We start from the raw sequence: 57671 nt of genomic DNA on the forward strand, positions 1-57671 counted from the left end.
GGCGGGGTGTGAACGCGCTGAAGCCCGGGGCGCTTGGGGGCGCTCCCGGGCTTCAGGTGAGGTCTTCGGGTCAGTGACCGCCGCCGGCCTGGTGGCCTCCGGGGGTCTGGCTGCCGTGCTCCGGGCGCGGGTTGTGGTCCTCGCCGATCGGCACCTGGATGGTGACCTGACCGGCCTTCGCGAACACGAACGTCACCGGGATGGTCACCCCGGGCGTGATGTCCTGCTTGAGCCCGTTCAGCGTGATCTGCACCGTGCGCTGGCCGGCGGTCGCCGGCTGGGCCGACGGTCCGGTCGCGTGCAGAGCGGTGTTGCTCGGGAGGTCGCTGGTGCCGCTGACCTGCGCCGATGCCGCGTACGGGCTCGTGACCCGCACGAGCTTGTCGTCCGTGCCTTCGTTGCTCAGGACGAGCTCCAGCGGCGCCGACGAGCCGGCGCGGTAGAACGCGCCCTCGGTCGGGAAGGAGAGCGTGGCGTTGCGGACGGCGACCTGCTTCGCGTCACCGCTGCCGCCGTTGACAGCGGCGACCTGCGTGTCGGTCTCGGTGATCTGACCGGCACTGCAGCCAGCGAGGGCGACGACGGCGCCGAGTCCGAGTGCGGCCGGGATCAACCGCAGGCGGACGGCCTTGAGGTGCTGAGGGCGGCTCACGGTTGCAGCGTCCCTTCCTGATTGCCGGACAACCACGTGGAGCTTAATCCCCACCCCCCTGGGGTCGTGCAGGGGCTTGCCGAACTACGTATCGCGGGGCTCCGACAGGCCCGGGAGACCACCCGTCCGGACGGTCCATAGTGGATGGTTTCACAGGGCCGAAGAGGGCTGCCTTGCACGTCGGAGCAGGTCTTGTCAAGTCCCGTCCATGCTCTGACCTGCAATTACGGATGGTGAGGTGGTCGAGGCCCAGTTGCCCTACGTGTTAAAGTGGGGGTAGCGAAAGGGGCAGAGGACACATGGTTTTCAAGGTCGGAGAGACCGTCGTCTACCCGCACCACGGTGCCGCGCTCATCGAAGCAATCGAGACTCGTGTGATCAAGGGCGAGGAGAAGCAGTACCTCGTCCTCAAGGTCGCGCAGGGCGACCTGACGGTGCGCGTTCCCGCTGACAACGCCGAGATCGTCGGTGTTCGGGACGTCGTCGGTCAAGAGGGTCTGGATCGAGTCTTCGACGTGTTGCGGGCCCCGCACACCGAGGAGCCCACGAACTGGTCTCGTCGGTACAAGGCCAACCTCGAGAAACTCGCCTCCGGCGATGTGAACAAGGTGGCCGAAGTGGTGCGCGACCTCTGGCGACGCGAGAAGGATCGTGGCCTGTCCGCAGGCGAGAAGCGAATGCTGGCGAAAGCCCGTCAGATCCTGGTCAGCGAATTGGCGCTGGCGGAGGGCACTGACGAAGGCAAGGCGGAAACACTGCTGGACGAAGTCCTCGCCGCCGCGGTTTGATCATCGGAAACGGCTGAAGCGTGAGCGTTGTCGCGCTGGTCCCCGCAGCTGGTCGCGGGGTGCGTCTGGGGCTGGGCACGCCCAAGGCGCTGGTTCCGGTGAAGGGTGAGTCTTTACTGCTGCGCGCGGTCCGGGGCCTGCTGGGCTCGGGCTGCGTGCAGCACGTCGTGGTGGCTTCGCCGCCCGACCAGGTCGAGGTCGTGGCGGCCGAGCTCGCCACGCTGCCGAACGCGCACGTGGTGCCAGGCGGTGCCGAGCGAACCGACTCGGTGCGCCTGGCGCTGGGCGCCGTCGCCGAGGTGGCTCCGGACGCCCGGGTCGTGCTGGTGCACGACGCCGCGCGGTGCTTCACCCCGGCGACCATGATCCGCGATGTCGTGTCCGCGGTGGAGGCCGGTGCGCCCGCCGTGATCCCGGTGCTCCCGGTGACGGACACGATCAAGAAGGTCGACGAGTCGGGAACGGTCGTGGAGACCGTCGACCGCGCACCGCTGCGCGCGGTGCAGACCCCTCAGGGCTTCAACATCGACGTGCTGCGACAGGCCTACGCCGCCGCGGGCGACATCGCCACCGACGACGCCGGGCTGGTCGAGCGCGTCGGGGGCAAGGTTCGCACCGTCGACGGACACCCGGACGCCCTGAAGATCACGACCGCTTTCGACCTGGCGATCGCCGAGGCCGTGCTGGCCACCGAGGAGAGTTCCCCCAAGTGACTGATCGTCTGCCGTTCGTCGGGCAGGGTGTCGACGTGCATCCGGTCGAGGCCGGGCGCGAGTGCTGGATCGCCGGGCTGCAGTGGCCGGGCGTGGACGGCTGCGCCGGGCACTCCGACGGCGACGTGGCCTCACACGCGCTGTGCGACGCGCTGCTGTCGGCGTCGGGCCTGGGTGACCTGGGCGCGGTGTTCGGGACCGGCGACGACCGCTGGGCCGGCGCGCACGGCGCGGAGCTGCTGGAGGAGGTCCGCGCCCGGATCGACGCCGCCGGCTGCGCGATCGGCAACGCGGCGGTGCAGGTGATCGGCAACGCGCCGCGCATCGGCAAGCGCCGCGAGGAGGCGCAGCAGGTGCTGTCCAAGGCGGTCGGAGCTCCGGTGTCGGTCGCGGGCACGACCTCGGACGGGCTGGGCCTGACCGGTCGTGGCGAGGGCATCGCGGCGGTCGCGACCGCGTTGGTTTTCCGCTGAGTCAACGGGCAGGTACCCCGGTGTGTCGGGTAGTTGGAGTCCGGGAAAACTCAGGGGCGGCGCTCTTCTGATCCGGGGGCCCGGCGCGCGATGCTCGAACCATGTTGATCGAGCGGAACCGGTGGGTGCGTCGGCTGCTCGTTGTGCAGCCGTTGGTGATGTGGCCGGTGTCGGTCGTGCTCTGGTCGCTCGGCGACGAGCTCGACGTGGCGCTGGCGGTCGTGCTGCTGTGGCTGAGCGCCTCGGCGAGCGTTGCGGCCATAGTCCTCCCGATGAAGAACGACCAGAGCCGCCATTTCCACAATCCGGAATCTCGCGTCCAGTGCGGGCAGTTCTAGCCTGACGACCACGGGCGGTTCGGGCCGGAACCGCCCGCTCCCGGAGCCCGGCGCGGCGAACGGGGGAATTCCGCGCTCCTGGTCGTGAGGTTGACCGCATGTTCATGTCCGCTTCGCCGAAGCCGCATACCGTTGAGGGTGTGACTCTGCGAGCGGTGATCTTCGACTTCTCCGGCACCTTGTTCCGCCTGGAGGAGAACCCGTCCTGGTACTCCGACCTCACCGACGCCGACGGCAGTCCCTTCGACCTCTCCGCGCAGGCCGAGATCATGCGCCGGATGACCGCTCCGACCGGCCGGATCACCGAGCTCGGTGACGAGTTCATCGAAGCCTGGGAGAGCCGCGACCTCGACCCCGTGCTGCACCGCAAGGTCTACGTCGAGGTGCTGCGCAGCTCCGGAATTCCGAACGCGCAGGCCGAGAGCCTCTACGCGCGGCTGATCGACCCCGATCAGTGGACCCCGTACCCGGACACCGCCGAGGTGCTGCGCCGGTTGCACGAGCAGGGGGTGAAGGTCGGCGTGATCAGCAACATCGCCTTCGACATCCGCCCGGCCTTCGACCGGCTCGACATCAGCAAGCACGTCGACGAGTTCCTGCTGTCCTACCTCGAAGAGGTGATCAAGCCTGACCCGAAGATCTTCCTGCGGGCCTGCGAACGCCTCGGCGTCGCTCCCGAGGAGGCGCTGATGGTCGGCGACAGCGAGGAAGCCGACGGCGGCGCTGCCGGTGTCGGATGCCAGGTCGCGATCGTCGACCCCGCTCCCACCACCGAGCGCCCGACCGGCTTGATCGACGCGGTCGGAGATCTGCTCAGCTGAGGCGTCCCACCTTCCAGATCGCCCTTGACGACAATCGGCCTGTCGTGATTGCCCCGAAGTGCTTCCCCGTACCATCGGAGGCGTGAGCCTGCACCTACATGACACAGCGACCCGCACGACGCGCGAGTTCCACCCGCGCTGCGACGGAGTGGCGTCGATCTATGTCTGTGGTGCCACCGTGCAAGGCGTTCCGCACGTCGGCCACGTCCGCAGCGGGCTGAACTTCGACGTGCTGCGGCGCTGGTTGCAGCACTCGGGTTACGACGTGCGCCTGGTGCGCAACGTCACCGACATCGACGACAAGATCCTCACCAAGGCCGCCGACGCCGGTCGGCCCTGGTGGGAGTGGGCGTCCACGCACGAGCGCGCTTTCGAGTCGGCCTACGACCGGCTGGGCTGCCTGCCGCCGTCGGTGCTGCCGCGCGCCACCGGGCACGTCACGCAGATGATCGACCTGATCCAGCGCCTGATCGACAAGGGGCACGCCTACGCCTCCGGCGGTGACGTCTACTTCGACGTCGCCTCCTACGGCGACGAGTACGGTCGGCTGTCCGGGCAGCGCCTCGACGAGGTGCAGCAGGGCGAGTCGCTGGCCTCCGGCAAGCGCGACCCGCGCGACTTCACGCTGTGGAAGGGCGCCAAGCCGGGTGAGCCGAGCTGGCCGACGCCGTGGGGTCACGGTCGTCCGGGCTGGCACCTGGAGTGCTCGGCGATGGCCACCTTCTACCTGGGCGGCGAGTTCGACATCCACGGCGGCGGCCTGGACCTGGTGTTCCCGCACCACGAGAACGAGCTCGCGCAGTCCAACGCGGCGGGCGACGGGTTCGCGCAGTACTGGATGCACAACGCGTGGGTCACCATGAGCGGCGAGAAGATGTCGAAGTCGCTCGGCAACGTGCTGTCCATCCCGGCGGTGCTGGAGCGCGCCCGCGCCGTCGAGCTGCGCTACTACCTGGTGACGCCGCACTACCGGTCGACGATCGAGTTCTCCGAAGCGGGCCTGAAGGAGGCGGCGTCGGCGTTCGGCCGGATCGAGAACTTCGTCCGCAAGGTCGTCGACCGCACCGGTTCGGTCGAGCCGAGCGAGGTCTCCGAGGACTTCGCCCGCGCCCTCGACGACGACCTGGGCACGCCGCAGGCCACCGCCGCCGTGCACGCGGCGGTCCGCGAGGGCAACGCCGCGCTGGACCGCGGTGACGACGAGGCGGCCCGCGCCGCCGCCTCCGCGGTGCGCGCGATGACCGGCGTGCTCGGCCTGGATCCGCTGTCGCCGCAGTGGGCCGAGGACGGTGGCAACGCCGCGTACGACGCGCTCGGCGAAGCCGTGCGGTTGGTGCTCGAACAGCGCCAGAAGGCGCGTGCGGAGCGCGACTTCGCCACCGCCGACCTGCTGCGGGACCGGTTGCAGGAGGGCGGGATCGCCGTCGAGGACACCCCCGACGGTCCGACGTGGACATTGAAAGACGGGTAACTCGTGGCCGGCAATGACAAGCGCCGCGGTGGTGTGCGCAAGACCAACAAGAAGGGCATGGTCGTCGGCTCCGGCGGGCAGCGACGTCGCGGTCTCAAGGGCAAGGGCCCGACGCCGAAGGCCGAGGAGCGCGTCACGCACCCGGCCAAGAAGCGCGCCGACCAGCGCGCCAAGGCCGACCAGCAGCGCGCGAAGCGCCAGGCGTCGGCCGAGAACGCGCCCGAGCTCGTCGCCGGGCGCAACCCGGTCGTGGAGTGCGTCCGCGCGGGCGTCCCGGCCACCGGCTTGTACGTGGCGCAGGGCATCGACGTCGACGACCGCGTCACCGAGGCGGTCCGCGAGGCCAAGAACCGCGGCATCCCGGTGCTCGACGTGCCGCGCGTGGAGCTCGACCGGCTGACCAGCAACGCGATGCACCAGGGCCTGGCCCTGCAGGTGCCGCCGTTCGAGTACGCCCACCCCGGCGAGGTGCTGACGGCCGCGCACGACACCGGTCTGCCGCCGCTGATCGTGGCGCTGGACGGGGTCACCGACCCGCGCAACCTGGGAGCGGTGATCCGCTCGGCGGCCGCGTTCGGCGCGCACGGCGTGGTCGTGCCGCAGCGCCGGAGCGCCGGCATCACGGCGGTGGCGTGGCGGACCAGCGCGGGCACGGCGGCGAAGCTGCCGGTCGCCAAGGCCGTCAACCTGACGCGCACGCTCAAGGACTACAAGGAAGCCGGGCTGATGGTCATCGGCCTGGACGCCGATTCCGACATCATCTCCGACGAGCTGGAGCTGGCCACCGGTCCGCTCGTGGTCGTCGTCGGTTCGGAGGGCCGGGGCCTGTCCCGCCTGGTGCGGGAGACCTGCGACCAGACGGTGTCGATCCCGATGTCGGCCGGTGTCGAGTCGCTCAACGCCTCGGTCGCGGCCGGTGTGGTGCTCTCCGAGGTGGCCAGGCGGCGCCGGATCAGGTGAGGGTGAGAGCCCGGTCCATTCCGGGCATGCGGCGTGCGGGCCTCGGTTAGGCTCCTTCTCCGGTAACCGACCGAGGAGGCGTGGGCCTCCCGCAACCGAGGCCCTTCATGTCGTTCGCTTCGCCGCTGTTCCTGTGGTACTTCCTGCCGGCCGTGCTCGCGGTCGTGCTGGTGGCACCTCGAAGCGGGCGCAACGTCGTCATCGCGGTGGCCAGCCTCGTGTTCTACGCCAGCGGTGCGGGCGGCACGACGTTGTTGCTGCTGGCCTGCATCGCGGTGAACTTCCTGGCCGGTCGTCGCCTGGAACCGGGCGCCGAATGGCCGGGCCAGCGGGAACGCCGCAGGTGGCTGCTGGTCGGCGTGGTCGCGTTCAACCTGACGATCCTGCTGATCTGGAAGTACGCGGGCTTCGCCACCGAGCAGCTGGCGGTGCTGGCGCGCTGGTTCGGCGGCGACTACCCGGTGCTGCAGCTGGCCCTGCCGATCGGGATCTCGTTCTACACGTTCCACCACATCTCCTACGTGGTGGACATCTACCGGGGCGAGCGGCCCGCGCTGCGCGACCCGGTCTCGTTCATCACCTACATCGCGATGTTCCCGCAGCTGGTGGCGGGTCCGATCGTGCGCTACCGGGAGATCGCCGACCAGCTGCCGCAGCGCCGCACCCACCGGCTCGACGACATCGCGGCCGGTTTCCCGCGCTTCGCGTGGGGTCTGACGAAGAAGGTCGTCATCGCCGACACGCTGGCGCCGATGGTCGACGCCTGCTTCGCGACTCCCGCCCACGACATGACGTTCGCGATCGCCTGGCTGGGCGCGATCGGTTACGCGATGCAGCTGTACTTCGACTTCTCCGGCTACTCGGACATGGCGATCGGGCTGGGCCGGATGCTCGGGTTCCGGCTGCCGGAGAACTTCGCGCGGCCCTACTCGTCGGTGACGATCACCGAGTTCTGGCGGCGCTGGCACATGTCGCTGTCGCGCTGGTTCCGCGACTACGTCTACATCCCGCTCGGCGGAAACCGGCTGGGCACCGCGAAGACGTACCGGAACCTGACGATCATCTTCGTGCTCACCGGTTTCTGGCACGGTGCGGCGTGGACGTACCTGGTGTGGGGGCTCTTCCACGGTTCGCTGCTGGTGCTGGAACGCCGCTTCGGCTGGTCGACGGCACCCTCGGACCGGCGCTTCCGGCTGGGCCGGAGGGCGTTGACGATGCTGCTGGTGGTGATCGGCTGGGTGTTCTTCCGCGCGCCGGACCTGGCCAGCGCGCTGGGGATGCTGGGGCACATGCTGGTGCCCGACCTGGCGGGGCTGACCGACATCGTCTCGGCGTCGATGACCCACCAGCGGCTGTTCTTCCTGCTGGTCGCGCTGATCGTGGTGCTGCTGCCCGCGGGCTCGGGAACCGGCCCGTTCCTGGAGGCCGTCCGCACCCGCGAGGCGTACGCGGTGCGCGCGGCGGTGCTCACGGCGGGCCTGGGCTACGCGGGCCTGCTGGTCGCCACCGGCACGTTCAGCCCGTTCCTGTACTACCAGTTCTGAGGGCGTGAGCGATGAGGATTCCTGAGCTGCCGCCGGTGCACGAGGCGTGGTTGCCGCGGGAGCACCCGCTGCACCGGCCTCGGCACGGCAGGCGTCAGCTGGTGGCGTTGATCTGCGCGCTGGCGTTCTTCAGCGCCCCGTTGAGCAGCTGGCTGTTCGGTGCGCGGCCGGAGCAGCTGGAGAACCGGCCGCTGGCCGAGTTCCCCAGCGTCACCGAGGGTTTCGGGTTCTTCACCGGCCTGAACGGGTGGGCGACCGATCACCTGCCGTTCCGCAAGGGCGCGGTGCAGGCGGTCAACGGGATCAGCAGGGGAGTGTTCGGCGAACCGGCCCCGCTGGCGGGCGGCTCGCACAGCTCGCCGGTGGGCGCCGGTCAGGTGGACGCCAAGCCGCCGATCGACGAGAGCGTGTTCCCGCCGGTCATCGAGGGCGGGGACGGGTGGCTGTACCTGGGCCACGACGTGTCCTACCGCTGCGTTCCGTCCCGGTCGACGAAGGAGGTGATCGCCGGGCTGCGCGCCTGGCGCAAGTCCGTGGAGTCCTCGGGCCGGAGGTTCCAGCTGGTCATCGCCCCGGACAAGTCCACTGTGTACCCGGAGCACCTGCCGGAGACCTACCCGGGCGAGGACTGCTCCGTCGCCGAGCGGGAAGCGTTCTGGCGCGAGGTCCCGAAGGCGACCGGGGCGATCGATCTGCGCGCCCCGCTGCGGCAGACCGCCGAGCGCAACGGGCGCCCGATCTACCACGACATCGACACGCACTGGACCCACGAGGGCGGCGCGACGATGGTCTACCAGCTCGCGGAGCGGCTGTCTCCGGGGATCACCGGCACGTGGAAGATGGCGCCGTCACGGCAGTACCCGCACACCGCGGACATCCCGGACCTGCTGGGGCAGGACCGCACGGTGCCGATCCAGGCCTATTCGCTGGCGCCGGACGGGGGAGTGGACAACACGCAGTTCAAGCCCAGCGACTTCCACCAGCCGCTGCACCTGAAGTCCTCGCCCAAAACCGGCATGATCACCGATCCGGTGCGCATGGTGGGCGATTCGTTCACCCAGTTCGCCAGCCCGTACCTCGCCGCGACCTACGCGGACATCGCCATCACGCACCCGGACAACATCGCGACGAACACCCAGGCCACGGCGAACTTCCTGGCGGAGGGCGAGACGATCACCTTCGAGCTCTCGGAGCGCTTCGTGGCCGGAGGCAGGTACCCGCTCCTGGACCCGGCAACGGCGGCGGAGGTCGGCAGAGTCCTCGCCGCCCACCCCGTCCGCTGAGCCTGCTCTGATGGTGCGGTCCCGCAGCTGGTTACGAACTTCGCGCGAGATTCGAATCGGCGCGCGGCTCCCCGCCCGGAGCCCTCGCGGGAAGGCTCCGGGCAGGGCCCGGATCAGCGCCTCAGGGGGGTGAAGTCCCTGGACGCCACGTGGTTCGGCCGGGGGGACTTCGCCGCGAAGGGTTCGACCAGGGCGTTGTCCACGCTGTTGAACACGATGAAGATGTTCGAGCGCGGGTAGGGCGTGATGTTGTTGCCCGAGCCGTGCATGCAGTTGGAGTCGAACCACAAGGCCGAGCCCGCCTGGCCGGTGAACTGCTCGATCCCGTGCTCGTAGGCCAGCTTGGTGATATTGTCCTCGGACGGGACGCCGACCTTCTGCTGCTTGAGCGAGGACTTGTAGTTGTCCTCCGGGGTCTCACCGGCGCAGGACACGAACGTGCGATGCGCGCCCGGCATGATCATCAGACCGCCGTTGAACGGGTAGTTGTCGGTCAGCGCGATCGAGATGCTGACCGCGCGCATGGCCGGCATGCCGTCCTCGGCGTGCCACGTCTCGAAGTCCGAGTGCCAGTAGAAACCCGTACCGCGGTAGCCGGGCATGAAGTTGATCCGGCTCTGGTGCACGTACACGTCCGAGCCCAGGATCTGCCGGGCGCGGTCCAGCACTCGCGGATCACGGGCGAGCGCTCCGATCCGTTCGCTGATCTCGTGAACCTCGAAGATGGAGCGGACTTCGTTCGACGAACGTTCGACGACGGTGCGTTCGTCGTTGCGGACCCTCTCATCGCGCATCAGCCTCTCCAGCTCCTGCCAGTGCGCCTGCACCTCGGCGGGGGACAGCAGTCCCTCCACCACGTGGAAGCCCTTGGCGTCGTGAGCGGCCAGCTCGTCGCGCGCGGCCGGTCCGGTGCTCACACCGGACCAGACGGTCGGATCGGTCCGATCGAGCAGCGTCGAATCGGAGCCCCGGGTGGGGTAGCGGTCCGTGGTGCTCAGATCAGCGAGGGTCATGGGTTGCGCCTCCTTCGCGAATTCCCGCCGGAGCGGGCCGATGCCCTGGTGGACACCGCCCGCCGTTCTCGGTTCCTCGGTAAGAAGCGGCACACGTCAAGTGCCCGCGTTCCCCCACGTCGACGCGTGGGGAAAACCCTGGTGGTAAAGACAGCGCGGCGGGTCCCCCCTGTGCTCGGGGTACCCGCCGCGCGCGTCGCTTAACTCAGCTGGCGACGTCGTCCTCGACGATCAGCGGGTAGACGCCGTTCTCGTCGTGGACCTCACGACCGGTGACCGGCGGGTTGAACACGCAGACGGTCTTCATGGTCGTCTTCGGGCGGACCTGGTGCTTGTCCGCGTCGTTGAGCACGTAGATCGAGCCCGGCTTGAGCTGGTGGACCTCGCCGGTCGCCTTGTTCTCGACCTCGCCCTCACCCTCGGTGATGAACACGGCCTCGATGTGGTTGGCGTACCAGAAGTCGTTCACCGTGCCGGCGTAGAGCGTGGTCTCGTGCACCGAGAAGCCCAGCTTGTCCTTGGCCAGGAGAATGCGCTTGCTGCGCCAGTTCTCGGTCTTGATGTCGGCGTCGGTGTCCTCGATATCCGAGAGGTGCCGGACGATCACGTTTCCTCCTGCGAATCTTTGTTCAGTGGTGCACTGCGCGGGTACTCGGCCACACGCAGCTTGCCGCACGACGTGCCGGGGCCGGGAGAGGTGAAAGCCGATTGACGACCTTTTCACCCTCCCGACCCCGTGTGATCAGCGTCGAAATCAGGCGAGAACGGACTTGACGGAGTCGCGAACGATCGCCAGGCCCTTCTCCAGCTCCTCGTCGGAGATGGTCAGCGGCGGCATGATCTTCAGGACCTCGCTGGACGGACCGGAGGTCTCCATCAGGAGCTTCCGGTCGAACGCGGCCTTGGAGACCTTGCCCGCCACGTTGGTGTCCTCGAAGCCCAGACCGCGGGCGAGACCGCGGCCCTTGGCCAGCGCGCCACCGTGCTCGGCGGCGATCTCCTCCAGCACCTGGCCGACCCGCTCGCCCTTGGCGATGGTGGACTTCTCCAGCTCGTCGTCGGACCAGTACAGCCGGAACGCCTCGCTGGCGGTCACGAACGCCGGGTTGTTGCCGCGGAAGGTGCCGTTGTGCTCGCCCGGCTCCCACACGTCGTGCTCCGGCTTGATCAGCGTCACCGCGAGGGGCATGCCGTAGCCGCCGATGGACTTGGACAGGCAGACGATGTCGGGCTGGATGCCGGCCTCCTCGAAGGAGAAGAACGGACCGGTCCGGCCGCAGCCCATCTGCACGTCGTCGACGATCATCAGGATCCCGTGCTTCTGGCACAGGTCGTAGAGGCCGCGCAGCCACTCCGGACGGGACGAGTTGATGCCGCCCTCGCCCTGCAGCGTCTCGACGATGACCGCCGCCGGCTCGTTGAGGCCCGAACCGCTGTCCTCGAGCATGCGCTCGAAGTACAGGAAGTCGGGCACCTGGCCGTCGAAGTAGTCGTCGTAGGGCATCGGGGTGGCGTGCACCAGCGGGATGCCCGCGCCACCGCGCTTCATCGAGTTACCGGTGACAGACAGCGAGCCCAGCGTCATGCCGTGGAAGGCGTTGGTGAAGCTGATGATCGACTCGCGGCCGGTGATCTTGCGGGCCAGCTTCAGCGCCGACTCGACCGAGTTGGTGCCCGTCGGGCCGGGGAACTGGACCTTGTAGTTGAGGCCGCGCGGCTGCAGCACGTGGGAGTTGAAGCTCTCCAGGAACTCGGCCTTGGCCTTGGTGGCCTGGTCGAGGCCGTGCGTCACGCCGTCACGCGCGATGTAGTCGAGCAGCTTCTGCTTCAGGGCCGGGTTGTTGTGGCCGTAGTTGAGCGCGCCGGCTCCCGCGAAGAAGTCGAGGTAGCCGGCGCCGTCCACGTCGTAGAGGTAGCTGCCGACCGCGCGGTCGAACGTGGTCGGCCACGTTCGGCTGTAGCTGCGGACTTCCGATTCAAGGGTGGCGAAGATGTCGTTCACGGATCCTCCGTTCGGCCGACGGCGCGCGGGCGCCCGGCGCTTCAGGGACGAACAAGATTGGGTGTCAGGCGGCGTCGAGCGGCCCGATGCGGTACAGGTCTTCCCCCAGATGCGAGTCGGGGAACAGGTCAGCGGTGAACAACTCGCTGCTGTTGATCTCTGCGGCTCGGTCGCGCGCCAGTGCGCTGAATAGCTTGATCGACGCGGCGTTGTCCGGGGTGATGGTGGTCTCCAGGAACCGCACGCCGCGCCCCTGCACGCGGTCGAGCAGGTGGTTCAGCAGCTTTCCTGCCACGCCACCCCCGCGCTGGGAGGCATCGACGGCGATCTGCCACACCACGATGGTGTCCGGGGCGTCGGGCCGGATGAATCCGGTCACGAAGCCCACGACCGCACCGTCGACACGCGCCACCGCGGAGGTCTGCGAGAAGTCCCGGCACCACAGCAAATATGCGTAGGACGAGTTCACGTCGAGCACTCCCGAATCACGGGTGATCCGGTAGAGCTCTGGGCCGTCCGCGACGACCGGAGCGTCGATCTCCAACCGTCCGGCTGAACCGCTTCCGCCATTTCGATCTTCGTGTTTATGGCTCGGTTTATCGCCGGTCATGTTTTGCCAACTTAACAGAACATCCGTGTTGAGTCAGGTTCTGGCGCCTTTCTTCCGGCATCTACCAGGCGATTCGCAATTTTACACGTGAGAAGCACTACAGAAATGTTGATCCGTCGTCTCGGCCGGTGCTAGCCCCCATCTTCGGAGATTTGCAGGACAATTTCCGGCATGCTCTGACCTGCGAAAACGTTGAATACAAGAGTGATTGATCATCGGCGGGCAGGAAATTTTCCGGTGTTGCGAATACCGCCGGATCCGGTGGAAATGGCAGCGGGCGCACTCTCCGGGGCCGGCACGCCCCGGGCGAGTGCGCCCGCGTGCGGGAACCCGTGCCTGCGTCCGGGTTCCCGTGGAGGGAGGTCGATCAGACTCCGGCCAGCGACGAGATCCAGTCGCGGTACTCGGTGATGTTGACGTAGGCGGTCGAGGTCGCGCGGTCGCTCGTGGAGGCCACGCCCACCTGCTTGTCACCTGCGAACATCGGGCCGCCGGAGTCGCCACCGGCCGGGATGCCGTCGCCGCGCGAGGCGCAGATGGCCTGGCCGCCGCGGTAGTCGGTGCAGTCACCGTTGACTGCGGTCACGTTGACGTCGGCGACCTTGAGGATCGGCGCCTGGCACTCGATCTCCGGCTTGTCGGTGCAGGTCGCGCCCCAGCCGTAGGCCTGGACGGTGTCACCGGGGTTGACGGTGCCCGCGTCGCCCAGCGGCGCGTAGTCGGTCTGCACGGCGTGGTCGATCTTGACCAGCGCGACGTCGGCGGTGTCGTGGATGTGCACCTCGCCCGGGATGGCGTTGGCGTGCTCGCCCTTGGTCTGGTCGACGTCGCCGATGTTGAAGCTCAGGCCGTTGCCGTCGGCCGCGTCGGCGACGCAGTGCTGAGCGGTGAGGACCCACTCGGGGGCGATGATGGAAGCGGTGCAGGTCTCCTGGTCGTCGACGAACAGGCGGGCCGCCCAAGGCGCGCTGTCCACCTCGCGGCCATCGATGATGTAAGGCTGGACGTCCTGCGGAGTGGTATCTGCTGCCTGGGCGGGCACCGCCAGCAGGCCGCCGGCGATCACGGCACCGGCGAGTCCGGCGAGAGTGCGGACGAGCGACACGTTGGTCTCCTTCGGTTCGCGGATGGGGCGAGGACCGAAATCGACCTTCACTCGAATGCGTGATGCTGTCCATTGCTTGAGCACAACTCGCCAATTACTGGGAAATCACCGCGCGGCAATTCCACGTATTTCCCAACGGAATTGGGACTCCGCCGCGCGTCGGGGCTCGCGGGGATCGTTCCGTCAGGCGGAGTTTCGGCGCAGCTCCCGGTATTCCTTGACCACCAGCACGATGATGACGATGTCCAGCACGGTCAGCGCCGGCAGCACCCACGAGTGCGTCTGCACGCCGCGGACCAGCTCGAAGAGCACGAACAGCCCGAGCGCGGTGATCGCGGCCGGGTACCAGCGGACGGCCTTGCGGAGCAGTGCGATGACCAGGACGAGCTTGATCAGGCCGTGCACCAGCAGGTAACCGATCACGAAAGCGCGGGCGCCACCGGTGAAGTGGTGCACGGCCTCCTCGAAGTGCCCGGCCAGCGGGCCCGTCGGCGGGCCGAGGAGGTCGCGGGTCACCACGCCGTGCGCGATCCGCGTCAGCGCGTGCGGCGGGAAGAAGATCAGCAGCACGCCGCCGGCCAGCTGGCCCACGGCGTCCAGCCCCTTGAGCCACACGGCCGTGCGGAACAGCCGATCGGTCATCGTCACCTCAGCACCCACGGACCCATGATGCGCCGCATCCCCGAGGTGGACGCGCGGAGCCGGGCGGCGCCTCCCGGGTGCTCGGGGACCGCGCGGTTGTGGTCCGGACGGGGAGCGTGTCCGCTTCGTCCGATTCGGACCAGAACCGCCCACTGGGGACGCTCGCGCCGGTCAGAGGGCCTTGGTCATGAAGACGCTGCTGGGGTCCTTGCGGTATTCGGCGAACGGCTCGCAGTATGCGAAGCCGTGTTTGAGGTACAGCTTGCGCGCCGGCTCGAAGAATTCGGCGGAACCCGTTTCGAGGCTCAGCCGGGTGTAGCCCATGAGTTTCGATTCGCTGATGATGTGCTTCAGCAGTTGAGACGCGATTCCACGATTCTTGTGCGCCGGGTCGGTTCGCATTGATTTGACCTCGGCGTGTTCAAGATCGAGTTCTTTGATCGCTCCGCAGCCCAGCACCGCGTCCCCCTCGCGCGCCGACCAGAACGTCACCCCAGGTCGGCGCAGGGAGCTGAGCTCCAGCGCGTGCGTGCTCCCGGGAGGGGAGATCGCCCGCATCTCGCTGAGATGGCCGTGCAGGAAAGCCTCGATCTCCGGACCTGTCAGATCGTCAACGACAATGCGCACGAGCAAACCCCACCAGAATTCACGATCGACATCCGCTGGGACGGTATAGGTCGAGGTCCTCCGATGTCCAGCGCCCCTGTTGAGGTGATCTTCAACCCGTTGAAAAAGTGGGTCGTAATCGCAGGTTGGGGGCCGGACGTTACCTTTTTGCTGGTCTCGGGACCAAATTTCACCCCGATGGCTGTGGCGCAACGGACACAGCCGTACCCGGTCAGTTAAAAGGCCTGGTCAGGTACGCTCGGAGCCGCTGAGGGGACTCGAACCCCTGACCATCCGCTTACAAGGCGGGCGCTCTACCAGCTGAGCTACAGCGGCAACGCACGAACGATGTGTGCGCGAACATCGTAAGCGCCGCGGCACCCGTGCTGGGAAGCGGCCGCGCTTGCCTCGACGACCAGGTGATGGAAGCCACAGATGCCGAGTGCAACGGTCCGCTCATGACAGGCGATGCCCGAGGGGAAGATCAGCCACGGCGGCGCTCCGCTCGCGGGGTGCGGCAGGAAGGAAAGACCGCGGTGGGAATCACGCAGCGCGCGCGTGGTGTGCTGCGGCGGCGCGACCCCGAGCAGACGATCGTCCCGGGCTCTCGCAACGTCGTCTTCGGGCCCTCGCTGCCCGACGAGTCAACCGTCCACCTGGTCCTGGACCTCGGCCTGCGCATCGGTGAGGTGCAGATGGCCAGCGGTGCCGGTGCCTCGGACGTCACCGCGACCATCATCGGCGTCGTCAGCGCCTACGGTCTGCCGCACTGCGAGGTCGACGTGATCTACACGTCGATCACCGTCTCCTGCTACCGGGGCACCGAGCAGCCGCCGATCACCTCGCTGCGCGTGGTCCGCAACCGCTCCATCGACTACACCCGGCTCGCCGACGTCGAGAAGCTGCTGCGGCGGATCACCGCGGGCGAGATCAGCGCCAGCGACGCCTACGCCGAGCTGGACCGCATCACCACCGCGCCGCACCCGTTCCCGCGCTGGGTCGCCACCCTGGCCTGGGCGGGCATGGCCGCGTCGCTGGCCGTCCTGCTCGGCGGCGGCGAGGACCCGTTCCTGCCGCTGGTCGCCGCGGGCACCACCGCGCTGGTCGACCGCATCGGGCGGTTGCTCAACAAGCGCGCCCTGCCGTTCTTCTTCCAGCAAGCCGTCGGGGGCGTGATCGCCACCAGTCTCGCGCTGGGGGCCTTCGCCGCCGGGGTGCTGCACAACCCGCCGCTGGCGATCGCCGCGAGCATCATCGTTCTGCTGTCCGGTATGACCGTCGTCGGTTCCATGCAGGACGCCATCACCGGTTACAACGTCACGGCGGCGGGCCGGATGGCCGAACTGGCGATGATGACCGCCGGGCTGATCGCGGGCGTGGTCCTGGCGCTGTACGTGGGACTGCGCATCGGCGGCGACACCGTGGCCGGGCTGGACGCCCAATCGCTGGGCAGAGCGCAGGTCGGCACGCCGGCGCTGCAGCTGTCGGTGCAGATCCTGGCCGGTGCCTCCACCTCGGCGTGCTTCGCGCTGGCCAGCTACGCGCCGCCGCGGCCGCTGCTGATCGCGGGCATCGGCGGTGGTGTGGCGGCCGGGGTGCACGCGACGCTGATCGTGGAGGGCGGCGTCGAGCTCAACCCGGTGCTGGCCGGGGCCGTGGCCACCACCGTCGTCGGTCTCGCGGGCGGGATCGTCGCCCGTCGGCTGGAGATCCCGGCGCTGGTCGTCGCGGTCTCCGCCGTGTCGCCGCTGCTGCCCGGTCTGGCGACCTACCGGGGCCTGTTCGAGCTGTCGGTGCTGCGCAGCCCGGCCGGTGTGGCGACGCTGATGCTGGCGGTGGCCACCGGGCTCGCCCTCGGTGCGGGCGTGGTGCTCGGTGAGTACCTGGCGCAACCGGTGCGCAGCCGGCTCGGCAGGCTGGAGCGGCGGATCTCCGGGCCGAGGCTGTCCGGCCCGCTGCGCCCCAGCAGACGGCGCCTGGACTGAACGCCGACTTGCCGCGTTCCGCAACGGGATCGAAGTTAAGGCCCCATCCGGACCGAAACACGCGGGTGTGTTTGGTCCACACGAAGCACGCGGCGGCGGTGCGCGTTAAGTAGCCTCACAACTACAGGTGGGTACACGGCAGGAGGGTTTCCGGTGAGCGAGGGCGACGGGCCCAACAGGAGTTCCAACCGGGCGGACTTCGTCGTGGTCGCCAACCGGCTTCCGGTCGACCTGGAGAAGCTGGAGGACGGCACCGAGCGCTGGAAGCACAGCCCGGGAGGGCTGGTCACGGCGCTGGAGCCGTTCCTGCGCGCCCGTCGCGGAGCCTGGGTCGGCTGGCCGGGTGTCGCTGACGTCGACGTCGAGCCCTTCGACGACGACGAGATGCAGCTGTACCCGGTCCGGTTGTCGGCCGAGGAGTTCGCCGAGTACTACGAGGGGTTCTCCAACGCGACGTTGTGGCCGCTGTACCACGACGTGGTCGTGCCGCCGGTGTTCGACCGCTCCTGGTGGCACGCCTACCAGCGGGTGAACCGCCGCTTCGCCGAAGCCGCCGCGAAGGTCAGCGCCGAAGGCGCCACCGTGTGGGTGCAGGACTACCAGCTGCAGCTGGTGCCCGCGATGCTGCGCGAGCTCCGGCCGGACCTGCGGATCGGCTTCTTCCTGCACATCCCGTTCCCGCCGGTCGAGCTGTTCATGCAGCTGCCGTGGCGGACCGAGATCGTGCGCGGCCTGCTCGGCGCCGACCTGGTCGGGTTCCACCGGCCCGGCGGCGCGCAGAACTTCCTCTGGCTGGCCCGCAGGCTCGCCGGTTTCGAGCCCAGCCGCGGCCAGGTCGGCGTGCGCAACCGGCCCGGTGTCGTGCAGGTCGGTGACCGGACCGTGCGGGTCGGCGCGTTCCCGATCTCCATCGCCTCCACCGAGCTGGACAAGCTGGCGCGCAGCAAGGACGTCCAGCAGCGGGTCAAGAAGCTGCGCGCCGACCTGGGCAACCCGCGCAAGATCATGCTCGGCGTGGACCGGCTGGACTACACCAAGGGCATCGACGTGCGGCTGCACGCGATGCACGAGCTGCTCGCCGAGGGCCACATCAAGGCCGAGGACGTGACGATGATCCAGGTCGCCACGCCCAGCCGGGAACGCGTCGAGCACTACAAGCAGATGCGCGAGGACATCGAAGGCCAGGTCGGCCGGATCAACGGTCTCTTCGGGCGGGTCGGTCACCCGGCCGTGCATTATTTGCACACGTCGGTGAACAAGAAGGACCTCGTCGCGCTCTACGCCGCCGCCGACGTCATGGTCGTCACCCCGGTTCGCGATGGGATGAACCTCGTCTGCAAGGAGTACGTCGCCTGCCGCTACGACCTGGGTGGCGCACTGGTCCTCAGCGAATTCGCCGGAGCCGCCGCGGAACTCACCAGCGCGTTCCTGGTGAACCCCCACAACCTGGACGGCGTGAAGGACGCGCTGCTCGCCGCCCTGGAGATCGACGAGGCCGAGGGTCGCCGTAGGATGCGCGCTCTGCGTAGGCAAGTGCTCACGCACGACGTCGACCGCTGGGCGCGGTCGTTCCTCGAAGCGTTGGGCGCACCCCTCGTGGAGTAGCTGGCGGTAACCGGTCCGGAACACGGATCGCACGACGTCGGCGATACTGAGCAGACCCGGTCGCCAGCAGACGGTCATCGCCGCAGGCGTTCCGGATCGATCCATCCAGACCTGACCCGCCCCCAAGGAGTATGGCGTTGACCGCCGAAGCCCTGCCTGCGGAGCTGCGACGCGTGATCGTGCAGCTCGCGCGGACGCCTCGACTTCTGGTCGCCTGCGACTACGACGGCACGCTCGCACCGATCGTGGCCGATCCGACTCAGGCCAAACCGCTACCCGAATCGGTGCACGCGCTGCGGTCGCTCGCCGCGCTGCCCGCCACCACCACGGCGGTGATCTCCGGTCGCGCGCTGCGCGACCTGGCCACCCTGTCCCGGCTGCCCGCGGAGGTCCACCTCGTCGGCAGCCACGGCTCCGAGTTCGACGTCGGCTTCGTGCACGGCCTCGAACCGGAGGCGACCCAGCTGCGCACCGAGCTCCAGGTGGCCGTCCAGGACATCGTGCGCGGCCAGCCCGGCGTGACGCTGGAGGCCAAACCCGCCAGCGTCGCGGTGCACGTCCGCCGCGCCGAGCACGACGTGTCGGAGGCCGTCGTCGACGCCGTCCGCAACGGCCCCGCGCAGTGGGACGGCGTGCAGGTCACCGAGGGCAAGGCCGTCATCGAGCTGGCCGTGGTGCAGACCGACAAGGGCAACGCCCTCGACGCGCTGCGCCACCAGGTCGGTGCCACCGCCGCGGTCTTCCTCGGCGACGACGTCACCGACGAGAAGGCGTTCGCGCGGCTCCAGGGCCCTGACCTGGGCATCAAGGTCGGTGACGGCGAGTCGCTGGCCGCGCACCGGATCAGCAGCACCACCGACGTGGCCACCGTGCTGGCGTTCCTCATGGAGGAGCGGCGCACCTGGCTCTACGGCGAGCAGGCGCCGCCCATCGAGCGGCTGACCATGCTGTCCAACGAGCGCAACGTCGCCCTGGTCACCCCGGACGCCCGGATGACCTGGATGTGCCACCCCGGTCCCGACTCGGCAGCGGTGTTCGCCGACCTGCTCGGCGGGCCCGCCGCCGGTCACTTCAGCATCCGCCCGCACGTCGGCGGCAACGGCGGCCAGCGCAGCCCCCTGCCGCTGGGCCAGCGCTACGTGCCCAACACCATGACGGTCGAAACCCGCTGGTCGCGGTTGCTGGTCACCGACTACCTCGCGCACGGCACCGACAGCCACCGCACCGACCTGGTGCGGGTCATCACCGGCAGCACCACGGTGTCGGTGGAGTTCGCGCCACGTCCCGAGTTCGGCCAGGTGCCGGTGCGGATCACCCCGGAGGCCGGGGGCCTGCGGGTGCAGGGCACCTCCGAGCCGATGGTGGTGTACTCGCCGGGCGTGCAGTGGGAGATCGCCTCCGACGGCATGCACCAGTCGGCGACGGCCGTCATCGAGCTCACCGAGGGCGAGCCGGTCGTGTTGGAGATGCGCGGCGGCACCGAGGACCTCACGCCCACCGACGAGCCCGCCCGCCGGGCCGAGGCCGAGGCGTACTGGTCGGAGTGGATGAAAACCCTGTCGCTGCCGGAGGTCGAGCGCGAACTGGTGGCCCGCTCGGCGCTGACGCTGCGCGGCCTCGTGCACTCCGAGACCGGCGCGATCATGGCGGCCGCGACCACCTCGCTGCCGGAGGAGATCGGCGGCGTCCGCAACTGGGACTACCGCTACTGCTGGCTGCGGGACGGCGCGATGACCGCTCAGGCGCTGGTCACGTTGGGTTCCAACGCCGAGGCGGAGGCGTTCCTGGACTGGCTGCACCGGGTGCTGGAGACCGTTCCCGGCCCGGAGCGGCTGCACCCGCTGTACTCGCTGCAGGGCACCGGCCTGGGCCCGGAGGCCGTCATCGACAGCCTGCCCGGCTACGCCGGATCGCGTCCGGTGCGCGTCGGCAACCTCGCCGACCAGCAGGTCCAGCTGGACGTGTTCGGCCCGGTCGTGGAACTCATCGCGCACCTGGCGCAGGCCACCGGCACGGTCCGGGACCACGACTGGGAACTGGTCACCGCGATGGCCGACGCGGTCAGCAAGCGCTGGTTCGAGCCCGACCACGGCATCTGGGAGGAGCGCGACGCGCCGCGGCACCACGTCTACTCCAAGGTGATGTGCTGGGTGACCCTGGACCGCGCGATCAAGATCGCCGAGGCCTACGGCCGCGAGATCGAGGACGGCTGGATCTCGCTGCGCGACCAGATCTCCGAGGACGTGGTGAAGAACGGCTGGCACCCGGACGTGCAGGCGTTCACCACCGCCTACGAGGGTTCCGACCTCGACGCGGCGTCGCTCTACGTCGGGCTGTCTGGGCTGATCGACCCGTCCGACGAGCGGTTCCGCGCCACCGTCACCGCGATCGAGGCGGAGCTGCGCAGCGGCTCCACCGTCTACCGCTACCGGCGGGACGACGGTCTGCCGGGCGACGAGGGCGGTTTCCACCTCTGCGCGGCGTGGCTGATCGAGTCCTACCTGCTCACCGATCGCCGCACCGAGGCGGAGGAGCTCTTCCAGCAGATCGTCGACACCGCGGGTCCGACCGGTCTGCTGTCGGAGGAGTACGACCCGATCGCGGAGCGCTCCCTGGGCAACCACCCGCAGGCGTACTCCCACCTGGGCCTGATCCGCTGCGCCCAGCTGCTGTCCGCCTGATCGACCCCTGAACGGGCCGCTCACCGCCTGGGGAGCGGCCCGTTCGGCTTTTCCCGCCGCCGCAGGTCACGTTTCGGGGTTCTGGGCCACTCGGGTGATCCCCGGGCGATAGCCTCGGCGCTGAAACCGTGCGGAAGGGGCGTACCGGAATGACCGAGCTGCTGGTTGTCTTGGTGTTGCTGCTGGTCGTGGTCGCGGTCGTCGCCGTGGTGCTCGGGATGCGAGCGCGGCGGGCGGCCCGGCAGGGGGAGTCCCGGGCAGGAGTGCCGCAGGACCCCTTCGGGACCGGAGACCAGGACTCGTTGCGAGGTGATCCCCGTGCGCTCAAGGCCGGGGACATCGTGGAGATCCGCTCGACCACCTACACCGTGCGCGGGAGCCTCCGGCTCGACGAGGGCGGTTGGGGCTGGTCGGAGCACCTGCTCGACGACGCCAAGGGCACGCAGGTGTGGCTGGCGGTCGAGGAGGACCCGGACCTGATCCTCACGTTGTGGACGCCGGTCACCGGCGTCGGCGCCCCGGGTGAGGAGACCGTCGAGCACGACGGCCGCACCTACCGCGCGGGTGAGTCGGGTGAGGCGAACTTCCGCAGCGAGGCCACGACGGGTCTCGATGCCGAGGGAACCGTGCGCTACCACGACTACGAGGCCTCCGACGGCGCGCTGCTGGGCTTCGAGTCCTACGGCGGCGCCGCGTGGGAGGCGACCGCGGGCGAGAAGCTCGGCCGCTACGACGTGCTCATCTACCCGACGGCGGATTGATCGATGAAACCCAGGTACTGGATCGTCATCGCGGCGGTGGCCGTGGTGATCGCCCTGATCGTCGGGCTGGTGATGATCTTCGCCGGCGGCGGTGGGGCGCGCGGCTACGTCGCGCACCACTACACGCGCGCCGCGCACCTCGACATCGCCGGTGACGACGACAACGAGGCCTACACCAGTCCGAAGCCGCCGAAGACCGTCGCCGCCGAGATCACCGCCAAGTGGCGGCCGCAGGCGCAGTCCTCCGACGCCTCGGGCATCTACCTGCGCTACTCCGACGACGCCGTGATCATCCAGCCGCACCAGCGCGGATCCGTCATCCACCTGATGGACGCCGACCGCGCCTACCACCGCTACCACAGCCACGTCGGCCACGTGTGGGGCTGGACGTCCACGCGCGGCGAGAGCTTCCGCGGCGGCGGACCGGGAGTCGGCAAATGATGAGCGGACTCGCGCACCGACCACGACCTCCGCGGGCGGCTCCGGCCGGGCTCCCGCGCTGACGCACCACGACACGGGAAGGGCACACCACCTTGCTCAACGAACTGCTCGCCGGCCTGTTCGCCGCGGTCGCCTACGGGGTGATCGGCGTGGCGATGATGGCCCTCGGCTACGTGCTCGTCGACCTCGCCACCCCCGGCAAGCTGCGCGACCTGATCTGGGTCAACCGCAACCCGAACGCCGCGCTGCTGCTGGTCTCCGGCTTGCTCGGCGTCGGGGTCATCCTCACCACCGCGATCATGGCCAGCGCCGACGACCTGCTTCTCGGTCTAGTCGGCACGGTCGCCTACGGCCTGCTCGGACTGGTGCTGATGAGCCTGTCGTTCCTGCTCATCGATGCCATCACGCCCGGCAAGCTCGGTGACGAACTGGCCTCGCCGGACATGCACCCGGCGACCTGGGTGTCGGCTGCTGCGCACGTGGTGCTCGCGGTGCTCATGGCCGCAGCGATCTATTGACGACCACCGAAGCCGCTCCGGCGCAGGACGAGACCGCCGAAGCACCGCGAGGCCGCACCGCGCGGTTCGCGGTGCTGGTGGCCGTGTTCGTCTGCGCCGCGTGCGGACTGGTCTACGAGCTCGCGCTGGTCGCGCTCGGCAGCTACCTGATCGGCGACACCATCGGGCAGGCGTCGATCGTGCTGTCGCTGATGGTGTTCGCGATGGGCATCGGCGCGCTGGCCGCGAAACCACTGCAACCGTGGGCGGCCGCCGCGTTCGCCGGCATCGAGCTGCTGCTGGCGCTGCTCGGCGGGCTCAGCGTTCTCGTGCTGTACGCGGCGTTCGCGTGGCTGAGCCTGTACCTGCCCGCGCTGATCGCGACGGCGCTGGTGCTGGGGCTGCTGATCGGGGCGGAGATCCCGCTGCTGATGGTGCTGCTGCAGCGCATCCGCAGGCAGGACGCGGGTTCGGCGGTGGCCGACCTGTTCGCCGCCGACTACGTCGGTGGGCTCGTGGGCGGCTTGGCCTTCCCGTTCCTGCTGCTGCCGCTGTTCGGGCAGGTGCAGGGCGCTCTGCTGGTCGGGATGCTCAACGCGGCCGCGGGTCTGGGACTGGTGCTCACGGTGTTCCGCCGCGAGCTGACCAAGCGCGCCCGGTTGCTGCTGATCGGCGCGTCGATGCTGGTCGGCGGCCTGCTGCTGGGGGCGTACGCCTACGCCGACGACTTCGAGATCACCGCGCGGCAGGCGCTCTACGCCCATCCCGTGGTGCACGCCGAGCGCTCGCCCTACCAGGACGTGGTGCTCACCGAGTCGGTGTCGTTGAGCGGGGCGAAGGACACCCGGATGTACCTCAACGGCGATCTCCAGTTCAGCTCGGTCGACGAGTACCGCTACCACGAGGCGCTGGTGCACCCGGCGATGAACGGACCGCGCGGGCGGGTCCTCGTGCTCGGCGGCGGAGACGGCCTGGCGCTTCGGGAGATCCTGCGCTACCCGGACGTCCGGGAGGTGACGCTGGTCGACCTCGACCCGGCGGTCCTGGAGCTGGCTCGCACCGATCCGCGCGTGTCCTCGTTGAACCGCAACGCCTTCGACGACCCGCGGGTGCGCGCGGTGGCGGGCGACGCCTTCAGCTGGCTGCGGGAGAACCGCGAGCGCTACGACGTCGTCCTGGTCGACATGCCCGACGCGGACTCGACCGCGACGGCGAAGCTGTACTCGGCGGAGTTCTACGGCCTGGTCTCCCAGGCCATGTCCGACCACGCCCGCGCGGTCGTGCAGGCGGGATCGCCGTACTTCGCGCCGAAGGCGTACTGGTGCGTCGAGGCCACGCTGCGCTCGCTGGGCCTGCGCACCACGCCCTACGAGGTGTCGGTCCCCGCCTTCGGGGAGTGGGGGTTCCACCTGTTCACGCAGGGGGAGGAGCCGCCGGAACCCCGCCTGCCGCAGGAGGTTCCGCCGCTGCGCTCGCTCGACGCCGAGACGTTGCGTGCCGCGCAGACCTTCCCGCCGGATCGCGCCCGGCTCCCGGATCTCACACCCTCGACGCTGATGCACCCCACGATCCTCGACTACGCCCAGGGCGAGTGGGCCAACTACTGACCCCGGACGTGAAAGATCGCCGCCCACCCGAGGTGAACGGCGATCCTCCTGCGACTGCGGGAATCAGGGCCCGAACCAGAACTCCTCGCCGGAGCGGGGCGGGCCCGACGTCGAGCCGGTGATCAGCTGCGTTTCGAGCTGGATGTGCCGGGGGCGGCTCGGCTCGCTGGTCTCCAGCAGGAGGCGGCCCGCCGCGCGGCCCTTCTCCAGCCAGGGCTGGCGGACCGTGGTGAGCCCGGCGCGCTCGGCGTCCGGGATGCCGTCGAAACCGGTGATGGTCAGGTCTTCCGGCACGCGCAGGCCGCGGTTGCCCGCCTCGCGCAGCGCGCCGAGCGCCAGGATGTCCGAGGTGCACACCAGCGCGGTGATCTCCGGGTCGATCTCGAGCGCCTGAGCGGCGGCGGAGGCACCCGAGTCGAGGGTGTGGTCGAAGCGCTCCACCACGGGCACCGTCGTCCAGTCCACGCCGGCCTCGCTGAACTCCTCGGCGAGCGCGGTCAACCGGGCCTTCTGAACGTGGAAGCTGGCGTTGGCCTGCCGCTGCACGGTGGCCGGGCCGTCGTTGCGGCCGCGCGCCAGGCGCATGCACAGCACGCCGATGCGCCGGTGCCCGAGCCCGATCAGGTGGTCGGCGACGGCCTTGATGGCCTTGCGGTCGTCCGGTCCGACCCAGTCGAGGTTGTCCAGGCGCGGCTGGTCGCAGACCACCACGGGCACGGGGCGTTCCAGCACGGCGGCCAGGTGCGGGTCGTCCTCGGGAACGGAGTAGACGACGAAGCCGTCGACACCGGCGCGGTGCACCGCCGCGACGTCCTCGCGCTCCGGGCTGGCCGGTATGAGGGTGAGGCCCTGACCGGCGTCCTCGCAGGCCAGCGCGAGTCCTTCCAGGAATCCGACGGCGCCGGGGTCGCGGAAGGCGTAGGAGAGGTTCTCGGTGAGCAGCAGGCCGACGGCACCCGCCTTGCGGGTGCGCAGCGAGCGTGCGACAGGGTCCGGTCCCGGGTAGCCGAGCCGCCGCGCCGTCTCCAGGACGCGCTTGCGCAGCTCAGGGGACAGCTGATCCGGACGGTTGTAGGCGTTCGACACCGTCGTCCGGGAAACCCCGAGTTCCGCAGCGAGCGACGCGAGGGTCGCAGGCCGCCGGGCATTCGTTGACCGCGCCATGGAGGAACCGTAACGGTTCAGAACCCGAGCGTGAAGCGAGCATGACCTACGTCCCACTGATGTTCGAATGGTGAACACGGAGCGACGCCGGGTGATCACGCTCCGGAATTGGGGCAGTCGGTGGGGTGACGTTCGGTCGAAACGACGCTACTTTCTCGGGGACCGATTGTAGTGAAGGGTGTCACAAATGGCTGAGGTCGCGTACGTCAACGCCTCTCGCGTCTACCCCGGCAGCCCGCCGGTGAAGGCGGTTGACCAGCTGGAACTGGACGTCGCCGACGGCGAGTTCCTCGTTCTGGTGGGGCCCTCCGGTTCCGGAAAGTCCACGGCGCTGCGCATGCTGGCCGGGCTTGAGGACATCGACGAGGGCGGTATTTCCATCGGTGGCAACGATGTCACCAACACTCCGCCCAAGGCTCGGGACATCGCGATGGTGTTCCAGTCCTACGCGCTCTACCCGCACATGACGGTCGCCGAGAACATGGGTTTCGCGCTCAAGCTCCGCAAGACGCCCAAGGCGGTCATCAGCGAGAAGGTGACCGAGGCGGCGCGGATGCTCGACCTCGAGAAGTACCTGGACCGCAAGCCCAAGGCGCTCTCCGGCGGTCAGCGCCAGCGGGTCGCGATGGGCCGCGCGATCGTCCGCGAACCCAGCGTCTTCCTGATGGACGAGCCGCTGTCCAACCTGGACGCGAAGCTGCGCGTGGAGACCCGTGCCAACATCGCCGCGCTGCAGAAGCGGTTGGGGACCACGACCATCTACGTCACCCACGACCAGGTCGAGGCGATGACGATGGGCCACCGGGTGGCGGTGCTCAAGGACGGTCTGCTGCAGCAGGTGGCGACCCCGCGCGAGCTCTACGAGAACCCGGCCAACGCGTTCGTCGCCGGCTTCATCGGCTCCCCGGCGATGAACCTCAAGACGGTCCCGCTGACCAGCGAGGGCGCGGTGCTCGACGGCACCACGGTGCCGCTGTCCCGCGAGGCGCTGGCCGCCGCCGGCGGCCTCCAGGAGGTCACCTTCGGCGTCCGTCCCGAGGCCCTGGAGCTGACCTCCAGCGATGCCGACGGTCTGGACATGACCGTCGAGCTGGTCGAGGAGCTGGGCGCGGACGCGCTGATCCACGGCTCGATCTCGGTCGGCGGCTCCTCGGAGCGCTTCGTGGTCCGCGCCGACGGCCGCACGCCTCCGGCCCTGGGCCAGCAGGTCAAGGTCGCCCTGCGCGACGCCGGTGAGGTGCACCTGTTCCACCCCGAGACGGGCGACCGCCTGGCCGCCTGATCTCGGACGGCTGTCCGTGGGCTCCTCAGCGGAACCACAGATGTCCTCCGGGGCCGGGTGTCGCCCCTGAGGCGCGCCGGCAGTTTCGGTCACCGCCGTCTCCTGCGGGGTCGGTGATCGCGCCAACGCCCTCGTCCGTTTTCCGGGCGGGGGCGTTGTTGCTGCGTGTGGGGCATGTCGCGTTCGGAAATACGCCGGGGGCTGGAGCGTTTGGCTGAAGGGTGCTTAGACTGCAGTTGACAACGGTTTCCGTTACCGTTCGCATCTGGAGTCGCTCTAGAGCGTCCTGAACTGATCACCCGGGAGTGCCATCCATGACCGTCCGCAGTCGCACCGCTGTGACCGCTTTAGCCGGACTGACCGCCGGCGCCATCGCGCTGACCGGCTGTTCCTCCGGTGAGACCGCGGCGCCCAGCCCCGACGACAAGATCAAGGTGGTCGCCTCGACCAGCGTGTGGGGCAGCGTCGCGCAGGCCGTCGGCGGCGACGCCGTGGAGGTCGAGTCGATCATCAGCGACGCCAGTGCCGACCCGCACTCCTACGAGAGCAGCCCTCAGGACGCCGCGAAGATCAGCGACGCGAACCTGGTGCTGCTCAACGGCGGCGGCTACGACGAGTTCATGACCCAGGTCCTGGGCGACAACCCCAAGCCGACCGTGCAGGCGGTCGACTCCGAGCACGAGCAGCCCGCGCCGCCGCAGGGCGAGCACGCGGCTGAGCCGCAGGCCGGTGAGCACGCCGGGGAACCCCACGCGGGTGAGCAGCCGGCCGGTGAGCCCCACGCGGGTGAGCAGCACGCCGGCGAACCGCACGCGGGTGAGCAGCCCGCGCCGCCGCAGGGCGAGCAGCACGCCGGGCACGACCACTCCGTGAACGAGCACGTCTGGTACGACCTGCACGCCGTGCACGAGGTCGCCGACAAGGTCGCCGCCGAGCTCGGCAAGATGCAGCCCGCCAAGGCCCAGCAGTTCGAGGCCAACGCCGCGGCGTTCGAGCAGCAGGTCGCCGGGCTGGAGGGTCGCGTCGGCGAGATCGCCGCAGCTCACCAGGGCAAGCCGGTGATCGTCACCGAGCCGGTGGCGCACTACATGGTCGAGGCCGCCAAGCTCAACGACGTGACCCCGCCCTCGTTCGTCAACGCCATCGAGGCCGAGACCGATCCGTCGGCCGCCGCCGTCGCCGACATCCAGAACGCGATCAACGCCCGCCAGGCCGTTGCCGTGATCTACAACCCGCAGACCGAATCGCCGGTCACCCGCAACGTGCGCGCCGCCGCCGACTCGCAGCGCATCCCGGTCGTCGAGATGACCGAGACCCTCCCGCAGGGCCAGAGCTACGTGCAGTGGATGGACGCGCAGATCACCGCCCTGCAAGGTGCGCTCAAGCGATGACCTCGGAACAACTGGCGGAATCCACCCATGACCCGGTGGCGGCTGAGTCCGCCGCCGGGTCCCCGGCCGTCTCGCTGCGCGGCGCGACGCTGGCCTACGGCGAGCGGACCCTGTGGTCGGGCCTGGACCTGGACGTCGCGCCGGGCGAGTTCGTGGCCGTGCTCGGCCCGAACGGGTCCGGCAAGACCAGCCTGCTGCGCGTGCTGCTCGGCCTGCAGGAGCTCAACTCCGGGACCGTCCACATCGGAGGGGAACCGGCCCGGCGCGGCAGCGACCGGATCGGCTACATCCCGCAGCAGCGCGCGCTGGAAGCCAACGTGACCGTGCGCGGCAGCGACCTCGTCGGACTCGGTCTCGACGGGCACCACTGGGGCCTGGGCTTCGGCGGTCGCCGCGAGCGCAAGCGCCGGGTCGCCGACGCGCTGCGCGCGGTCGAGGCCACCGAGTACGCGAAGATGCCGGTCGGGCTGCTCTCCGGTGGTGAGCAGCAGCGGCTGCGGGTGGCGCAGGCGCTGGTCAGCGACCCGTCGGTGCTGCTGTGCGACGAACCGCTGCTGTCGCTGGACCTCTCGCACCAGCGCAAGGTCTCCCGGCTGATCGCCGAGCAGGCCCGCCGCACCAACGCGGGCGTGCTGTTCGTGACGCACGAGATCAACCCGGTGCTGCCGCTGGTGGACCGGGTGCTGTACCTGGTCGACGGCCGGTTCCGGATCGGCACTCCCGACGAGGTGATGAACTCCGGAACGCTCTCGGAGCTCTACCGCACCGACGTCGAGGTCGCGCGCGTCGGCGGGCGGCTGGTCGTGGCCGGGGCCGAGAACGACGATCACCACGTGGTGGGGGCGGAAGAAGCGTGAACGACGTGATGGAGTCGTTGAGCAAGGTGTTCGACTTCGACACCATGATCGACCTGCTCGGCTACCCGTTCGTGCAGCAGGCGCTGCTGGCCGCCGCCGCGCTCGGCCTGGTGTCGGGATGCCTGGCGCCGCTGGTGGTCGCCCGCAAGATGTCCTTCGCCGTGCACGGCACCGCCGAGCTGGCCTTCACCGGCGCGGCCGCCGCGCTGCTGGTCGGCGCGAGCGTCGGTGCCGGCGCGCTGGCGGGCGCGGTGGTGGCCGCGCTGCTGCTCGGCCTGCTGGGCCAGAAGCACGGCGAACGCGATTCGGTGATCGGCGCGATCCTGTCCTTCGGGCTCGGCGTGGGCGTGTTCCTGCTGTGGCTGAACCCGGAGCGCACGGCGAACAAGTTCAGCCTGCTGGTCGGGCAGATCGTCGGGGTGGACTCCTCCGACGTGCTGCTGCTCAGCGGCTCCGCGATCGTCGTGCTGGTGGTGCTGGCCTTCGTCTACCGGCCGCTGCTGTTCGCCAGCGTCGACCCGGACGTGGCGACCGCGCGCGGCGTGCCGACCCGCGTGCTGACCCCGCTGTTCGCGGTCCTGGTCGGCGTCGCGACGGCGCTGGGCGTCTACACCGTCGGCGCGCTGCTGGTCCTGGCCCTGATGGTCACGCCCGGCGCGGCCGCTGCGCGGGTGACCGCGAGCCCGGTGCGGGCGACGGTCCTGGCCGTGGTGTTCGCGGAGGTCGCGGTGCTGGGCGGCATCCTGCTCTCGCTGGCTCCCGGAGCCCCGGTGAGCGCCTTCGTCACGATCATCTCCTTCGTGATCTACCTCGTCTGCCGGGCCGTCGGCACCCGCCGACTCGCCCAGGCTTCCCGGGCCCCCGTCCCGGCCTGACTGGCGCGGCCGTCGGCGTTGACCGACGCTGGCGGCCGTGCCCAGGACGTACAACCTCGCCAGCACCGCCTTCGCGGTGGCGCTGTGCACCACCGGCTACTACCTGCTGCCGGTGGGCGAGCACGGCCTGGACGGCACCGTCTGGGCGGTGGCGGCGTTCGCGGTCGGCCTGATCGTCATCGCGGCCCTGGTCTACTTCCAGGTCCGCGGGTACCGCTCGGGGCGCACGTCGATCGCCTGGGTGGTGGCCGCCTTCTACATGGCGGTGCTGTTCTTCGCGGCGGTCTACTACGCCATGGCCGCGCACGCCCCGGACGCCCTGGCGGGACTGAGCACCAAGACCGATGCCCTGTACTTCTCCCTGACGATCACGGGCACGGTCGGCTTCGGCGACATCCACGCCGTGACCCAGCCGGCCAAGGCGCTGGTCGCGATCCACATCGCGTTCAACATCGCCTACCTCGGCACGGCCCTGTCCACGCTCCAACCGACCCTGCCGACGCGGCAGGAGAAGTGAGCGGATCAGGCGAGGCCGAGGTAGCGGCGTTCGTTGAAGTGCTCTCCGGAGCAGGACGCGCCGAGGTCGTGGCCGATGCGCTCGATGACGTCGGCCAGTTCGAGCCGGGCCAGCCACGGGCGGGGGAGGACGGCCGTGCCGTGGCGGGCGCCGAGGATGCTGCCGGTGACCGCCGCCGTGGAATCGCTGTGGCCGGAGTGGTTGACCGCCAGCCGGATGGCGTCGCCGAACTGCTCGGGCTTGGGCAACGCCAGCGCGCAGTAGATGCCGATGGCCAGCGCCTCCGGGCCCACCCAGCCCTGGCCGAGGCGTTCGATGTGGCCGACGCTGGCGCCGAGCCGGGCCAGGGTGGCGGCTTCGGCGAGGGCGTTGGCGGTCTCGTAGTCCTCCCGCAGCACCCGGCCCGCGGCCTGGTCGACCGCCGCGGGCAACCGGCGCTGCTGCACCGCGACCAGGTGCACGATCAGCGCCAGCGCGCCCGCCGAGGCCCAGCCGCCGACGCCGCCGTGCGTGAGGGCCGCGCACTGGCAGGCCAGCTGGTAGGCCATCTCGGGCGTGGGCGAGAAGCCGATCGGGGTGCTGCGGTCCAGCCCGCCGCAGCCCTTGGAGGTGTTGCGCGGCCGGTCCGGCGTGCCCAGCTCGGGTTCTTCGAGCGCGCGCAGGCTGGTCAGCCCGGGCGCGCGGCTGACGTAGAGCTCGGGTTCGGCGAGCAGCCCGGTGGCGCCGGGGGCGGGCTTGTCCTCCTGCTGGGTCAGCAGCCAGCGGCGCAGCGCTGCCGCGGTGGACTCGACCGGCCGCCACTGCCCGCCGCTGTTGCCGGTGGTCCACGCGTGCAGGTAACCCTCACCGGCGAACAGCGCCATCTGGGTGGCGTCGCCGAGCAGCGCTTGGGGCGCGGGTTCGGTGAGCCCGTCGGGGCCGAACTCGGCGCGGATGTCCTCCAGCGGGGCGTACTCCACCCGGGTGCCGAGCGAGTCGCCGAGGGCGCCGCCGAGCAGGCAGCCCACCGCCCGATCGACCACTGTGGACGTCGTCGGCACGGGTGGTGCTCCTTCCGCGGCGTCCTGCACGCCACTCGTTCGGGTGATCGACGCTCCCAGACTTTACTTGTCCGCCTTTCGCGCTGGGAGAGGTTCCGGGACTCGCGCCCTGCGCGAACGCGCTCGAATAATGGGAACCCGATCTTTCACCTGGCTTTTCGGGCATACTCCATTGGTGTGAGCCTGGTGAATGCGTCGGCCTGGCACGCAGGGCCGATCGCTACCGTGTGTCGGGCGGGGGGACAGGCCGGAAGTCGAATTTGGGTGAGAATGACGCCGCACGGCAGCTTAGAGAGGACCGCAGGTTTCGAATTCCGCCTGCTCGGTCCGCTTGAGGTGCACCTGGACGGCGTCCCCCTCGAAACGGGGCGCATGCCGGTTCGGGCACTGCTGGCCTGCCTGCTGCTGGAGCCCAACCAGGTCGTGCCGATGGACCGGCTGATCGACACCCTGTGGGACGACGAACCGCCCGCCAGCGCGCGCACCATCATCCAGGGCTACGTCTCCCGGCTGCGCAAGTTCTTCGGCCACGACGGCCCCGAGATCATCACCCGGGCGCCCGGATACCTGCTGCGCGTCAACGGCGACCGGATCGACGCCCACCGCGCCCGCAACCTCATCAACCGCGCCCACGGACTCGAACCCGCCGAACGATCGCGCCTGCTCACCGAGGCCCTGTCGCTGTGGAGCGGGCCGGTGCTCGCCGACATCGCCGGCAGCAGGCTCTACCGGATGGTCGCGCCCAACCTCGACGGGCTCCGGCTGCTGGCGCTGGAGGAGCGCATCGCCGCGGACCTGGAACTCGGCAGGCACCACCAGCTCATCGCCGAACTGTCCACCCTGGTCGACCAGCACCCGATGCGGGAACGGCTCACCGGTCAGCTGATGCTCGCCAACTACCGCGCCGGACACCGGGCGGAGGCGCAGGCCCGCTTCCACGAGCTGCGGCACCGGTTGTCCCACGAGCTCGGCATCGATCCCGGCCCCGAGCTGCGCGAGCTCTACGAGAAGCTGCTGCGCGACGACCCCGCGCTGCGCAACCACCCCAGCCGCGTCGAACCCGGCCTGGGCATCCGCCGTCCTGTGCCCGCCGAACTGCCGCCCGCTCCGGCGGGTTTCGTCGGCAGGAGGCTGGAAGTGTCGACGCTGGACGCGATGCGGGAGGCCAACGAGGAGGGCTTCAGCCTGATCACGGTGCTCACCGGCACCGCGGGCGTCGGCAAGAGCGCGCTCGCGCTGACCTGGTCGCACCGGGTCAGCGAGGAGTTCTCCGACGGCCAGCTCTACGCCTCGCTGCGCGGCTTCGACTCCGAGCACGAACCCCTCACCCCCGGCGAGGCCCTGACCAGCATGCTCAAGGCGCTCGGCGTGGCCGCCGACGCGATCCCCGTCGAGCTCGACGACCGCACCGCGCTCTACCGGTCGCTGCTGGCCAAGCGGAAGGTGCTGGTGCTGCTGGACAACGCCCGCGACTCCGACCAGGTGCTGCCGCTGCTGCCGGGCAGCGCCGCCTCGATGGTCGTGGTGACCAGCAGGCGCCGCCTCGACGGGCTCGTGGTGCGTTCGGGCGCCCGCGTGCTGCCGCTGGAGACGCTGTCCACCGAGACCGCCATCGAACTGCTCGACCGCGCGGGCGTGCCGGGCAAGTCCGCGGCCGAACCCGACGCCGCCGCCGAACTCGCCGAGCTCTGCGGCGGACTCCCGCTGGCGCTGCGCATCGCTGCCGCCCGGCTCGCCGCCAACCCCGCGCGGGGCGTCGCCGACCTGGTGCACGAGCTCACCGACGAGCGAACCCGGTTGCAGGCGCTGGACATCGACGACGACGCCGACACCAGCGTGCGCCGCGCCTTCGACATCTCCTACCGCAGCCTGCCGCCGCTGCACGCCGAGACCTTCCGGATGCTGGGCCTGGTCCCCGGGCAGACCTTCACCGCCCACGCGGTGGCGGCGCTGTGCCGGACCGACCCGGCGGGCGCCCAGCGCAGGCTGCGCGCGCTGGCGCTCGCGCACCTGGTCACCGAGCCGGAACCGGACCGGTTCGGCATGCACGACCTGCTGCGCGCCTACGCCCGCGAACTCCCCGCGGGCGAAGGCGACACCGAGGCGCTGCGCCGGCTGCTGCGCCACTACCTGTGCGCCGCCGACCACGCCCGCCGCTTCCTGCGCCCGGCCCGCGACGAGCTCGACTTCTCCGACGCCGGTGAGCACCAACCCGAGATCGCGTCCCGCTCGCAGGCCCTGGAGTGGTTCGACGCCGAGTGGCCGAACCTCGTCACCGCCGTCCGCGCCGCCAACGCCGCCGGGCTGCACGACCTGGCCTGGCCGCTGGCCCGCCTGCAGTTCAACTACCTGATGATCCGCTGCCCGTGGGAGGACTGGATGCGCGTCTACTCCGACGGCGCCGATTCCGCCCGCGCCGTCGGCGATCCCGTCGGCAAGGTGCTCATGTCCGCCGGTCTCGGCGTGGCCTGCGCCCGATCCGGCAACCTCGACGAGGCCCTGGCGCACTACGAGGAGTCCTACCGGGTCGCCGTGCAGACGGGGGATTCCGAGCGGCTGGCGATGACGCAGGTCAACCTCTCCAGCGTGCTGTTCCGGCTGCGCCGCTACGAAGAGGCCAAGGTGCACTCCAAGGACGCGCTCAAGGTCTACCGCTCGCTCGGCGACCGCTACTTCGTGGCGGGCGCGCTGAACAACCTCGCGATGGTCGAGCAGGTCAACGGCGAGCTGGAAGCCGCGCTGCGGTACCTGCGCGAGGCCGAGGACCTCTACCGCGAGGCCGACGACCTGGAAACCCTGGCCATGGTGCTCAACAACTGCGGCGAGGTCAGCATCGAACTCGGCAGGTTCGACGACGGCGAGCGCTTCCACCACGAAGCCCTCGACGTCGCCCGCCAGTGCGGCTCGGCGGTGCGCCAGGGTTCGGCCAACCTGGGGCTCGGCGACGCCGCGAGGCTGCGCGGCGAGATCCCGGTCGCGCGCACCCGCTGGGAGACCGCCCTCGCGATCTTCGAGATGGAGGGATCTCCCAAGGTCAGAGAGGTCCGCCAGCGCCTCGACGAGATCGCTGGACAGGGCGTTTAGTCCGCGTTTAGCGGGCGTGTAGTCCCGGCTGCGAACTTGATCGTGCGGATCAATCCGTGCTTGATCCGCACGAGGGCGGCTCTGGGGGAAGTCCTAGGGGGGATTGTCGCCCCGGTCGTCCCGGCCGTACGCGGTCGGGACGACCACGAGGGGGTTCAGGGCATCCGGGGCTCCCGGGTGTGGGGGTGTGCAGGCGCTCGGACGGTTCGGGGGAGCCGCCCGAGCGCCTGTTTTTTTGTTCTTGTTCCGGGGTTGTGGTCCTTCTGCTTGGCGGTGCGGGTGGGGGAACCTGAGCGGCTCCGTGGACTCCGCGCGCCACTCCTGATGTATGGCCAATGCACGGCGGCGTCGCGGCGTGCTCGCCACGAAGCCGCTCAGAACCCCGGCGGTGCGAGTTGCTCTGGTGGGGTACTGAGAAAGCGGCTTCGCCGCTTGCCTGACGGTCTTTCGTGTTGTTCTCAGGCGCAGTTGGTCGGGAGCTTTTCGAGGCAGGGGCGTTTGGCCGTGCGGCCGTCTCCGCTGGAGACTCCTCGGAGGCGGCGGCTGATCCAGGGAGCCAGGTACTCGCGGGCCCACCTGATGTCCTCGGCGGCCTGCTCCTGCCAGCTGCGCTCGTCGAGGTCCGGCCAGGGCTCGTTCCAGGCCTCCGACGTGGGCAGGCCGAGGGTGTCGCAGGCGCGCAGCGCGACCCGGCGGTGGCCGTCGGCGGACAGGTGCAGCCGGTCCTCGCACCACGCGCGGGGGTCCTGCAGGACCCGCATCGACCACAGGTCCATCACGTAGCAGCCGTGCGCGTCGGCGATCGAGCGCAGGTGCGAGTTGTAGGTGCCGACCTTGCCCCGCACGTGCTTGAGCACCGGGGTGCGCGCGGTGTCGAACCCCGTGCCGATCAGCACGTCGGCCCCGGTCGCGCGGATGCGGCTCACGGCGTCGTCGAACAGCTCCGCCACCAGGTCGGGGTCGCTGCCCGGCCGGATGATGTCGTTGCCGCCCGCGGTCAGCGCGACCAGCGACGGCTTGAGCTCGATGGCCTGCGGCACCTGGTCGGTGACGATCTGGCGGATCAGCTTCCCGCGCACCGCCAGGTTGGCGTAGCGCAGATCCGGGTTGTGCTCGGCGATGTGCAGCGCCAACCGGTCCGCCCACCCCCGGTAGACGTCGGTCTCGGCAGTGGCATCAGCCAGACCTTCGGTGAAGCTGTCTCCCAGCGCGACGAAGCTGTCCCAGCGCCCCGTTCCCATTTCGACTCGTCCCTCCTGCTCATCCCCGCACGCCCGTGGTGGTGCGAAATCAACACTGGCCCTCGGGCACGCACCTACGCCACCGAAGGTTCCCGCCAAGTGACAAACGGCACTGGACAGTCTAGAAAATATGTCCGATTGGTCTGTTGACTTTGCCGAATCGATGTTCTTCCTTGATGTGCGGTGCATCCGCCCGTCACGGGCCGAGAAGGTGGATCTTGGCGGGAAACACCGATACGGGTGAACGCCAGCTGCTAATGTCCTTCGGCGGTAACAGAAGTGACAAGGGGGCTCACGATGACGCGATCGCTGCAGGTCACAGCTCGACGCGCGTCCGCTCGCAGGACGCCGGAGCGGGTGTTTCGCGCGCTGCTCGTCGTGTTCGGTTGATGGGGAACGACGACATGGGGCATTGCGTCGATTCCACGAGGACCGCGACTCTGATCGTCGGTCTCCGCAACCGTCCTGCAGATCTGGGGGAATCGTGACGGCACCGCAGAATCCGGCGTCCGCGCCGGGGCCGGCGGGCTTCGAGGCACCGAACCGGCGAGCTCCGGAACAGGGAGGCAGGCGCCGAGCGGACCCGCCGTTGCGGGGTTCGCTGAGCGACGCCGGACCCGGAGGCCCGCCGCCCGCGCCGACCGCACCTCCCGCGCGCCCGGCTCCGCCCGCGCAGCGCCCGGGGCACTTCGACGTGCGCGCCGAACTGGCCGCGCTCGCCGCCGAACCGCACCCGTTCGCCTTCTGGCAGCGGGCGGAACAACTTCCCGACCGCTTCGAGCAGGAGCAGCGCGGATCGGGACCGGCCGGCAGGCCCGTCACCGAACCCTCGCGCCCGTCCACCGGCGGTCTGCCGTCGCTGTCGGGCGATCTCGGTGGCGCTCCGGCGCGCCCGGCCGAGATGTCCGGGTCCCTGGAGCCCGACGAACCGCGCCACGGCCGGCCGGAGAGCGCGAGCCTGAGCGGTTCGCTGCTCCCGCCCGCCGAAAACCCGCGCCCCGCGCCGAATCCGGCTCCGGACAGCGGTCCGCAGCCGCAGGTGCGCGACGGAGTCCTGCGCGGCCCGCTGGTCGACGGTCCGCCGAGCGGCCCGGTTCCGCAGCTCTCCGACGCACCGCCACCGGTGGAGGCGCCGCGACCGCCCCACCCGCCGATGGCCCAGCCACCCGTGCCCGATCCGCCGATGGCAGAGCCGCCGATGGCAGAGCCGTCGAGGTCCGAACCGCCGATGGCTCAGCCCCCGCGCCCCGAGCCGCCGATGTCCGAGCCGCCGGAATCGCCCTTCGCCGAGCAGGCGTCGTTACCGCCGCGCCCGGACACCGCCCAGCGCCCGGACGGCCCGCCACCGAGCCCGCCCGCGGGGATGCCCCCGGCCGGCCCGCGTCCGCAGGGTCCGCCGCCGGGTCCGCCGAGCGGTCCGATGCCGCAGCAGGGCCCGCCGCCGGGGCACCAGGCCCCGGCCGGACCTCCGCCTCCGCAGCACCCCTCGCCACCTGCGGGAACGCCCTCGCCGCCGAACGGCGGTCCGCAGCGCCCGCCGGGTCCGCCGGGTCCGCAGGGTCCGCCGCCGACGGCACCGCCGCCGCGTCCGGGGCCTCCGCCGGCTCCGCAGCAGGCGGAGCAGCCGGTCGCGCAGCAACCGCCGCGCCGGCCGGAGCCCCCGCGCCCGCCGGAGCAGCACCAGGCGGAACCGCCCCAGCAGCAGGATCAGCAGCGTCCGAAGAGCAGGACGCTGCGCACGCCGAAGATCAACGAACGCGCCGACGGCGGGTTCGGCCCCATGGGTTCGGCCGGTGCCTGGTCGAACGGCACGGGTCGCGCCGGGTACGGGCGCAACACCTCGTGGTCGGCCGACGACTTCAAGGAGGAGCGCCGCGAGGGTGGCGACGACCTGCGCGCCGGTTCCGGCTACAAGCCGGGCGAGACCGGCAGCGGTGCCGTGCCGCAGTTCCTCATCGAAGCCGACGAGCTGTGGGACGACGATGACGGCGGTCGGCTCGTGGCACCGCCGGTGCTCGGCGAGTCGCCGGCGAGCTTCCGGGACTTCTGACGCGGCGAAACCCCTGGCGGACCGGCCTTCGGGCCGGTCGCACCGGGGCGCACTGATAACACTGGCTACCGCTGACGCGAAATGTGAGCTGTGATGGTTGAGACGATCACCTTGTCGGCCCCCGCGGTCGATCTGCTCGGTGAGCAGCTGAACCTCACCGTTCGGCAGTACCCGTTCGAGCTGCCGCGCATCGCGGAGCTCCCGGAGGACCGCAACGTCGTCGCCCAGCGGGTGTGGCAGGAGCTGGAGTCGGCGGGGCTCGCCCGCAACGGGCGCCCGGAACCCGAGGTCGAGGACGCGCTGTACCTGCTGTGCAGCTCTGAGGTGTCGATCGCCGCGGCCGGGCTGCTCGACGTCCGCGCCGGTCACCGGCTCGCGGCCCGCGTGGTGGCCACCGGCGAGGTCGGCGTGCTCGGCATCTTCGACGGCCGGGGCATGCGGATGACCTTCCTGCCGCCGAGCGACCTGCCGCGCATCGCCGCCGACCTGCTGCCGGACGCCCCGGTCGGCGCGGGTCCCGCGCTGCGCGCGGTCGCCGACCGGCGCGGCGGCATGCCCGCCGACGCCGACATCGAGGGCCTGCCCGAGCTGCGCGCGGTGACGTCGAGGCCGAAGTTCCGCTTCGGGCACTTCGTCGTCGCCGGTGCCCGGCGAACGCGGGTGCCCAACCTCATCTGGTTCGACACCGACCAAGGCCGCTACGCGATGCGGGGCGAGCGGGTCGGCGGCCAGGACGCCGTGGCCTGCCAGCCCGCCGACAAGCCGACGATCGCCGCGGAGATCGCGACCCTGGTGGAACGAGCCCGCCGCCTCGGGTAGAGGTGGGGTGACCGTTTCGCGGGGAGAGCCCGGTCCACGAGGCCGGGGTTTGGCCCGCCGTGAAAGTTAGGGCAGGCTTAGTGTCGTGACGCAGGGGCAGACGGACACGGGCCGGGACGATCGCGACTCGTTCATGCGGTTGCTCGGCGGGCGCAGCAGCGCGATCGACGCGAGCCTGCCGCCGGTCGCCTTCGGCGCCGGCTGGTTCTTCGGCGGCGAGTCGATCGTGATCGGCAGCGCGGCGGCCGTGGTGGTCGGTGCCGTCCTCGGCGGTTGCCGGCTCCGCAAGGGCGCTCGCCCGCTCGCGGTCCTGATCAGCTTGCTGGCGGTGATGCTCGGTGCGCTCATCGCGATCCGCACCGGCGACGCCGCGGACTTCTTCCTGCCCCGCCTCGCAAGCAACGCGCTGAGCGCGCTGGCCTGGATGACCAGCATCGCGATCCGCTGGCCGCTGCTGGGCGTGGTCGTCGGCGTCGCATTGCGGCAGGGCCGCAAGTGGCGGCGCGACCCGGATCTGATGCGCGCCTACAGCCGGGCCAGCTGGGTGTGGGTCGGCCAGTACGTGGTGCGGCTGGTCGTGTTCATCCCGCTGTGGCTGGTCGGGGCCACCGGCGCGCTGACCATCGCGCAGGTCGTGCTGACCTGGCCGCTGGTGGCGGTGTGCATCGCGGCGAGCTGGTGGGTGCTGCGCCGCTCGCTGCCCGACGACCACCCGGGCATGCGTCATCCGAGGGAGCCCGCGATGTGACACCTCCGGGACGCGGGCGCACAATGCGCTCATGTCTCTCGGCAGCGTGATCACCGCGATCGTGACCCCGTTCGACGACCGGCAGAAGGTCGACGAAGAAGCGTTCCTGAACCTGTTCCGGCACCTGCTGGCCAACGGCTCCGACGGCGTCGTGGTGTGCGGCACCACCGGCGAGGCGCCGACGCTGTCGGACGCCGAGCACCTGCGGCTGGTGGAGCTGGCCGTCGGTGAGCGTCCCGAAGGCGTCACGGTGATCGCCTCCACGGGCTCCAACAACACCGCGCACGCCTGCTGGATGACCGAGCGGGTCACCGAGATCGGCGCCGACGGCATCCTGTCGGTGACCCCGTACTACAACAAGCCCAACCGGCGCGGGCTCGTCCGGCACTTCACCGAGATCGGCAAGGCCACCGACAAGCCGGTGGTGCTCTACAACGTCCCGTCGCGGATCGGCCTGTCGCTCGACAACGACCTGCTCGCCGAGCTCGGCCAGATCGACAACCTCGACTACGTCAAGCAGGCCGACAACGACGCCCTGGCGCAGGTCGACGGCCTCGGCCTCTACGCGGGCAACGACGACGGCTTCGCGCAGGCACTGGACCTGGGAGCCGTGGGCGGCATCCTCGTCGCCAGCCACTTGGTCGGCCCCCGGATGAAGCAGATGGTCACCGATCCGACCCGCAGGGCCGAGATCGACGCCTCCCTCAAGCCCCTCTACTCGGCGTTGGGCGTCACCACCAACCCCATCCCGGTCAAGGCGGCCCTCAACCTCCTCGGCCACGAGGTCGGAGCACCCCGGCTCCCCCTGGTCGAGGCGGACGAGTCCGAACTCCAGGTCATCCGCAACGCCCTCACCGAGGTCGGCCTCTCCTGACCCGATTTCCGGTCCCCGATTTCAGTGGAAGTCGGGGACCGGAGTTCAGTGTGGGCTCGGATTTCAGTGGAAGTCGGGGCCCTGATCTCAGCGGGAGTCCGGTGGGGTCAGGGGAGGAGGGTTTTGTGCAGGGAGTTCGGGTCTTGGGTGAGGGGCAGGGCGGCTAGCCACGCCGCGGCTGCTGCGCCGGAGCCTGCCGTGCGGGGTTCCGGCCAGGAGCGGGCTTCGAGCTCGGCGCGCAGGGCTTGGCCGATGCGGTTGTCCGGGTGGAGGAGACCACCGGCCAGGACGACCGGGGAGTGCTGATCCGGCCGGGCGGTCGCCGCGGTGTCGGCCAGCAGGACGGCGGCGCGGTGCACGATGTCCTCGGCCGCGTCGTCCTCCGCACCCGTGACCAGCGGTGCGAGCTCGGCGAGGTGGATCGGCTTGCTCGCGTTGGCCGCCGTGATCACCGCCTTGCGCTCCGGAGCGACGCCGAGGTGTCCGCACACCGCCTCGACCAGGCCCTCCACCGGGGCGCCGCGCTCCAGCGCGCGCAGGGTGGCGCGCACGGCTTCGCGGCCCAGCCAGTAGGCCGAACCCTCGTCGCCCAGCAGCCAGCCCCAGCCGCCGATGGTGGCCGCCGTGCGGTGGTCCTCGACCCGCTCGGCGACCGCGCCGGTGCCGGCGATGAGCACCGTGCCCGTCGGTTCCGGAGTCCCCGCGGCGAAGGCGACCACGCCGTCGCTGACCGGCGTGGTCTCGCAGCCCAACCCGAGCCGGGCCCACTCGCTGCGGAAGAACTCGCCGAACGCGGGATCGGCCATCTTGCTCACCCCGGCCATGCCGAGCACGCATCCGCGCACCGCAGCCGGGTCGTTGTCACCCAGCGCGTCGCGGGCGGCGCCGGCCATCTGCGCGACCGCGTCGGGCGCGGGGTGCGAGTTCGGGTTGCCGCCCGCCGCGTCACCGGTGCCCAGCACCCGGCCGGTCAGGTCGCTGACCAGCGCGCGGCTGCTGGTGCCGCCGACATCCAGACCGAGGACGAGGGCCGTGTCATCACCGTGCATGCGCTCTTTGTACTCTCGCGCGGCGCGATCAGCGGGCGCCGCGACGGGAAGTGGCCAATTCGAGCCCTGGTCTCCGACGCGGTGAGCCGATATACATCGACAGGTCGTTTCATCCGTCGGGGAGAAGAGAAAACATGGGCGACGCCTGTACGAGCGCCTGCCGCGTTCAGTCTGATGTGGACATTCGCGGAGGCGCTCGATGACCGTGGACACCCACCATCACCTGTGGGATCTCGACGTCCGCGACCAGCCTTGGATGACCGGCCCGGAGATGGATTCGCTGCGCTGCGACTTCCGACCGGCTGACCTGCAGGCCGCGATGCGGGGGACCTCGGTGGACGCGACCGTGCTGGTGCAGACGGTCGCCGATCCGGACGAGACCCCCGAGATGCTGGTGCTGGCCGAGACCGTCGACCGGGTGGCCGCGGTCGTCGGCTGGGTCGACCTCACCGCCAAGGACGCCCGCGAGCGGATCGGCCGGTTGCAGACCCACCCCTCCGGCGGCTGGTTGCGCGGCATCCGGCACCAGGTCGAGGACGAGCCCGACCCGGACTGGCTGATCAGGCCTGACGTGCTGGCCGGGCTCGGCGCGGTGGAGGACTCCGGGCTGCTCTTCGAGCTGCTCGTCCGCCCGCACCAGCTGCCCGCCGCGATCAAGGCCGCCGGGCAGTTCCCGCAGATGACGTTCGTGCTCGACCACTGCGCGAAACCCGACGTGGCCGCCGGGGAGCTCGAACCGTGGGCGAGCCGGATCCGCGTGCTCGCCGCGCACCCGAACGTCGTCTGCAAGCTCTCCGGCCTGGTCACCCAGGACGATTGGGCGGCGCAGCCGGACCCGTCCCGGCTGCGGGCCTACGCCGAGGTGGTGCTGGAGGCGTTCGGGCCGAGCCGGATCATGTTCGGCTCCGACTGGCCGGTCTGCCTGCTCGCCGCCTCCTACGCCGAGGTCCTCGGCGTGGCCAAGGACCTCACCGCCGGGCTCAGCGATGCGGAGCGGGCGGCGGTCTTCGACACCACCGCCCGCGAGATCTACAACCTCTGAACTCCTGGGGTCACGTCGTCTTGGTGACCTTCTGCAGGCCGCGGGGGTTGTCGGGGTCGATGCCCCTGGCGAGCGCCAGGCCCAGGGCCAGTTGCTGGGCGGGCAGGATCTCCAGGATCGGAGCGACCTCCTCGGCCGACTCCGGAACCGGGATCCGGTGCGCGGCCGGGGTTTTCGCCGCCGCCGAGCCGATCGCGCAGATGTCGGCGCCGCGCTGGTGCACGGCCTCGACGACCTCGCGCGTCGACTCGCCGCCCAGGCCCGCGCTGCACAGCGCGAGCACCGCGGTCTCGGCGTCGATGGCGGCGACCGGTCCGTGCAGCAGGTCCGCGCCGCTGTAGGAGCGGGCCGACAGGTAGCTGGTCTCGGCCAGCTTCAGCGCGGTCTCGTGCGCGGTCGCCAGCGAGTACCCGCGGCCGGTGGTGACCATCCGGCCGGCGAAGCGGTACCGCTGCACGGCCTCCTCGACCGGGTCGGCCGCGTCGGCGAGCGTGCCGGCCGCGAGGTCCGGGAGGGTTCGGGCCAGGGCGGCGTCCCCACCGCGAATGGCATCGATGAGCAGGTACAACGCCAGCAGCGTGGCGCTGTAGGTCTTGGTGGCGGCGACCGCCTGCTCCGCGCCGGCGCGGATGTTCAGCGACAGCTCGGCGGCCGAGGCGAGCGGGGAATCGGTGGTGTTGGTGACCGCGACGGTGAGCGCCCCGCCGGCCCGGCCGGACTCGGTGACCGCGACCAGGTCGGGCGAGCCGCCGCTCTGGCTGACGGTCAGCAGCAGCACGTCGGTGAGGTCCGGTCGTGCGCCGTAGAGCGTGGTGGTCGAGGGTGAGGTCAGGCCGACGGGCAGTTGCAGGAGCACCTCGATCAGGTACTTCGCGTACAGCGCGGCGTGGTCGCTGGAGCCGCGCGCCGCGAGCAGCGCGAACCGCGGGCGGCGTTCGGCGACGACCGCCGCGACCTCGGCGAACTGCTCCTGCGCGGCCAGCAGGTCCGCGAAGATCGCGGGCTGCTGGTCGATCTCGTACTTCATGTGGGTGCCGGGGGTGGCGGACATCTCGGCCCATCCCTTCCATAAGGTCCAGACCAATTCTACCCGGTCCGGAACCGGAGAGCACCCTCGTTCGTCCGATGGTCGGCTTCACCACGGCCGCCGGGGCATCGCGGATTGTGGTGAGCGACACTCATTGTCAACAGGAATTGGCGTTAGTGTGCACGCACACCAAAGTCTGAATTGATCAGTGCGAACGATCTGCCGGAGACGCGTTTCGCGGGGCCGCGCGGTCGGGCATGCTCGGAGGTCAGGCTGCGGCGGGTAGGAGGAACGATGCTCGACACGACCGTGTCCGGCGGGGCGGATTCGCAGGGCCGCGCACCACGGGAACCGAAGTACTGGGGGCTCAAGCAGCACCTGCTCGACCTGCTCAGGTCGATGCCGCCCGGTTCGCCGATTCCGACCGAGCGCTCGCTGGCCTCCGAGTTCGACGTCTCGCGCACCACCGTCCGCCAGGCGCTGGCCGAGCTGACCGTCGAAGGCCGGCTGCTGCGCGTGCAGGGCAAGGGCACCTTCGCCGCCAAGCCCAAGGTCGCCCAGCGGCTCCAGCTGTCCTCCTACACCGAGGACATGCGCGCCCAGGGCAGGCAGCCGACCTCCCGGCTGCTGGAGGTCGTCGAGGAGGCCGCCGACGAGGAGCTCGCCGTCCTGCTGGGAACCAAGGCCGGTTCCGCCGTGCTGCGGCTGCGCAGGCTGCGGCTGGCCGACGCCGAACCGATGGCCATAGAGACCACGCACCTGCCGCTGGCCCGCTTCCGCGGCCTGACCGCGAAGCTGGAGTCCGGCGGGTCGCTCTACCAGGTGCTGCGGGAGACCTTCGAGGTCGAGCTCGGGCACGCCGAGGAGACCATCGAGACCGCACTCGCCAGCCCGGAGGAGGCCGAACTGCTCGGCTCCGACGTCGGCCTGCCGATGCTGCTGCTGTCCCGGCACTCGTTCGACACCGAGGGTCGCCCGGTCGAATGGGTCCGCTCCATCTACCGCGGTGACCGGTACAAGTTCGTCGCGCGGCTCAACCCGCCGGCCTGATCCCATAACGGTGCGCAATCGCGTTTTCGCGCAGTGACACCGCTTTTCGTTACACGTCGTGGGAGTCCTCACGAAAGCGGCCGAGGCGGAGAATACGTCCCGGCACGCGCGTTGGTGATGCAGATGTGCGACTCCAATTGCGTGTGTGAGGGAAATGGCGAGGGGCGGAGCGGATTCGGCTGAAGATCAGCCGGAGAAGCAGAGCGAGAAGAAGACGCAGGTGTCGCCGGCGCAGGTCGGTGGCGCGGCGCTGGCGTCGGTGACGGCGGCCTTCCTGGGCTCCCGGCTCGGCGTCGCGGGAACCGTCGTGGGCGCGGGTCTGACCAGCGTGATCATCACGATCGGCGGCGCGCTCTACCAGCGGTCGATCGAGAAGACCCGGGAGAAGGCGGTGGTCGCCGCCGCGCGGGCCTCGGTGCTGCGGCAGCGCAGGACCCAGTCCACCCAGGTCTCGGGGGCCGAGGAAGCGACCCGGAAGATCCAGGTCACGGGCTTGCAGTGGCCGGGCGGGGAAGCCGTCGAGGAGCCCGCCGCCGAGCGTTCCGGCACCCGGACCGTGCTCTCCCCGCCGGTGCCCCGCCGCAGGTGGGGGCGCTGGACCCTGGTCGGTGCGACGTGCGCGGCGGTGTTCGCGGTGAGCATGCTGCTGGTGACCGGGTTCGAGGGCCTCACCGGCCGCCCGCTGTCGGGCGGTGACGGCACGACGCTCGGCCGGGTGCTCCAGCCCGCGCCGCGGGCTCCGGTCAGAGCCGAGCCCGTCGAGCCCACGACCAGCGAACCGGTGCCGACCAGCGAGACGCCGTCGCCGGAACCATCCGCTCCGCCGGCCAGCTCGCAGAAACCCGCCCCGAGCGTGCCGCCGACGCAGCCGCCGACGCAGCATCCGAGCGAAACCGGTTCGCCCGCAACGCAATCATCGACCACCGAACCCACACCCGAGTCGGTCGCTCCGGGAGTGCCGCTCCGATAAATGCGAAAAACGGTGAAATGCACCTCATTCCGAGGTTGATCGAAAATCAATCGGAGTTGTTTTGCGCACATTGCGCTAAAAGCTGGATGTGATTCCCCTGAGGAAATCTGATACTGGACCGGCGACGGGGCCTTGAGAGATCAGGTCATGACAAGGGAGACACGAGATGAAACGTAGACTCGCGGCTCGCATTGCCGGGACCGTTCTGGTCACCGCGGGCACGGTCGCCGCGCTGACCATGCCGGCCACCGCCACCGCACCCACCGCCGTCCCGGTGGCGGGCACGCTGCTCGACGCGATGCAGCGCGACCTCGGCCTCACCAAGGAGCAGGCCCTCGACCGGCTCCAGCTCGAGTCCGCCGCTCAGCGCACCGAGAGCACCCTGCGCGACGCTTTAGCCGACTCCTTCGGCGGCGCCTACTTCGACTCCGCCACGGGCAAGCTCGTGGTCGGCGTGACCGACGCGGCCCGCTCCGAGCAGGTCCGCGCCGCGGGTGCCGAGGTCCGCCAGGTCGCCTTCAGCACCAAGCAGCTCAACGGGGTCGTCGACGGCCTCAACGCCGGCAAGGCGCAGGCGCCGAAGAGCGTCACCGGCTGGTACGCGAGCAACAAGCAGAACGCCGTCGTCGTCACCGTCAAGCCGGGTGCCGCCGCCGAGGCCGCGCAGTTCGCGCAGGCCGCGGGCGTGCCCGCCGAGGCGGTGAAGGTCGTCGAGTCGCAGGAGCAGCCCCGGACGCTGATGGACGTCGTCGGCGGCAACGCCTACTACATCGGCAGCGGCGCTCGCTGCTCCGTCGGTTTCGCCGTGGAGGGCGGGTTCGTCTCCGCCGGCCACTGCGGCGGGACGGGCGACACCACCACCGAGCCCAGCGGCACCTTCGAGGGCTCGTCCTTCCCCGGTGATGACCACTCCTTCATCTCCGTCGGCACCGACGACAGCCCGCAGGCCGCGGTGAACGACTACAGCGGCGGCACGGTCGCCGTGGCCGGATCCACGGAGGCCTCGGAGGGCGCGTCGATCTGCCGCTCCGGTTCCACCACCGGCTGGCACTGCGGCGCGCTGGAGGCCAAGAACCAGTCCGTGCAGTACGAGCAGGGCACCGTCGAGGGCCTGACCCGCACCGACGTCTGCGCCGAGCCGGGCGACTCCGGTGGCTCGTTCATCTCGGGCGACCAGGCCCAGGGCATGACCTCGGGTGGTTCGGGCGACTGCACCAGCGGTGGCACGACCTACTTCCAGCCGGTCAACGAGGCCCTGTCGGCCTACGGCGTCTCCCTGCTGACCCAGTGATCGGTGACAGCGGCTCCCGCTGACACCCGCGTTCGCGCACGACGACCCCCGGGATCTTCGGTCCCGGGGTCGCTCGTCGTCAGGTCAGGGGAGCCGTGCCCGCAGGTCGCGGGCGGCGGCTTCCGGGTCGTCGGCGGCGGTGATCGCGCGGACCACCACGATGCGCTCGGCACCCGACTCGATCGCCTCGTCGAGGTTCTCGGGTCCGATGCCGCCGATGGCGAACCACGGACGGCCGTGCCCCCGGTGCTCGGCGGTGTGCCGGACCAGGTCGATGCCCGCGGCCGGACGGCCGGGCTTGGTCGGAGTCGTCCACACCGGCCCGGTGCAGAAGTAGTCCACGCCCGGCTCGGTCGCCGCCGCGTCGGCCTGGGCGATGTCGTGCGTGGAGCGGCCGATCACCACCTGGTCGCCGACGATCCGGCGGGCGATGTCCACCGGCAGGTCGTCCTGGCCCAGGTGCAGCACGTCGGCCTCGGCGGCCATCGCGACGTCCGCGCGGTCGTTGACCGCCAGCAGAGCGCCGTGCCGCACGCAGGCCTCGGCCAGCACCTCCAGCGCGGCGAGCTCGTGGCGGGCCTCCAGCGGAGCACCGCCCGTGCCCTTGTCGCGCAGCTGGATGATGTCGACACCACCGGCGAGCGCGGCGTCGGCGAACTCCGCGAGGTCACCTCGCTCGCTGCGAGCGTCGGTGCACAGGTACAACTTCGCCTCGGCGAGGCGCGCGCGAATCCCGAAGCCGTCCAATCCAGGCATGTCCCCAGCCTAAAGCCTGTTTCGTGGATGCTTTGCTTTGCGGTGCGGGTAGCGGAACCTGAGCGGTTCCGTGGACTCCGTGCGCCGCTCCTGATGTATGTCCAATGCACGGCGTCCCGGCGTGCTCGCCACGAAACCGCTGGAGAACCCGCGGCGGTGCCGGCTGAGTCCCACACCTGAAGCAGCGGCTCCGCGGTCTTCCTCAGCAGATCCTCCGGACCAGGCGCTGACGTCGCGATCTGTTGACGGGTACGGTGGACGGTGGTGAGCACGGGAGCCCGGCGGACCGGGCTGAGAGGGAGCGCAGGGCTCCGACCGTCGAACCTGATCCGGGTCATGCCGGCGCAGGGAGCGTGGAGTTGTCTGAGAAACGAACCGATCATGTCGTGGTGGTGGGCGGCGGAGTCGTCGGCCTGTCGGTGGCCTGGCGCGCCGCTGCGGCCGGCAACCGGGTGAGCCTGGTCGACCCGGCCCCCGCCTCAGGTGCCTCGTACGTCGCGGGCGGGATGCTCGCGCCTCTCGCCGAGGCGTGGCCCGGCGAGGAAGAACTGCTCGAACTGGGCTCGACGTCGCTGAACCGCTGGCCGGACTTCGCTCACGAGCTCAGCCGCGCGGCCGGGCTGCCGTCCGGGTTGCGCACCGAGGGCACGCTGATGTTCGGCGTCGACGGTGCTGACCGCGAAGAGCTCGACAACGTCGCCGGGTACCTGGCCGGGCTGGGCCGCAGCGTGACCCGGCTGACGGGACGCGAGCTGCGCAGGCGCGAGCCCTCGCTGGGCCCCGCGGTGCGCGGTGGCCTGGAGGTGCCGGGTGATCTCGCGGTGGACAACCGGCTCGCGCTGACCGCGCTGCGCGCAGCAGCGGAAGCCGCGGGCGTGCAGTTCGTCGCCGAACGCGCCGAGGCGGTCCGGCCGGGCGCGGTCGAGCTCGCCGAGTCCACTGTGGAGTGCGATGTCGCGGTGATCTCCGCAGGCGCGCACTCGGGTTCGCTGCACCCGGCGCTCGCCGACCGGATCCGCCCGGTCAAGGGCGAGATCCTGCGGCTGCGGCGACGAGCCACCGCGCTGCCACCGCCGACCCGCACCGTGCGCGGTCCGGTGCGCGGCAGGCCCTGCTACCTGGTGCCGCGCGACGACGGGGGAGTGGTGCTCGGTGCCACCCAGCACGAGGTCGGCTTCGACACCGAGGTCACCGTCGGCGGCGTCCGCGACCTGCTCGCCGACGCCGAGATCGTGATGCCGGGCATCGCCGAGTACGCGCTGGTCGAGGCCACTGCCGGGCTGCGCCCGAGCACCACCGACAACCTGCCGGTGATCGGCTGGCTGGAGCCGGGAGTGCTCGCCGCCACCGGACATCACCGGGGCGGGTTCCTGCTCACGCCGGTCACCGTCGACGCCGTGCTGGCGCTGCTGCGCGGCGAAGAGCCGGAACCGCTGATCAAGGCCACCGATCCGAGCCGTTTGGGAGGGCAGCAGTGAACGTCGTGATCAACGGCGACGCGCGGGAGGTCGCCACCGGCGCCACCCTCGCGTCCGTGCTGGACGACTTCGGCGTCCCGGAACGAGGCGTGGCCGTGGCGCTGGACGGCGCGGTGGTGCCGCGCGCGTCGTGGCCCACCACGGCGCTGCACGCCGACGCCACCATCGAAGTCCTCACCGCAGTGCAAGGAGGGTGACCGTGGACGACCCATTGCTGATCGCCGGCCGCGAGTTCGGTTCGCGCCTGATCACCGGGACCGGCGGGGCGAACAACCTCGCCGTGCTGGAGCGCGCGCTGATCGCCTCCGGAACCGAGCTGACGACCGTCGCGATGCGCCGCGCCGACGCCGGTGGCGGCACCGGTGTCCTCGACCTGCTGCGCAAGCTCGGCATCGAGGCGCTGCCCAACACGGCGGGCTGCCGCACCGCCGCCGAAGCGGTGCTCACCGCGCAGCTCGCCCGCGAAGCCCTCGAGACCAACTGGGTCAAGCTGGAGGTGGTGGCCGACGAGGACACCCTCCTGCCCGACCCGATCGAGCTCCTGGACGCGGCGGAGCAGCTGGTGGACCAGGGTTTCGTCGTCCTCGCCTACACCAACGACGACCCGGTCCTGGCGCTGAAGCTGGAGGAGGTCGGCTGCGCGGCGGTCATGCCGCTGGGCTCGCCGATCGGCACCGGACTGGGCATCCGCAACCCGCACAACATCGAGATGATCGTCTCCCGCGCCACCGTCCCGATCGTCCTCGACGCGGGCATCGGCACGGCCTCGGACGCGGCCCTGGCGATGGAGCTCGGCTGCTCGGCGGTCCTGCTGGCCACCGCCGTCACCCGCGCTCAGGACCCGGAGCGCATGGCCACGGCCATGCGCAGCGCCGTCGAAGCGGGCCGCCTCGCCTCGCAAGCGGGCCGGATCCCCCAGCGCTTCTGGGCCCAAGCCTCCAGCCCGGGCACCCCGATGAGCTGATATCCCGAACACCCACCCTGACAGCACACCCGGACGCGGGGAGCGTTCCAACGTCGCGCGACGCCCGGACGTTCCCCGCGTCCGGGCGTGTCGCACCAGGTCAAGGGCCGAATCCGGGGTCGTTTTCGAGTTTCGCGCGAAATTCGAGCGCGAAAGTCCCGACTCGAACTTCGCGCGGCATCCGAACGGCCCGGCCTAGCGGATGTGGAGGCGTTCGGGGCGGACGAAGCTGATCGTGTAGCTCTTCCAGGGGTTGTCGTAGCCGAAGGTCCGGTCGATGGCCTGGCGGGCGTGCAGGGCGTTCTCGACCAGGGAGCTCGCCAGGAGTTCCGAGGCCGGGGCGCCGCTCGCCGGGATGTCGGGGATCTTCGCCGTGGACTTGCCGCCCAGCAGGTCGTCGACCGCGCGCAGCGCCGGGACCGCGACCTTGCGCTCCTCGGCGGGGCGGAAGGCCAGCGTGGCGACGTCCTGGCGGAGCGCGTCGAGCGCGATCGCCGCGGCGCGGGTGGCGTGGTTGTCGTCGGTCTCCTCGCCGGTGCCGTCCAGCAGCGCGGGCATGCCCAGCAGGTCCTGGGTGCGGCGCAGCGCCAGCACGTTCGCGGCCTGCAGCGCCTTCGGGAGATCGGCGCCCTGGCCGGAGGCGCGGACGCTGCGCAGCAGCTCCGAGACCGACCAGACGGTGGAGCGGACCGCGCCGCGCACGTCCGGGACGATGCTGCTCGGCAGCACCAGGTAGCTCACGTAGCCGACGATCAGCGCGATCGCCGCACCCACCGCCGTGTTGGCGGCGAAGCTGATCCCGACGTTGACCAGCGGGCGGTCCAGCGCCATCGCCTGATCCACCACGGTGATCACGATCAGGCAGCCCAGCACCACCTGGTACTCGGCGCGCAGCCTCGGCATGTTCAGCAGCATTCCGCCGACGACCAGCGGGACCAGCAGGTAGGCGCCCGGCAGCAGGGTGATCAGGATGGCCAGGGCGGTCACGCCCAGCACCGCGCCACCGGTGCGTTCCAGCGCGCCGGTCATGCTGTCGCGCGCCGCCGGGGCGAGCACCACGTACAGCGCGAGCAGCAGGCTCGACGCCGACGGGTCGCGCAGCAGCAGCACGATCACCATGCCGACCGCGACCGCCAGCGTGCAGCGCAGCGCGTGCCGGAACAGCGAGGACCGGAACGACAGGTGCGCGCGCACCGCGCCCAGCAGCCGCTCCCGCAGGGCGCCGTCCTCGGCGGGCGGCACCGGGCTCTCGTCGCGGTTGACCACGGCGGCGCGGATCCGGTCCAGGCCCTGGTTCACGCCGGCGACGGCGTCGGGCATGTCCTGCCGCCCGCCTCGGGCGATGACGGCCTGGGCGGGGTCGCGGCGGGCGGCCATCGGCAGGCCGGTGCAGGCGCGGGAGCGGATCGCGCGGGCGAGCTCGGCGGCGACCTGGTCGGCCTCGGCGACGATCTCGCGGAGCCGTTCGGCCTCGATCCGGTCGCTCTGCTGGGCCTGCGCGAGCAGCGTCTCGCGGGCGGCGCGGAACCGGGCCGAACCGGCCAGCACCTGTCCGAGCCAGGTGCTGGAGCCGTCGGCGCGCCACGCGGCGGCGGCTGATTCGAGCACGCCGGGACCGGGTGTCAGCAGCGTCCGCGCCACCGCGACGCGGGTCGCGTGCCCGGGGTCGCCGACCCCGATGATCACCCGCAGCAGCAGAGCGAACAGCCCGCCGGCGACCGTCGAGGCCAGCAGGACCAGGAACGGCTGGTCGTTGCCGATGCCGGTCGTGGTGGTCACCAGGGTCGCGGCGGCGAAGATCTGCCCGCCGATGCGGTAGTGCTCACCCAGCGCGGGCAGCATCCCGGTGCCGAACACGACCACCGCGACGGCGAGCCCGGCCAGCGCCGGGACCTTGGTCAGCATCGGGCCGACGGCCATCATCAGCACCAGCGCCGGTGTCAGCCACATGAACCGGCGCAGATCGGAGCGCAGCGCCTGACCGCTGGTGGCGGTCAGCGCCAGCACGGTGGTCAGCGCTCCCAGCAGCACCGGGGTCTGCAACTCGAAGAACCAGCCCGCGAACGTTCCGGCGATCACGGCGAGCACCACCAGCAGCACGTACTGGCGCTGCCGAGGATCCGGCGCACCCGCCTCGGTGGCCATCCATCCCCGTGCCCTTGTCAACACCGCTCTAGCCACGCTCTCGCAAACCCCTGTCGTCCCTCGCCGCGCCCTCCAGGTTCCATGCCTGGAGTTACGCCCCTCTTCAACATATGTCGACGAGTAGCACCTATCGGGTTACAGGATGCGGACGAGAATCACTCAAATGATTGGTCAGTACGAGCGAGGGCTGATCCGCCAGAAGGTCGAGACCGGTCCCACGCCGGAGCCGAGCGGGTAGGCGTCGGCGACGCTGCGGGTGACGAACCGCTTGCCACCGCGCACCGCGTCCGGCATCGAGGCGCCCTTGGCCAGCGCGGCGGTGATCGCCGAGGCGAACACGTCGCCCGCGCCGTGGGTGTGCTCGGTGGCGTAGCGCGGGCCGGGCAGCTCGATGGACTCCGTGCCGTTGAAGAGCAGGTCGACGCACTCGGGGTCGTCGGGCAGGTGACCGCTCTTGATCAGCACCCACTCCGGCCCGTAGGCGTGGATCGCCTTGGCCGCGTCCAGCAGGTCCTCGCGGGTGCGCGCGTCGATGCCGGTGAGCAGCCGCACCTCGTCGAGGTTCGGGGTGACCAGCGTGGCGCGGGGGAACGCCCGGTGGCGCAGCGCGTCGAGCGCGTCGGTCCGCAGCAGCGGTTCACCGCTGCGCGACGCGGCCACCGGATCCACCACGAACGGCGTCCGGCCGCCGCGGCCGATCCCGTGCCGGTCGCAGGCGTCCAGGACCGCGTCGATGGTGGCGGCCGAGGCGAGCACCCCGGTCTTGGCCGCGCCGACGCCGATGTCGGAGGCCACCGCGTCGATCTGCGCGGCCACCGTCTCCGGCGGGATCTCGACCAACCCGGTCACGCCGACGGTGTTCTGCACGGTCACCGCAGTCACGGCGGTCATGCCGTGCACCCCGCAGGCGAAGAAGGTCCGCAGGTCGGCGTGCATGCCCGCACTTCCGCCGGAATCCGATCCGGCGATGGTCAGCGCGGTGGGCGGAGCAGTGCTGTCGTGCATTCCCCGAATGCTACGTGCCACGTGATCCCTTCAACCGCGTAGCCGCTGACGCCTCGATGGTTTCCGGATAGGCTCGTGACCAGGCAGATCGCAAGATCGTCAGAGGCGGTGAGTGCTGTGCGTGATGACCACAGGAGGTGGTCGCGCTATGAATGCTGCTCCGGCACCGTCGTACTCGACGTGGGACGAGTTGGTGCAGACCTGGCAGCACCTGGACCTGCCGGACGAGGCTTGGCGCGCGGAGATCGTTGAGGAGACCATCGTCATGTCCCCGCCGCCGGGTTATCCGCATAACGCAATCGCGGCTCGTGTGCAGCGAGCACTGGACCGGTCCATACCGGATGAACGGGGTGTCTTTCAGACTGCGGGAGTGGCGATGCCGCTTCGGTGGTGCCTGTTCCTTCCGGACATCGCAGTGATTCCGTTCGGTGAGTTGCCGGGTGATGACACCCCGGCCCTGTGCCGGTGGAACCGGCGTTGCTGGTCGCGGAGATCACCTGGAAGAGCAACGCCGATGTCGACCGCAAGGAGAAGTTGTGGGCCTACGGACAAGCAGAGGTGCCGCTGTACTTGTTGATCGACCGCTTCGCTGAGGGCGGCCCGGCGGTCTTCCTGCACTCGGATCCGCAGGACGGCAGTTACCGCAAGCGCGAGCTCTTTCCGTTCGGAAAGCCGGTCGAGCTGCCGGCGCCGTTCGACCTGACCATCCCCACCGACGAGTTCTGACGCTGGGGCGGCCCCGGTGGAGCCGCCCCAGCACTGCGTCAGTCCTTGGCCGCGAGCGGCAGGTAGACCTCGCCGCCGGTGCGGGTGAACTCCTCGGACTTCTCCGCCATACCGGCCTCGATGGCTTCGACGCTGGTCAGCCCGTGCTCCTCGGCGTACTTGCGGACGTCCTGGGTGATCTTCATCGAGCAGAACTTCGGGCCGCACATGGAGCAGAAGTGGGCCGTCTTCGCCGGTTCCGCGGGCAGCGTCTCGTCGTGGAAGGCGCGTGCGGTGTCCGGGTCCAGCGACAGGTTGAACTGGTCGGTCCAGCGGAACTCGAAGCGGGCGGTGGACAGCGCGTCGTCCCGCTCCTGGGCACGGGGATGCCCCTTGGCCAGGTCGGCGGCGTGCGCGGCGATCTTGTAGGTGATCACGCCCGTCTTGACGTCGTCCCGGTTCGGCAGGCCGAGATGCTCCTTGGGGGTGACGTAGCAGAGCATCGCGGTGCCGGCCTGGGCGATCATCGCCGCGCCGATGCCGGAGGTGATGTGGTCGTAGGCCGGTGCGATGTCGGTGGTCAGCGGTCCGAGCGTGTAGAACGGCGCCTCACCGCACAGCTCCTCCTCCAGCCGCACGTTCTCCGCGATCTTGTGCATCGGCACGTGGCCGGGACCCTCGATCATCACCTGCACGTCGTGCTCGCGGGCGATGTGGGTGAGCTCGCCGAGGGTCTCCAGCTCGGCGAACTGGGCGCGGTCGTTGGCGTCGGCGATCGAGCCCGGACGCAGGCCGTCGCCCAGCGAGAACGTCACGTCGTAGGCGCGCAGGATCTCGCACAGCTCGCTGTAGTGGGTGTAGAGGAAGCTCTCCTTGTGGTGCGCCAGGCACCAGGCCGCCATGATCGACCCGCCGCGCGAGACGATCCCGGTCACGCGCTGGGCGGTCAGCGGGACGTAGCGCAGCAGCACGCCCGCGTGCACGGTCATGTAGTCCACGCCCTGCTCGCACTGCTCGATCACGGTGTCCCGGTAGATCTCCCAGGTCAGCGAGGCGGGATCGCCGTCGACCTTCTCCAGCGCCTGGTAGATCGGCACGGTCCCGATCGGCACGGGGGAGTTGCGCAGGATGCGCTCGCGGGTCTCGTGGATGCGCTTGCCGGTGGACAGGTCCATCACGGTGTCGGCGCCCCAGCGCGTCGCCCACACCATCTTCTCCACCTCCTCCTCGATCGAGGAGGTGACCGCGGAGTTGCCGATGTTGGCGTTGACCTTGACCAGGAAGTTCTTGCCGATGATCATCGGCTCGCTCTCCGGGTGGCACCGGTTCGCCGGGATCACCGCGCGGCCCGAGGCGACCTCATCGCGCACGAACTCCGGCGAAACCCCTTCGCGGTGCGCGATGAACTCCATCTCGCGGGTGATCGCGCCCGCCTTCGCCCAGCCCAGCTGGGTGCTGTGCTCTCGTCCGTCCTGCCATCCCGCTCGCGTTCGAGGTAGTCCACTGTGGACGTCCACGGTGGCGTTGTCATCGGTGTACGGCCCTGACGTGTCGTAGACGTCGAGGTGCTCACCGTTGGTCAGCTCGATGCGGCGGAACGGCACTCGCAGCCCGGTTTCGGTGCTGCTGAAGACCTTTCGGGATCCCTCGATGGGTCCCGTGGTGATTCCGGATGCGTTCGGATACACGTCGGCCATTGCCGTCCACTCCCTACGCCGGCATTACCCGGTCAGGTTCGTGCGGTCGGCGACCCCGGAGTTCTCCAGTCGCCCTCTCAGCCCGCTCTTGGTGCGAGCTCCCGCGGATTGACTTGTTCGTGGCCGAGGCTACGGGCATGCGGCGGTCGATGACAACAGGTTCATCCGTCCGGCCGCACCCGGCTCACTCGGCGAACGGGTCGCCCATCTCGGCCGGGTCCCAGCTCAGGCCGGGCACTCCCCACTCGTTGCGCTTGATCATCTTCTTGGCCGCGCGGGCGTGCCTGCCGGTGAGCCGGTCCAGGTAGACGTAGCCGTCGAGGTGGTCGGTCTCGTGCTGCAGGCAGCGCGCGAAGAACCCGGTTCCCTCGACCTCCACCGGCTTTCCGTCCACATCGGACCCGGTGACCTTCGCCCAGCTCGCCCGGCCGGTCGGGTACGACTCGCCGGGGACCGACAGGCAGCCCTCCCAGTCGTCGTCCGGATCGGGCATGGTCTCCGGGATCTCCGAGGTCGTCAGCTCGGGGTTGATCACCGAACCGCGGTGCTGCACGCCCTCGTCGTCCGGGCAGTCGTAGACGAACAACCGCAGGTCGACGCCGATCTGGTTGGCTGCCAGGCCCACGCCGTTCGCGGCGGCCATCGTCTCGAACATGTCCTCGACGAGAGCGCGCAGCTCGTCGTCGAAGCGCTCCACCCGTCGAGTCGGGTTGTGCAGCACGGGGTCGCCGTAGACGCGGATGGGGTGAACAGCCATGCGCGGACTCTATCGGTTCCCCAGGCGGCCCGGCCGGGTGCGCTCTTGCGCGAGAAACAGGGGTGTGATCGGCTCACCGTCCGGATCACGGCATGGTTCAATTGGGCACCGGGAATGACAGCCGTGTGATTCTCCGCGACCGAATCGCGAGGCGAGGAGCCGGATGGACGCCGCTCAGATGCTGACCGCGCAGGAGATCGCCCGTCAGTGCGAACAACTCGCGCGCATGCACGGGCGTCCGCAGGCGCCGGAGCGTCGGAGGCTCACCCTCGCCGAGCCGATCACCCAGCCCATCGAGCGGATCGTCGAACCGCCGCCGGACGAGCCCGAACCGGGCCCCGCGGACCGGGGTCTGACCGATCGGGAGCTGGGCATCCTCGCCTTCGAAGCGCAGTGGTGGAAGCGCTCGGGCAAGAAGGACATCGCGATCCGGGAACTGTTCGACATGTCCGCGTCGCGGTACTACCAACTGCTCAACACGCTGCTGGATTCCCCCGCCGCGTTCAGCGCGGACCCTATGCTGATCAAGAGACTGCGCAAGGCACGGGCGGCACGACAGCGCGCGAGGGCCGCTCAACGACTGGGAATCGAGTTGCACTGATGAGTGTTGGGGAACCGTCCGGCGGGCCCGGCGGGGCCAAGCTGATCGGCATGGGTCTGATCGGAGTCGGCGTGCTCGCGGCCGTGTTCGGGACCGTGACCCTGATGTCCGGCGAGTCCTCGGACACCGCCCAGCCGCTGCTGCAGGAGCCCACCTCGCAGGTGCAGCCGTCGCCGAAACCCGCGCCGTCCCCGGTCGTTCCGCCGGTGCAGCCGCCGCCGGCCCAGCCTCCGGCCGCGCAGCCGCCGGTGGTCCAGCCCCCGGTGGCTCAGCCGCCGGTCACCGAGAAGCCGGGTTCGGGCAACGCCCAGGCGCCGGGTTCCGGGCAGGACGTGCCGGTCGGGTCCGGGGAGGGCAGCGAGCAGATCATCGTGCGGGTCTACAACAACTCGACGATCTCCGGGCTGGCGCACCGCGCCGCCGAAGACCTGCGCAAGGCCGGGTACGACGTGCCCGAGGTCGGCAACTACGCCAAGGGCAAGATCCCGACCACCACGGTCTACTTCCGCCCCGGCACCGACGAGGAGCGCCAGGCCAAGGAGCTCGCCGCCCGCATCGGCGCCCGCGCCGACGCCCGCTTCGACGGGATACAGG

The 57671-nt window shown here is 70.4% G+C and carries 54 protein-coding genes, 1 tRNA gene and 1 riboswitch (1 of these 56 running past the window's edge); of the genes, 36 read left to right on the forward strand and 19 right to left on the reverse strand.

Annotated elements, in window-relative coordinates; genetic code table 11:
- Positions 1–70 precede the first annotated feature (70 nt).
- Positions 71–652, reverse strand: coding sequence for a copper chaperone PCu(A)C (locus tag E1202_RS12750; protein WP_235878198.1), 582 nt, complete (start codon positions 650–652; stop codon positions 71–73).
- A 299-nt stretch (positions 653–951) separates the two neighbouring features.
- Between E1202_RS12750 and E1202_RS12755 the strand changes: the two genes are divergently transcribed.
- The 9 genes from E1202_RS12755 (at position 952) to E1202_RS12795 (ending at position 9043) form a co-directional block, all read left to right on the forward strand.
- Complete coding sequence (locus tag E1202_RS12755) at positions 952–1440, forward strand: CarD family transcriptional regulator (RefSeq protein ID WP_132623361.1); 489 nt, start codon at positions 952–954, stop codon at positions 1438–1440.
- 20 nt (positions 1441–1460) lie between these two features.
- Positions 1461–2153 carry a 2-C-methyl-D-erythritol 4-phosphate cytidylyltransferase gene (gene ispD / locus E1202_RS12760; protein WP_132683206.1) on the forward strand — a complete coding sequence of 231 codons (693 nt, stop codon included), beginning with the start codon at positions 1461–1463 and terminating at the stop codon, positions 2151–2153.
- On the forward strand, positions 2150–2626 hold the full coding sequence (ispF, locus tag E1202_RS12765; RefSeq protein ID WP_207918608.1) for a 2-C-methyl-D-erythritol 2,4-cyclodiphosphate synthase: 477 nt from the start codon (positions 2150–2152) through the stop codon (positions 2624–2626). Before ispD ends, ispF begins: the two co-directional genes overlap by 4 nt.
- A 101-nt stretch (positions 2627–2727) precedes the next feature.
- Positions 2728–2964 carry a hypothetical protein gene (locus tag E1202_RS12770; protein WP_132683208.1) on the forward strand — a complete coding sequence of 79 codons (237 nt, stop codon included), beginning with the start codon at positions 2728–2730 and terminating at the stop codon, positions 2962–2964.
- A gap of 140 nt (positions 2965–3104) precedes the next feature.
- Positions 3105–3785: an HAD family hydrolase gene (locus E1202_RS12775; RefSeq protein WP_132683210.1), complete on the forward strand. Its 681-nt coding sequence runs from the start codon at positions 3105–3107 to the stop codon at positions 3783–3785.
- Positions 3786–3867: 82 nt separating this feature from the next.
- Positions 3868–5256 (forward strand): cysteine--tRNA ligase, encoded by a 1389-nt coding sequence (gene cysS, locus E1202_RS12780; protein WP_132683212.1) that lies wholly within the window; start codon positions 3868–3870, stop codon positions 5254–5256.
- 3 nt (positions 5257–5259) lie between these two features.
- The gene (rlmB, locus tag E1202_RS12785) at positions 5260–6216 is read left to right on the forward strand and encodes a 23S rRNA (guanosine(2251)-2'-O)-methyltransferase RlmB (protein ID WP_132683214.1); all 957 of its coding nucleotides are present in this window, start codon (positions 5260–5262) and stop codon (positions 6214–6216) included.
- Between the two features lie 107 nt (positions 6217–6323).
- Positions 6324–7760, forward strand: a complete 1437-nt coding sequence (locus E1202_RS12790) for an MBOAT family O-acyltransferase (protein ID WP_132683216.1) — start codon at positions 6324–6326, stop codon at positions 7758–7760.
- Positions 7761–7771: 11 nt separating this feature from the next.
- Positions 7772–9043, forward strand: a complete 1272-nt coding sequence (locus E1202_RS12795; protein WP_132683218.1) for an alginate O-acetyltransferase AlgX-related protein — start codon at positions 7772–7774, stop codon at positions 9041–9043.
- A 113-nt stretch (positions 9044–9156) separates the two neighbouring features.
- Here the strand turns inward: E1202_RS12795 and thpD are convergent, their stop codons facing one another.
- From thpD to E1202_RS12835, 8 genes are all read right to left on the reverse strand, one after another.
- A complete protein-coding gene (thpD, locus tag E1202_RS12800) occupies positions 9157–10056 on the reverse strand; it encodes an ectoine hydroxylase (protein ID WP_132683220.1) in 900 nt (299 codons plus the stop codon).
- 205 nt (positions 10057–10261) lie between these two features.
- The gene (locus tag E1202_RS12805; RefSeq protein WP_132678446.1) at positions 10262–10663 is read right to left on the reverse strand and encodes an ectoine synthase; all 402 of its coding nucleotides are present in this window, start codon (positions 10661–10663) and stop codon (positions 10262–10264) included.
- 147 nt (positions 10664–10810) lie between these two features.
- Positions 10811–12058: a diaminobutyrate--2-oxoglutarate transaminase gene (gene ectB / locus E1202_RS12810; RefSeq protein WP_132683222.1), complete on the reverse strand. Its 1248-nt coding sequence runs from the start codon at positions 12056–12058 to the stop codon at positions 10811–10813.
- Positions 12059–12122: 64 nt separating this feature from the next.
- Complete coding sequence (gene ectA, locus E1202_RS12815) at positions 12123–12602, reverse strand: diaminobutyrate acetyltransferase (protein ID WP_132683223.1); 480 nt, start codon at positions 12600–12602, stop codon at positions 12123–12125.
- Between the two features lie 433 nt (positions 12603–13035).
- Positions 13036–13773, reverse strand: a complete 738-nt coding sequence (locus tag E1202_RS12820) for a S1 family peptidase (protein WP_132683225.1) — start codon at positions 13771–13773, stop codon at positions 13036–13038.
- A 183-nt stretch (positions 13774–13956) separates the two neighbouring features.
- Positions 13957–14433 (reverse strand): DUF2127 domain-containing protein, encoded by a 477-nt coding sequence (locus E1202_RS12825; RefSeq protein ID WP_235878200.1) that lies wholly within the window; start codon positions 14431–14433, stop codon positions 13957–13959.
- Between the two features lie 153 nt (positions 14434–14586).
- Positions 14587–15042, reverse strand: coding sequence for a GNAT family N-acetyltransferase (locus E1202_RS12830; RefSeq protein WP_132683229.1), 456 nt, complete (start codon positions 15040–15042; stop codon positions 14587–14589).
- A 242-nt stretch (positions 15043–15284) separates the two neighbouring features.
- Positions 15285–15357: transfer RNA gene (locus E1202_RS12835), tRNA-Thr, on the reverse strand.
- A gap of 200 nt (positions 15358–15557) precedes the next feature.
- On the opposite strand from E1202_RS12835, the gene E1202_RS12840 reads away from it, so the two are divergent.
- The 7 genes from E1202_RS12840 to E1202_RS12870 all read left to right on the forward strand — a co-directional run bounded on the left by E1202_RS12840 (position 15558) and on the right by E1202_RS12870 (position 24598).
- Positions 15558–17006: a threonine/serine exporter family protein gene (locus E1202_RS12840; RefSeq protein WP_132683231.1), complete on the forward strand. Its 1449-nt coding sequence runs from the start codon at positions 15558–15560 to the stop codon at positions 17004–17006.
- A 153-nt stretch (positions 17007–17159) separates the two neighbouring features.
- Positions 17160–18611 (forward strand): alpha,alpha-trehalose-phosphate synthase (UDP-forming), encoded by a 1452-nt coding sequence (locus tag E1202_RS12845; RefSeq protein ID WP_132683233.1) that lies wholly within the window; start codon positions 17160–17162, stop codon positions 18609–18611.
- Positions 18612–18742: 131 nt separating this feature from the next.
- Positions 18743–21292, forward strand: a complete 2550-nt coding sequence (otsB, locus tag E1202_RS12850; protein WP_207918609.1) for a trehalose-phosphatase — start codon at positions 18743–18745, stop codon at positions 21290–21292.
- A gap of 149 nt (positions 21293–21441) precedes the next feature.
- Positions 21442–22053 carry a DUF4178 domain-containing protein gene (locus tag E1202_RS12855; RefSeq protein WP_132683236.1) on the forward strand — a complete coding sequence of 204 codons (612 nt, stop codon included), beginning with the start codon at positions 21442–21444 and terminating at the stop codon, positions 22051–22053.
- A 3-nt stretch (positions 22054–22056) separates the two neighbouring features.
- Entirely contained in the window at positions 22057–22494 is a 438-nt protein-coding gene (locus E1202_RS12860) for a DUF4247 domain-containing protein (protein ID WP_132683238.1), read from the forward strand.
- 92 nt (positions 22495–22586) lie between these two features.
- Positions 22587–23012 carry a DUF350 domain-containing protein gene (locus E1202_RS12865; RefSeq protein WP_132678427.1) on the forward strand — a complete coding sequence of 142 codons (426 nt, stop codon included), beginning with the start codon at positions 22587–22589 and terminating at the stop codon, positions 23010–23012.
- Positions 23009–24598 carry a polyamine aminopropyltransferase gene (locus tag E1202_RS12870; RefSeq protein WP_132683240.1) on the forward strand — a complete coding sequence of 530 codons (1590 nt, stop codon included), beginning with the start codon at positions 23009–23011 and terminating at the stop codon, positions 24596–24598. Before E1202_RS12865 ends, E1202_RS12870 begins: the two co-directional genes overlap by 4 nt.
- 63 nt (positions 24599–24661) lie before the next feature.
- Here the strand turns inward: E1202_RS12870 and E1202_RS12875 are convergent, their stop codons facing one another.
- A complete protein-coding gene (locus tag E1202_RS12875) occupies positions 24662–25762 on the reverse strand; it encodes a LacI family DNA-binding transcriptional regulator (RefSeq protein ID WP_132623323.1) in 1101 nt (366 codons plus the stop codon).
- A gap of 187 nt (positions 25763–25949) precedes the next feature.
- Here E1202_RS12875 and E1202_RS12880 point away from each other — a divergent pair, with 187 nt between their 5' ends.
- The 5 genes from E1202_RS12880 (at position 25950) to E1202_RS12900 (ending at position 30684) form a co-directional block, all read left to right on the forward strand.
- Positions 25950–27044 carry an ABC transporter ATP-binding protein gene (locus E1202_RS12880; protein WP_132683241.1) on the forward strand — a complete coding sequence of 365 codons (1095 nt, stop codon included), beginning with the start codon at positions 25950–25952 and terminating at the stop codon, positions 27042–27044.
- A 314-nt stretch (positions 27045–27358) separates the two neighbouring features.
- Positions 27359–28435 carry a metal ABC transporter solute-binding protein, Zn/Mn family gene (locus E1202_RS12885; protein ID WP_132683242.1) on the forward strand — a complete coding sequence of 359 codons (1077 nt, stop codon included), beginning with the start codon at positions 27359–27361 and terminating at the stop codon, positions 28433–28435.
- Positions 28432–29292: a metal ABC transporter ATP-binding protein gene (locus E1202_RS12890; protein WP_132683244.1), complete on the forward strand. Its 861-nt coding sequence runs from the start codon at positions 28432–28434 to the stop codon at positions 29290–29292. Before E1202_RS12885 ends, E1202_RS12890 begins: the two co-directional genes overlap by 4 nt.
- A gap of 17 nt (positions 29293–29309) precedes the next feature.
- Positions 29310–30167, forward strand: coding sequence for a metal ABC transporter permease (locus E1202_RS12895; RefSeq protein ID WP_165943848.1), 858 nt, complete (start codon positions 29310–29312; stop codon positions 30165–30167).
- Between the two features lie 37 nt (positions 30168–30204).
- Positions 30205–30684 (forward strand): ion channel, encoded by a 480-nt coding sequence (locus tag E1202_RS12900; RefSeq protein ID WP_132683247.1) that lies wholly within the window; start codon positions 30205–30207, stop codon positions 30682–30684.
- Between the two features lie 5 nt (positions 30685–30689).
- On the opposite strand, the gene E1202_RS12905 is transcribed toward E1202_RS12900, so the two are convergent.
- Entirely contained in the window at positions 30690–31724 is a 1035-nt protein-coding gene (locus E1202_RS12905; RefSeq protein ID WP_132683249.1) for an ADP-ribosylglycohydrolase family protein, read from the reverse strand.
- Positions 31725–32096: 372 nt separating this feature from the next.
- Here E1202_RS12905 and E1202_RS12910 point away from each other — a divergent pair, with 372 nt between their 5' ends.
- Positions 32097–34808, forward strand: a complete 2712-nt coding sequence (locus E1202_RS12910) for an AfsR/SARP family transcriptional regulator (RefSeq protein WP_235878203.1) — start codon at positions 32097–32099, stop codon at positions 34806–34808.
- A 458-nt stretch (positions 34809–35266) separates the two neighbouring features.
- On the opposite strand, the gene E1202_RS12915 is transcribed toward E1202_RS12910, so the two are convergent.
- Positions 35267–36049, reverse strand: a complete 783-nt coding sequence (locus E1202_RS12915) for an SGNH/GDSL hydrolase family protein (RefSeq protein ID WP_132683252.1) — start codon at positions 36047–36049, stop codon at positions 35267–35269.
- 589 nt (positions 36050–36638) lie between these two features.
- On the opposite strand from E1202_RS12915, the gene E1202_RS32590 reads away from it, so the two are divergent.
- From E1202_RS32590 to dapA, 4 genes are all read left to right on the forward strand, one after another.
- On the forward strand, positions 36639–38099 hold the full coding sequence (locus E1202_RS32590) for a hypothetical protein (RefSeq protein ID WP_132683254.1): 1461 nt from the start codon (positions 36639–36641) through the stop codon (positions 38097–38099).
- Between the two features lie 93 nt (positions 38100–38192).
- Entirely contained in the window at positions 38193–38918 is a 726-nt protein-coding gene (locus E1202_RS12925) for an ESX secretion-associated protein EspG (RefSeq protein ID WP_132683256.1), read from the forward strand.
- 133 nt (positions 38919–39051) lie between these two features.
- Positions 39052–39666 carry a DUF3159 domain-containing protein gene (locus tag E1202_RS12930; RefSeq protein WP_132683354.1) on the forward strand — a complete coding sequence of 205 codons (615 nt, stop codon included), beginning with the start codon at positions 39052–39054 and terminating at the stop codon, positions 39664–39666.
- A gap of 31 nt (positions 39667–39697) precedes the next feature.
- A complete protein-coding gene (gene dapA, locus E1202_RS12935; protein ID WP_132683258.1) occupies positions 39698–40540 on the forward strand; it encodes a 4-hydroxy-tetrahydrodipicolinate synthase in 843 nt (280 codons plus the stop codon).
- A gap of 107 nt (positions 40541–40647) precedes the next feature.
- Here the strand turns inward: dapA and E1202_RS12940 are convergent, their stop codons facing one another.
- The gene (locus E1202_RS12940; protein ID WP_132683260.1) at positions 40648–41589 is read right to left on the reverse strand and encodes an N-acetylglucosamine kinase; all 942 of its coding nucleotides are present in this window, start codon (positions 41587–41589) and stop codon (positions 40648–40650) included.
- 199 nt (positions 41590–41788) lie between these two features.
- Here E1202_RS12940 and E1202_RS12945 point away from each other — a divergent pair, with 199 nt between their 5' ends.
- Positions 41789–42631, forward strand: coding sequence for an amidohydrolase family protein (locus E1202_RS12945; protein WP_132683261.1), 843 nt, complete (start codon positions 41789–41791; stop codon positions 42629–42631).
- A 10-nt stretch (positions 42632–42641) separates the two neighbouring features.
- On the opposite strand, the gene E1202_RS12950 is transcribed toward E1202_RS12945, so the two are convergent.
- Positions 42642–43682: an SIS domain-containing protein gene (locus E1202_RS12950; protein ID WP_132683263.1), complete on the reverse strand. Its 1041-nt coding sequence runs from the start codon at positions 43680–43682 to the stop codon at positions 42642–42644.
- A gap of 270 nt (positions 43683–43952) precedes the next feature.
- On the opposite strand from E1202_RS12950, the gene E1202_RS12955 reads away from it, so the two are divergent.
- The 3 genes from E1202_RS12955 to E1202_RS12965 all read left to right on the forward strand — a co-directional run bounded on the left by E1202_RS12955 (position 43953) and on the right by E1202_RS12965 (position 46969).
- The gene (locus E1202_RS12955; RefSeq protein WP_132676617.1) at positions 43953–44708 is read left to right on the forward strand and encodes a GntR family transcriptional regulator; all 756 of its coding nucleotides are present in this window, start codon (positions 43953–43955) and stop codon (positions 44706–44708) included.
- 220 nt (positions 44709–44928) lie between these two features.
- Entirely contained in the window at positions 44929–45678 is a 750-nt protein-coding gene (locus tag E1202_RS12960; protein WP_132683265.1) for a hypothetical protein, read from the forward strand.
- A gap of 166 nt (positions 45679–45844) precedes the next feature.
- Positions 45845–46969 carry a S1 family peptidase gene (locus E1202_RS12965; RefSeq protein WP_132683267.1) on the forward strand — a complete coding sequence of 375 codons (1125 nt, stop codon included), beginning with the start codon at positions 45845–45847 and terminating at the stop codon, positions 46967–46969.
- An 84-nt stretch (positions 46970–47053) separates the two neighbouring features.
- Here E1202_RS12965 and thiE read toward each other — a convergent pair whose 3' ends face one another.
- Complete coding sequence (gene thiE, locus E1202_RS12970) at positions 47054–47725, reverse strand: thiamine phosphate synthase (RefSeq protein WP_132683269.1); 672 nt, start codon at positions 47723–47725, stop codon at positions 47054–47056.
- A gap of 260 nt (positions 47726–47985) precedes the next feature.
- A riboswitch (TPP riboswitch) is annotated at positions 47986–48093 on the forward strand.
- Between thiE and thiO the strand changes: the two genes are divergently transcribed.
- From thiO to thiG, 3 genes are all read left to right on the forward strand, one after another.
- Positions 48085–49203, forward strand: a complete 1119-nt coding sequence (thiO, locus tag E1202_RS12975; RefSeq protein ID WP_132683271.1) for a glycine oxidase ThiO — start codon at positions 48085–48087, stop codon at positions 49201–49203. Its footprint overlaps the riboswitch before it by 9 nt.
- Positions 49200–49400 (forward strand): sulfur carrier protein ThiS, encoded by a 201-nt coding sequence (gene thiS / locus E1202_RS12980; RefSeq protein ID WP_132683273.1) that lies wholly within the window; start codon positions 49200–49202, stop codon positions 49398–49400. Before thiO ends, thiS begins: the two co-directional genes overlap by 4 nt.
- 2 nt (positions 49401–49402) lie before the next feature.
- Entirely contained in the window at positions 49403–50167 is a 765-nt protein-coding gene (gene thiG, locus E1202_RS12985; RefSeq protein ID WP_132683275.1) for a thiazole synthase, read from the forward strand.
- A 195-nt stretch (positions 50168–50362) separates the two neighbouring features.
- Here the strand turns inward: thiG and E1202_RS12990 are convergent, their stop codons facing one another.
- Entirely contained in the window at positions 50363–52312 is a 1950-nt protein-coding gene (locus E1202_RS12990) for an FUSC family protein (RefSeq protein ID WP_235878204.1), read from the reverse strand.
- 171 nt (positions 52313–52483) lie between these two features.
- Positions 52484–53317 carry a bifunctional hydroxymethylpyrimidine kinase/phosphomethylpyrimidine kinase gene (gene thiD / locus E1202_RS12995; RefSeq protein ID WP_132683279.1) on the reverse strand — a complete coding sequence of 278 codons (834 nt, stop codon included), beginning with the start codon at positions 53315–53317 and terminating at the stop codon, positions 52484–52486.
- Between the two features lie 459 nt (positions 53318–53776).
- Here thiD and E1202_RS32595 point away from each other — a divergent pair, with 459 nt between their 5' ends.
- Positions 53777–54043 (forward strand): Uma2 family endonuclease, encoded by a 267-nt coding sequence (locus E1202_RS32595; protein WP_268952318.1) that lies wholly within the window; start codon positions 53777–53779, stop codon positions 54041–54043.
- A 38-nt stretch (positions 54044–54081) separates the two neighbouring features.
- Here the strand turns inward: E1202_RS32595 and thiC are convergent, their stop codons facing one another.
- Together thiC and E1202_RS13010 are read right to left on the reverse strand one after the other, a co-directional pair.
- Positions 54082–55719: a phosphomethylpyrimidine synthase ThiC gene (gene thiC / locus E1202_RS13005; RefSeq protein ID WP_132683280.1), complete on the reverse strand. Its 1638-nt coding sequence runs from the start codon at positions 55717–55719 to the stop codon at positions 54082–54084.
- 184 nt (positions 55720–55903) lie between these two features.
- Complete coding sequence (locus tag E1202_RS13010; RefSeq protein WP_132683282.1) at positions 55904–56476, reverse strand: peptide deformylase; 573 nt, start codon at positions 56474–56476, stop codon at positions 55904–55906.
- A gap of 292 nt (positions 56477–56768) precedes the next feature.
- Here E1202_RS13010 and E1202_RS13015 point away from each other — a divergent pair, with 292 nt between their 5' ends.
- Entirely contained in the window at positions 56769–57077 is a 309-nt protein-coding gene (locus E1202_RS13015) for a DUF3263 domain-containing protein (protein ID WP_235878223.1), read from the forward strand.
- Positions 57077–57671, forward strand: partial view of a LytR C-terminal domain-containing protein gene (locus E1202_RS13020; protein ID WP_132683285.1) — the 5' portion only. 65 nt of this gene lie beyond the right edge of the window; the window shows 595 of its 660 coding nt (coding positions 1–595); it begins with the start codon at positions 57077–57079; its stop codon lies off the right edge, out of view. Before E1202_RS13015 ends, E1202_RS13020 begins: the two co-directional genes overlap by 1 nt.

Source organism: Saccharopolyspora karakumensis, assembly GCF_004349225.1.
GTDB lineage: Bacteria > Actinomycetota > Actinomycetes > Mycobacteriales > Pseudonocardiaceae > Saccharopolyspora > Saccharopolyspora endophytica.

Bases quoted from the DNA above. Each gene is read 5' to 3' on its own strand.
- E1202_RS12755 (WP_132623361.1), top strand. From the start codon at position 952: ATGGTTTTCAAGGTCGGAGAGACCGTCGTCTACCCGCACCACGGTGCC.
- E1202_RS12770 (WP_132683208.1), top strand. From the start codon at position 2,728: ATGTTGATCGAGCGGAACCGGTGGGTGCGTCGGCTGCTCGTTGTGCAG.
- E1202_RS12790 (WP_132683216.1), top strand. From the start codon at position 6,324: ATGTCGTTCGCTTCGCCGCTGTTCCTGTGGTACTTCCTGCCGGCCGTG.
- E1202_RS12795 (WP_132683218.1), top strand. From the start codon at position 7,772: ATGAGGATTCCTGAGCTGCCGCCGGTGCACGAGGCGTGGTTGCCGCGG.
- thpD (WP_132683220.1), bottom strand. From the start codon at position 10,056: ATGACCCTCGCTGATCTGAGCACCACGGACCGCTACCCCACCCGGGGC.
- otsB (WP_207918609.1), top strand. From the start codon at position 18,743: ATGGCGTTGACCGCCGAAGCCCTGCCTGCGGAGCTGCGACGCGTGATC.
- E1202_RS12855 (WP_132683236.1), top strand. From the start codon at position 21,442: ATGACCGAGCTGCTGGTTGTCTTGGTGTTGCTGCTGGTCGTGGTCGCG.
- E1202_RS12860 (WP_132683238.1), top strand. From the start codon at position 22,057: ATGAAACCCAGGTACTGGATCGTCATCGCGGCGGTGGCCGTGGTGATC.
- E1202_RS12875 (WP_132623323.1), bottom strand. From the start codon at position 25,762: ATGGCGCGGTCAACGAATGCCCGGCGGCCTGCGACCCTCGCGTCGCTC.
- E1202_RS12880 (WP_132683241.1), top strand. From the start codon at position 25,950: ATGGCTGAGGTCGCGTACGTCAACGCCTCTCGCGTCTACCCCGGCAGC.
- E1202_RS12885 (WP_132683242.1), top strand. From the start codon at position 27,359: ATGACCGTCCGCAGTCGCACCGCTGTGACCGCTTTAGCCGGACTGACC.
- E1202_RS12890 (WP_132683244.1), top strand. From the start codon at position 28,432: ATGACCTCGGAACAACTGGCGGAATCCACCCATGACCCGGTGGCGGCT.
- E1202_RS12910 (WP_235878203.1), top strand. From the start codon at position 32,097: ATGCCGGTTCGGGCACTGCTGGCCTGCCTGCTGCTGGAGCCCAACCAG.
- E1202_RS12915 (WP_132683252.1), bottom strand. From the start codon at position 36,049: ATGGGAACGGGGCGCTGGGACAGCTTCGTCGCGCTGGGAGACAGCTTC.
- E1202_RS12925 (WP_132683256.1), top strand. From the start codon at position 38,193: ATGGTTGAGACGATCACCTTGTCGGCCCCCGCGGTCGATCTGCTCGGT.
- E1202_RS12930 (WP_132683354.1), top strand. From the start codon at position 39,052: ATGCGGTTGCTCGGCGGGCGCAGCAGCGCGATCGACGCGAGCCTGCCG.
- dapA (WP_132683258.1), top strand. From the start codon at position 39,698: ATGTCTCTCGGCAGCGTGATCACCGCGATCGTGACCCCGTTCGACGAC.
- E1202_RS12940 (WP_132683260.1), bottom strand. From the start codon at position 41,589: ATGCACGGTGATGACACGGCCCTCGTCCTCGGTCTGGATGTCGGCGGC.
- E1202_RS12945 (WP_132683261.1), top strand. From the start codon at position 41,789: ATGACCGTGGACACCCACCATCACCTGTGGGATCTCGACGTCCGCGAC.
- E1202_RS12950 (WP_132683263.1), bottom strand. From the start codon at position 43,682: ATGTCCGCCACCCCCGGCACCCACATGAAGTACGAGATCGACCAGCAG.
- E1202_RS12955 (WP_132676617.1), top strand. From the start codon at position 43,953: ATGCTCGACACGACCGTGTCCGGCGGGGCGGATTCGCAGGGCCGCGCA.
- E1202_RS12965 (WP_132683267.1), top strand. From the start codon at position 45,845: ATGAAACGTAGACTCGCGGCTCGCATTGCCGGGACCGTTCTGGTCACC.
- thiE (WP_132683269.1), bottom strand. From the start codon at position 47,725: ATGCCTGGATTGGACGGCTTCGGGATTCGCGCGCGCCTCGCCGAGGCG.
- E1202_RS12990 (WP_235878204.1), bottom strand. From the start codon at position 52,312: ATGGCCACCGAGGCGGGTGCGCCGGATCCTCGGCAGCGCCAGTACGTG.
- thiD (WP_132683279.1), bottom strand. From the start codon at position 53,317: ATGCACGACAGCACTGCTCCGCCCACCGCGCTGACCATCGCCGGATCG.
- thiC (WP_132683280.1), bottom strand. From the start codon at position 55,719: ATGGCCGACGTGTATCCGAACGCATCCGGAATCACCACGGGACCCATC.
- E1202_RS13010 (WP_132683282.1), bottom strand. From the start codon at position 56,476: ATGGCTGTTCACCCCATCCGCGTCTACGGCGACCCCGTGCTGCACAAC.